The sequence below is a fragment of the Arcticibacter svalbardensis MN12-7 genome (genome assembly GCF_000403135.1).
GTDB lineage: Bacteria > Bacteroidota > Bacteroidia > Sphingobacteriales > Sphingobacteriaceae > Arcticibacter > Arcticibacter svalbardensis.
In genome coordinates this window covers 1-57671 of sequence record NZ_AQPN01000024.1, presented here as the reverse complement: position 1 = coordinate 57671, position 57671 = coordinate 1, and the positions used below count along the sequence as shown (strand labels likewise).

General features: G+C 37.8%; 52 protein-coding genes and 1 riboswitch (1 of these 53 running past the window's edge). Of the genes, 23 read left to right on the top strand and 29 right to left on the bottom strand.

Going from position 1 to position 57671, the window contains the following annotated elements; all coding sequences use genetic code 11:
* The 3 genes in view from ADIARSV_RS03495 to ADIARSV_RS03490 are tightly spaced (each overlapping or abutting the next) and all read left to right on the top strand, a layout consistent with a single transcriptional unit that may run on beyond the window.
* A protein-coding gene (locus ADIARSV_RS03495) for a ribonucleoside triphosphate reductase (RefSeq protein WP_016193993.1) crosses the window boundary here: on the top strand, positions 1 to 1367 show its 3' portion. Its footprint begins 745 nt before the window's first position; only the last 1367 of its 2112 coding nucleotides appear in the window; its start codon lies beyond the left edge, outside the window; the stop codon is at positions 1365 to 1367.
* Entirely contained in the window at positions 1364 to 1534 is a 171-nt protein-coding gene (gene nrdD, locus ADIARSV_RS22780; RefSeq protein ID WP_016193992.1) for an anaerobic ribonucleoside-triphosphate reductase, read from the top strand. The genes ADIARSV_RS03495 and nrdD overlap by 4 nt, the downstream gene beginning before the upstream one ends.
* Positions 1527 to 2201, top strand: coding sequence for an anaerobic ribonucleoside-triphosphate reductase activating protein (locus tag ADIARSV_RS03490; protein ID WP_016193991.1), 675 nt, complete (start codon positions 1527 to 1529; stop codon positions 2199 to 2201). Before nrdD ends, ADIARSV_RS03490 begins: the two co-directional genes overlap by 8 nt.
* 89 nt (positions 2202 to 2290) lie before the next feature.
* Here the strand turns inward: ADIARSV_RS03490 and metE are convergent, their stop codons facing one another.
* The 7 genes from metE to recQ form a co-directional block, all read right to left on the bottom strand.
* Entirely contained in the window at positions 2291 to 4627 is a 2337-nt protein-coding gene (gene metE / locus ADIARSV_RS03485) for a 5-methyltetrahydropteroyltriglutamate--homocysteine S-methyltransferase (protein WP_016193990.1), read from the bottom strand.
* A gap of 157 nt (positions 4628 to 4784) precedes the next feature.
* Positions 4785 to 4936, bottom strand: a riboswitch (cobalamin riboswitch).
* A gap of 48 nt (positions 4937 to 4984) precedes the next feature.
* Positions 4985 to 5191 (bottom strand): cysteine-rich CWC family protein, encoded by a 207-nt coding sequence (locus tag ADIARSV_RS20930; protein WP_083936517.1) that lies wholly within the window; start codon positions 5189 to 5191, stop codon positions 4985 to 4987.
* A 464-nt stretch (positions 5192 to 5655) separates the two neighbouring features.
* Complete coding sequence (locus ADIARSV_RS03475) at positions 5656 to 6342, bottom strand: response regulator transcription factor (RefSeq protein WP_016193989.1); 687 nt, start codon at positions 6340 to 6342, stop codon at positions 5656 to 5658.
* A gap of 103 nt (positions 6343 to 6445) precedes the next feature.
* Positions 6446 to 7543: a TlpA disulfide reductase family protein gene (locus ADIARSV_RS03470; RefSeq protein WP_040298967.1), complete on the bottom strand. Its 1098-nt coding sequence runs from the start codon at positions 7541 to 7543 to the stop codon at positions 6446 to 6448.
* The gene (gatB, locus tag ADIARSV_RS03465) at positions 7540 to 9003 is read right to left on the bottom strand and encodes an Asp-tRNA(Asn)/Glu-tRNA(Gln) amidotransferase subunit GatB (protein ID WP_016193987.1); all 1464 of its coding nucleotides are present in this window, start codon (positions 9001 to 9003) and stop codon (positions 7540 to 7542) included. Before gatB ends, ADIARSV_RS03470 begins: the two co-directional genes overlap by 4 nt.
* A 62-nt stretch (positions 9004 to 9065) precedes the next feature.
* On the bottom strand, positions 9066 to 9878 hold the full coding sequence (kdsA, locus tag ADIARSV_RS03460; protein WP_016193986.1) for a 3-deoxy-8-phosphooctulonate synthase: 813 nt from the start codon (positions 9876 to 9878) through the stop codon (positions 9066 to 9068).
* Complete coding sequence (gene recQ, locus ADIARSV_RS03455) at positions 9878 to 12067, bottom strand: DNA helicase RecQ (RefSeq protein WP_016193985.1); 2190 nt, start codon at positions 12065 to 12067, stop codon at positions 9878 to 9880. Before recQ ends, kdsA begins: the two co-directional genes overlap by 1 nt.
* Before the next feature lie 94 nt (positions 12068 to 12161).
* Between recQ and ADIARSV_RS03450 the strand changes: the two genes are divergently transcribed.
* On the top strand, positions 12162 to 13127 hold the full coding sequence (locus tag ADIARSV_RS03450) for a KpsF/GutQ family sugar-phosphate isomerase (RefSeq protein ID WP_016193984.1): 966 nt from the start codon (positions 12162 to 12164) through the stop codon (positions 13125 to 13127).
* Between the two features lie 14 nt (positions 13128 to 13141).
* Complete coding sequence (locus ADIARSV_RS03445) at positions 13142 to 14224, top strand: mannose-1-phosphate guanylyltransferase (RefSeq protein WP_016193983.1); 1083 nt, start codon at positions 13142 to 13144, stop codon at positions 14222 to 14224.
* A gap of 43 nt (positions 14225 to 14267) precedes the next feature.
* On the opposite strand, the gene ADIARSV_RS03440 is transcribed toward ADIARSV_RS03445, so the two are convergent.
* From ADIARSV_RS03440 to ADIARSV_RS03425, 4 genes are all read right to left on the bottom strand, one after another.
* Positions 14268 to 14867 (bottom strand): hypothetical protein, encoded by a 600-nt coding sequence (locus ADIARSV_RS03440; protein ID WP_152439756.1) that lies wholly within the window; start codon positions 14865 to 14867, stop codon positions 14268 to 14270.
* Between the two features lie 62 nt (positions 14868 to 14929).
* Entirely contained in the window at positions 14930 to 16258 is a 1329-nt protein-coding gene (locus ADIARSV_RS03435) for a dihydrolipoamide acetyltransferase family protein (protein WP_016193981.1), read from the bottom strand.
* Positions 16259 to 16304: 46 nt separating this feature from the next.
* The gene (locus tag ADIARSV_RS03430) at positions 16305 to 17552 is read right to left on the bottom strand and encodes a competence/damage-inducible protein A (protein WP_016193980.1); all 1248 of its coding nucleotides are present in this window, start codon (positions 17550 to 17552) and stop codon (positions 16305 to 16307) included.
* Between the two features lies 1 nt (position 17553).
* The gene (locus ADIARSV_RS03425; protein ID WP_152439755.1) at positions 17554 to 20181 is read right to left on the bottom strand and encodes a putative LPS assembly protein LptD; all 2628 of its coding nucleotides are present in this window, start codon (positions 20179 to 20181) and stop codon (positions 17554 to 17556) included.
* Positions 20182 to 20265: 84 nt separating this feature from the next.
* On the opposite strand from ADIARSV_RS03425, the gene ADIARSV_RS03420 reads away from it, so the two are divergent.
* Together ADIARSV_RS03420 and ADIARSV_RS03415 are read left to right on the top strand one after the other, a co-directional pair.
* On the top strand, positions 20266 to 21063 hold the full coding sequence (locus ADIARSV_RS03420; protein ID WP_235048353.1) for an N-acetylmuramoyl-L-alanine amidase family protein: 798 nt from the start codon (positions 20266 to 20268) through the stop codon (positions 21061 to 21063).
* 33 nt (positions 21064 to 21096) lie between these two features.
* The gene (locus ADIARSV_RS03415) at positions 21097 to 22041 is read left to right on the top strand and encodes an MlaD family protein (RefSeq protein WP_016193976.1); all 945 of its coding nucleotides are present in this window, start codon (positions 21097 to 21099) and stop codon (positions 22039 to 22041) included.
* Positions 22042 to 22047: 6 nt separating this feature from the next.
* On the opposite strand, the gene ADIARSV_RS03410 is transcribed toward ADIARSV_RS03415, so the two are convergent.
* The 4 genes from ADIARSV_RS03410 to ADIARSV_RS03395 all read right to left on the bottom strand — a co-directional run bounded on the left by ADIARSV_RS03410 (position 22048) and on the right by ADIARSV_RS03395 (position 25424).
* A complete protein-coding gene (locus ADIARSV_RS03410; RefSeq protein WP_016193975.1) occupies positions 22048 to 22959 on the bottom strand; it encodes a ribonuclease Z in 912 nt (303 codons plus the stop codon).
* Positions 22960 to 22974: 15 nt separating this feature from the next.
* The gene (locus ADIARSV_RS03405; protein WP_040298964.1) at positions 22975 to 23352 is read right to left on the bottom strand and encodes an STAS domain-containing protein; all 378 of its coding nucleotides are present in this window, start codon (positions 23350 to 23352) and stop codon (positions 22975 to 22977) included.
* Positions 23353 to 23394: 42 nt separating this feature from the next.
* Complete coding sequence (locus ADIARSV_RS03400; RefSeq protein ID WP_016193973.1) at positions 23395 to 24345, bottom strand: phosphoribosylaminoimidazolesuccinocarboxamide synthase; 951 nt, start codon at positions 24343 to 24345, stop codon at positions 23395 to 23397.
* Between the two features lie 110 nt (positions 24346 to 24455).
* Positions 24456 to 25424, bottom strand: a complete 969-nt coding sequence (locus ADIARSV_RS03395; RefSeq protein WP_016193972.1) for a PhoH family protein — start codon at positions 25422 to 25424, stop codon at positions 24456 to 24458.
* 102 nt (positions 25425 to 25526) lie between these two features.
* Between ADIARSV_RS03395 and ADIARSV_RS03390 the strand changes: the two genes are divergently transcribed.
* From ADIARSV_RS03390 to ADIARSV_RS03375, 4 genes are all read left to right on the top strand, one after another.
* Entirely contained in the window at positions 25527 to 26306 is a 780-nt protein-coding gene (locus ADIARSV_RS03390; protein WP_016193971.1) for an SAM hydrolase/SAM-dependent halogenase family protein, read from the top strand.
* Positions 26307 to 26423: 117 nt separating this feature from the next.
* Positions 26424 to 28247, top strand: a complete 1824-nt coding sequence (locus ADIARSV_RS03385) for an ABC transporter ATP-binding protein (RefSeq protein WP_016193970.1) — start codon at positions 26424 to 26426, stop codon at positions 28245 to 28247.
* Between the two features lie 136 nt (positions 28248 to 28383).
* Positions 28384 to 29775, top strand: a complete 1392-nt coding sequence (locus ADIARSV_RS03380) for an MBL fold metallo-hydrolase (RefSeq protein WP_016193969.1) — start codon at positions 28384 to 28386, stop codon at positions 29773 to 29775.
* A gap of 21 nt (positions 29776 to 29796) precedes the next feature.
* The gene (locus ADIARSV_RS03375; RefSeq protein WP_016193968.1) at positions 29797 to 30429 is read left to right on the top strand and encodes an HAD family hydrolase; all 633 of its coding nucleotides are present in this window, start codon (positions 29797 to 29799) and stop codon (positions 30427 to 30429) included.
* 860 nt (positions 30430 to 31289) lie between these two features.
* Here ADIARSV_RS03375 and ADIARSV_RS03370 read toward each other — a convergent pair.
* Together ADIARSV_RS03370 and ADIARSV_RS03365 are read right to left on the bottom strand one after the other, a co-directional pair.
* A complete protein-coding gene (locus ADIARSV_RS03370; RefSeq protein ID WP_016193966.1) occupies positions 31290 to 31769 on the bottom strand; it encodes a Dps family protein in 480 nt (159 codons plus the stop codon).
* Between the two features lie 51 nt (positions 31770 to 31820).
* Positions 31821 to 33164 carry an NfeD family protein gene (locus ADIARSV_RS03365; protein ID WP_016193965.1) on the bottom strand — a complete coding sequence of 448 codons (1344 nt, stop codon included), beginning with the start codon at positions 33162 to 33164 and terminating at the stop codon, positions 31821 to 31823.
* A 17-nt stretch (positions 33165 to 33181) separates the two neighbouring features.
* Between ADIARSV_RS03365 and ADIARSV_RS03360 the strand changes: the two genes are divergently transcribed.
* The 4 genes from ADIARSV_RS03360 to htpG all read left to right on the top strand — a co-directional run bounded on the left by ADIARSV_RS03360 (position 33182) and on the right by htpG (position 37725).
* Positions 33182 to 33952, top strand: a complete 771-nt coding sequence (locus tag ADIARSV_RS03360; protein WP_040298963.1) for a DUF4905 domain-containing protein — start codon at positions 33182 to 33184, stop codon at positions 33950 to 33952.
* Between the two features lie 37 nt (positions 33953 to 33989).
* Entirely contained in the window at positions 33990 to 34919 is a 930-nt protein-coding gene (locus tag ADIARSV_RS03355; RefSeq protein WP_016193963.1) for a septal ring lytic transglycosylase RlpA family protein, read from the top strand.
* Positions 34909 to 35550 carry a uridine kinase family protein gene (locus ADIARSV_RS03350; RefSeq protein WP_016193962.1) on the top strand — a complete coding sequence of 214 codons (642 nt, stop codon included), beginning with the start codon at positions 34909 to 34911 and terminating at the stop codon, positions 35548 to 35550. Before ADIARSV_RS03355 ends, ADIARSV_RS03350 begins: the two co-directional genes overlap by 11 nt.
* Positions 35551 to 35841: 291 nt before the next feature.
* The gene (gene htpG, locus ADIARSV_RS03345; protein ID WP_016193960.1) at positions 35842 to 37725 is read left to right on the top strand and encodes a molecular chaperone HtpG; all 1884 of its coding nucleotides are present in this window, start codon (positions 35842 to 35844) and stop codon (positions 37723 to 37725) included.
* Between the two features lie 75 nt (positions 37726 to 37800).
* Here htpG and ADIARSV_RS03340 read toward each other — a convergent pair whose 3' ends face one another.
* The 7 genes from ADIARSV_RS03340 to ADIARSV_RS03310 all read right to left on the bottom strand — a co-directional run bounded on the left by ADIARSV_RS03340 (position 37801) and on the right by ADIARSV_RS03310 (position 43393).
* Positions 37801 to 38940 carry a porin gene (locus tag ADIARSV_RS03340; RefSeq protein ID WP_016193959.1) on the bottom strand — a complete coding sequence of 380 codons (1140 nt, stop codon included), beginning with the start codon at positions 38938 to 38940 and terminating at the stop codon, positions 37801 to 37803.
* A gap of 99 nt (positions 38941 to 39039) precedes the next feature.
* A complete protein-coding gene (gene queD / locus ADIARSV_RS03335) occupies positions 39040 to 39396 on the bottom strand; it encodes a 6-carboxytetrahydropterin synthase QueD (RefSeq protein WP_040298962.1) in 357 nt (118 codons plus the stop codon).
* Positions 39397 to 39455: 59 nt separating this feature from the next.
* Entirely contained in the window at positions 39456 to 40571 is a 1116-nt protein-coding gene (gene ald, locus ADIARSV_RS03330) for an alanine dehydrogenase (protein ID WP_040298976.1), read from the bottom strand.
* Positions 40572 to 40807: 236 nt separating this feature from the next.
* The gene (locus tag ADIARSV_RS03325; protein WP_016193956.1) at positions 40808 to 41341 is read right to left on the bottom strand and encodes a sensor histidine kinase; all 534 of its coding nucleotides are present in this window, start codon (positions 41339 to 41341) and stop codon (positions 40808 to 40810) included.
* 15 nt (positions 41342 to 41356) lie between these two features.
* Complete coding sequence (locus ADIARSV_RS03320; RefSeq protein ID WP_016193955.1) at positions 41357 to 41698, bottom strand: STAS domain-containing protein; 342 nt, start codon at positions 41696 to 41698, stop codon at positions 41357 to 41359.
* Positions 41699 to 41708: 10 nt separating this feature from the next.
* Positions 41709 to 42854 (bottom strand): fused response regulator/phosphatase, encoded by a 1146-nt coding sequence (locus tag ADIARSV_RS03315; protein WP_016193954.1) that lies wholly within the window; start codon positions 42852 to 42854, stop codon positions 41709 to 41711.
* A complete protein-coding gene (locus tag ADIARSV_RS03310) occupies positions 42851 to 43393 on the bottom strand; it encodes a hypothetical protein (protein WP_016193953.1) in 543 nt (180 codons plus the stop codon). The genes ADIARSV_RS03315 and ADIARSV_RS03310 overlap by 4 nt, the downstream gene beginning before the upstream one ends.
* 85 nt (positions 43394 to 43478) lie before the next feature.
* On the opposite strand from ADIARSV_RS03310, the gene ADIARSV_RS03305 reads away from it, so the two are divergent.
* The 7 genes from ADIARSV_RS03305 to ADIARSV_RS03275 all read left to right on the top strand — a co-directional run bounded on the left by ADIARSV_RS03305 (position 43479) and on the right by ADIARSV_RS03275 (position 52699).
* Complete coding sequence (locus tag ADIARSV_RS03305; RefSeq protein WP_040298961.1) at positions 43479 to 44405, top strand: glycosyltransferase family 2 protein; 927 nt, start codon at positions 43479 to 43481, stop codon at positions 44403 to 44405.
* A gap of 85 nt (positions 44406 to 44490) precedes the next feature.
* Positions 44491 to 45666, top strand: a complete 1176-nt coding sequence (locus tag ADIARSV_RS03300; RefSeq protein WP_016193951.1) for a glycosyltransferase family 2 protein — start codon at positions 44491 to 44493, stop codon at positions 45664 to 45666.
* Positions 45667 to 45781: 115 nt separating this feature from the next.
* Positions 45782 to 47278, top strand: coding sequence for an ATP-binding response regulator (locus tag ADIARSV_RS03295; protein ID WP_016193950.1), 1497 nt, complete (start codon positions 45782 to 45784; stop codon positions 47276 to 47278).
* Between the two features lie 19 nt (positions 47279 to 47297).
* A complete protein-coding gene (locus tag ADIARSV_RS03290; protein ID WP_016193949.1) occupies positions 47298 to 50933 on the top strand; it encodes a response regulator in 3636 nt (1211 codons plus the stop codon).
* A 5-nt stretch (positions 50934 to 50938) separates the two neighbouring features.
* On the top strand, positions 50939 to 51322 hold the full coding sequence (locus ADIARSV_RS03285; protein WP_040298958.1) for a response regulator: 384 nt from the start codon (positions 50939 to 50941) through the stop codon (positions 51320 to 51322).
* Complete coding sequence (locus ADIARSV_RS03280) at positions 51309 to 52133, top strand: CheR family methyltransferase (protein WP_016193947.1); 825 nt, start codon at positions 51309 to 51311, stop codon at positions 52131 to 52133. The genes ADIARSV_RS03285 and ADIARSV_RS03280 overlap by 14 nt, the downstream gene beginning before the upstream one ends.
* On the top strand, positions 52115 to 52699 hold the full coding sequence (locus ADIARSV_RS03275) for a chemotaxis protein CheB (protein WP_016193946.1): 585 nt from the start codon (positions 52115 to 52117) through the stop codon (positions 52697 to 52699). The genes ADIARSV_RS03280 and ADIARSV_RS03275 overlap by 19 nt, the downstream gene beginning before the upstream one ends.
* A gap of 4 nt (positions 52700 to 52703) precedes the next feature.
* On the opposite strand, the gene lysA is transcribed toward ADIARSV_RS03275, so the two are convergent.
* Both lysA and ADIARSV_RS03265 read right to left on the bottom strand, forming a co-directional pair.
* Positions 52704 to 53864: a diaminopimelate decarboxylase gene (gene lysA / locus ADIARSV_RS03270; protein WP_016193945.1), complete on the bottom strand. Its 1161-nt coding sequence runs from the start codon at positions 53862 to 53864 to the stop codon at positions 52704 to 52706.
* A 45-nt stretch (positions 53865 to 53909) separates the two neighbouring features.
* The gene (locus ADIARSV_RS03265) at positions 53910 to 55220 is read right to left on the bottom strand and encodes an aspartate kinase (protein ID WP_016193944.1); all 1311 of its coding nucleotides are present in this window, start codon (positions 55218 to 55220) and stop codon (positions 53910 to 53912) included.
* Positions 55221 to 55813: 593 nt separating this feature from the next.
* Between ADIARSV_RS03265 and ADIARSV_RS03255 the strand changes: the two genes are divergently transcribed.
* Positions 55814 to 56002, top strand: coding sequence for a DUF3606 domain-containing protein (locus tag ADIARSV_RS03255; RefSeq protein WP_016193943.1), 189 nt, complete (start codon positions 55814 to 55816; stop codon positions 56000 to 56002).
* Between the two features lie 215 nt (positions 56003 to 56217).
* Here ADIARSV_RS03255 and pncA read toward each other — a convergent pair whose 3' ends face one another.
* The 3 genes from pncA to ADIARSV_RS03240 all read right to left on the bottom strand — a co-directional run.
* Positions 56218 to 56835 carry a bifunctional nicotinamidase/pyrazinamidase gene (gene pncA, locus ADIARSV_RS03250; RefSeq protein ID WP_016193942.1) on the bottom strand — a complete coding sequence of 206 codons (618 nt, stop codon included), beginning with the start codon at positions 56833 to 56835 and terminating at the stop codon, positions 56218 to 56220.
* A gap of 33 nt (positions 56836 to 56868) precedes the next feature.
* Complete coding sequence (locus tag ADIARSV_RS03245; protein ID WP_016193941.1) at positions 56869 to 57384, bottom strand: hypothetical protein; 516 nt, start codon at positions 57382 to 57384, stop codon at positions 56869 to 56871.
* An 8-nt stretch (positions 57385 to 57392) separates the two neighbouring features.
* Positions 57393 to 57671: dicarboxylate/amino acid:cation symporter (locus tag ADIARSV_RS03240; protein WP_040298953.1), on the bottom strand; the 279-nt coding region annotated here is incomplete at its 5' end.

The window sequence follows — 57671 nt, the reverse complement described above, 5'->3', positions numbered from 1 at the left end:
TGAAGGCCATTCGCAGTTTTGTATATAATTTAAATGTACCCGCACGTTGGGGACAATCGCCGTTTACGAATATAACGATCGACTGGACGATTCCTGAAGATCTGAAAGGACAGATTCCAACACGAAATGACCATCATCTATTTGAAGGCAATAAAGACGAAAAGCTGATCCTGCGTGCTAAAGAACGTGGCGTATCTAACGTGTTGGATTTATGTTACGGTCATTTTCAACCGGAAATGAACCTCATCAATAAAGCATACTATACGGTTATGACGGAGGGGGATTCGAACGGACAACCTTTTACTTTCCCTATTCCTACGGTAAACATCACCGAGGATTTTGATTGGTACTCTGAAAACACGGATCTATTGTTTGAAAACACAGCCAAGATTGGATCATCGTATTTCCAGAACTTTATTGGCAGTCAGTATATGCAGGATGAAGATGGTAACCGGATCGAAAACCCACAGGCTTATAAGCCTAATGCGGTGCGGAGTATGTGCTGCAGACTGCAACTTGACCTGCGCGAACTGTTAAAAAGAGGAAATGGTTTGTTTGGCAGTGCTGAAATGACAGGCAGTGTAGGTGTGGTTACTATCAATATGGCCAGACTGGGATTTCTGTACAAAGGGAATGAAAAGGGTCTGTATGGCCGCCTGGATCTGTTGCTGAGCATTGCAAAATCAACTTTAGAGAAGAAAAGAGTATTTATACAGGAGATGTATGACCGGGGTTTATATCCGTATACGAAAAGATATCTGAGTCATTTCAGGAACCATTTCTCCACCATTGGTGTAAATGGAATGAATGAGATGGTGAGGAACTATAGTGCTGATCAATACGATATTGTATCGGAAAAAGGAAAAACCCTTGCTTTGGATCTTTTGGAATTCATCCGTAAGCGGATGACGGTATTTCAGGAAGAAACAGGCAACCTGTATAATTTGGAAGCTACTCCTGCTGAAGGCACTACGTATCGCTTTGCTAAAGAAGATAAAAAACGATTTGAAGGAATTATTCAAGCTGGAGAAGACGAGAATATCTATTATACGAACAGTTCGCAAATTCCTGTGGATTATACGGACGATCCTTTTGAGGCCTTGCTGCTGCAGGATGAACTGCAGTGTAAATATACTGGCGGAACGGTACAACATCTGTACATGAGAGAAAAACTAAGCTCTCCTGAAGCTTGCCGTAACCTGGTTAAAAAGGTAGTATCCAATTTTAGATTGCCCTATATTACGGTGACTCCGGTATTTAGCATTTGTCCCGTTCATGGTTACCTGAATGGCGAGCATGAGTACTGCCCTACCTGTGATGAAATTTTACTTAAGGAATTGAAAAATCAACAAACATCAAGCATATGAAAAACACTGAGATCCAGGAAGAATTAATAAAGAACGAAGCGAAAAGAAGCAAATGTTTGGTTTATACCCGTGTGATGGGTTATCACCGCCCTGTTGAAAGTTTCAATATTGGTAAAAAGGCAGAGCACAAGCAAAGGATGCATTTCATTGAATCGAAGTGTGCCTGATCCAATTTACAATATAACTCCTTTTACGTTACTTGATTACCCGGATAAAACAGCCTGCATCGTTTGGTTCGCAGGTTGTAATATGAAGTGTCCTTATTGCTATAATCCAGAAATTGTTCTTGGAAAAGGAAAGATGAGCTTTAGCGATTCGCTTACTTTTATTGAGAAAAGAAGAAATCTGTTGGATGGGGTGGTTTTAAGTGGCGGAGAGTGTACCCTGCATCATGGGATTGAACAGTATGCCGCTGAAATTAAAGGCATGCATATGCTAGTTAAAATTGACACAAATGGCAGCCATCCTGAAAAGCTAAGAGCACTGATTCAAGGGAATCTGGTTGACTATGTAGCGCTGGACTTCAAGTCATTATCTGCTGGGTTTGACAAAGTAACTAAAAGCAATCTTTTTGCACATTTTGAGGAAAGTCTGGATTTGTTGCTTGTTTCGGGCATTCCTTTTGAAGTGCGGACGACGGTTCATTCTGATCTTTTAAGTGCAGCTGAGATCCAGGAAATGGCGCATTTTCTTATTGAAAAAAAATACAAAGGGAATTATTACATCCAGAATTTTGTTGGAAATACAAGTACTTTGGGGGGTATGGATTATTCAGTGCCGCTATGTGCGGATGATTTTTTGGAGAGTGACATGAAAATTATTATACGGAATTGATTTTTAAAAGGCGGAGGTTATCTATTTAACCCCCGCTTTTTTAAGGAAAACTATTTTTAAAAGGAAGCTTTCCTGCCCTGCTTAGCAGATCAAATTGATCTTTCCAGAGGTGTTAAAGCTTTTGTCCGCATTTGTTTAGCCGCTTGCACCATATTGAGTAGGGCCTGTTTGGTTTCCGGCCAATTACGAGTCTTCAGACCACAATCGGGATTCACCCATAAGTTCCGGATCGGGATAGAAATTGCTGCTTTTTCTAATAATTGAACCATCTCCTGCACGGATGGAATACGTGGGGAATGAATGTCATATACACCGGGACCAATTTCATTGGGGTAATTAAAATCGATAAAGGCATCCAGCAATTCCATTTGCGAGCGTGATGTTTCAATTGTAATCACATCGGCATCCATTTCTGCTATATTCTCAATGATATCATTAAACTCGCTATAACACATATGGGTATGGATTTGGGTCTCATCTTTAACCCCTGAAGCACTGATACGAAAGGCTTTGATTGCCCAATCGAGATAGGTTGCCCTTTGATTTTTGCGCAAAGGTAAACCTTCCCTGATAGCGGGTTCATCGATCTGGATGATACTGATACCTGCATTTTCGAGTGCAAGAACTTCATCACGAATGGCCAGTGCAAGCTGAAAGGCGGTTTCAGAACGAGGTTGATCATTCCGCACAAAAGACCATTGAAGAATGGTGATCGGTCCGGTTAACATCCCTTTCATCGGTTTATTGGTATGTTCCTGTGCAAACTTACTCCATCGTACGGTTAGATCCTTTTCCCGTTTGATATCACCAAAAATGACAGGGGGTTTAACGCAACGACTACCGTAGCTCTGCACCCAGCCGTTACGGGTAAACACAAAGCCTTGCAGCATCTCGCCGAAGTACTCGACCATGTCATTGCGTTCAAATTCGCCATGCACCAGTACATCGATATCGATTTCCTCCTGCCAGTGGATGCTTTCTAATGTAGCGCTTTCGATGGCAAGGTCGTAATCGGCCAGACTAATACTGCCCTTTTTAAGTTTTGCGCGTAATTGCCTGATGTCGGCAGTCTGAGGGAATGACCCTATAGTGGTGGTTGGAAAAAAAGGCAGGTTGAAGCGCTTTTTTTGAATTTGCTGGCGTTCGGAGAAAACGCTGTTTCTTGTTGCGTCTTTTTCTGAAATAGCGTCCAATCTTTCTTTGACATCTTTGCGATGGATGAGACTGGAGGATTTCCGACTTTCAAGAGCGAGAATATTCTGGGACAGAAGTTCATTCTTTCCATTAGCAATTTCATAAAGATCAGAAATTTCATCCAGTTTCTGCCGGGCAAACGCCATCCAGTTTTTAATGACCGGATTTAAAGTAGTTTCCAAATCAAGATCACAAGGGCTATGTAAAAGGGAGCAGGAGGCTGCAATCATGATTCTTTCGGATCCAAGTACGGCAACGGCCTTTTGAATGTGATAGAGGGCCTTCACATAATCGTTTTTCCAGATATTCCTCCCATCTACCACACCGAGCGATAACGTTAAAGTAGGTGGTGTATATTTTAAGACTTCATTCAGTTGTTCAGCACTGCGTACCAGATCAATATGTACGGCTGCTACAGGCAGATGAAGTGCTAAAGCGGTATTGTCGCCCAGCGATTCAAAATAGGAAGTCAACAGGATTTTTATGCCGTTACATTTTTTACTAATCTCCTCGTAGGCATATTGGAATGCCTGTTTTTCGACTTCGCTGAGGTCAAGGGAAAGGTAAGGTTCATCCATCTGAATCCATTCGGCACCATAACTTTTAAAGGTGTTGATGATTTCGACATAGACGGGAACCAACTTTTTGATGAGATCGATTCGATTGAAGGCGATAGGGGCGTTCTCGTCGTTCGATTTCTCTTTACCAAGTAATAAGTAGGTCACCGGACCGGTTAATACTGGTTTGGGGTTGCTGCCCAGGATTTGTTTGGCACTGGTAAATTCAGCAAAAGCTTTTTCAGAGAAGAGCTTGAATTCCTGATCGACAGTAAACTCAGGAACAATAAAATGATAATTGGTATCAAACCATTTGGTCATTTCCATTGCCGGGATATCCAGTCCATCCTTTTGATACCCTCTGGCCATAGCGAAATACAAATCAATTTCTGCATTTCCTTTTACTGCTGTTAGAATTGAGGAATAGCGCTTAGGGATTGCTCCAAGCATTAAGGACATGTCGAGGACATGATCGTAAAAGCTGAAGTCATTACATGGAATGAGATCAATACCAGCCTCTTGTTGTAATTTGAGACTCGTTTCCCTAAGCTTCCATGCAGTTTGATGAAGCTCATCTCTGGAAATTGTGCCTGCCCAATACTGTTCACAGGCTTTTTTAAGTTGTCGGTTATCGCCTACACGAGGGTAACCAAGATTGTTTTTGAGCATACGCATAAAACTTTATTAAACATTAATGTGAATTAATGCTCCTTACGTTTTTGGTATACTTTCGAAAAGGGTGTAGTAGAGCGCAAGAGTAGATCACATCAAGGGCGTAAACCGTTGTGTGAGGATACTTAAAACTCCAGACTACTGCTTCAATCGCGAAAGCATTGGTCTCAAACAGACGGCAAGTATCCTGGCTTGTAACCTGCTAAAGCAGATGTTACTTACAGTTGCGCGACAGCCCGTGAATTGCACACGGTTCCTTTTTAATTCTATCCATAAAATTGGATAAAATAACCTGACTGTTGGAAGAATGATGTAAAGAACTATGACAAATATACATTCCAGTATTGACAAAAGCTACATTTAGTTGAGTTCAACCAGGAGCTGATGTTCAGATTTAAGCGCAGTTAGGCAAGAAGCACAAAGGCATCCTTCATACTTTTCGGCAATATACTCTACTTCTTTGGCACTGAGCTGGACGGCATTACACTGACATCTGGAGTATGTATTTGCCCTGCATTCAATGCGGGTACCACACCTTTCACAAGAAACCATCTCATGTTTTGTCATACTTTTTGAATTTAAATTGAGATTTCCTGAAATTAAATTTGATTCCACTCAGCTCTTTATTTGGTACAAACTAACTCAAAATATACATATTAAAGAAGATTTAGGAAGAATAAGCTTAACAATCGTTTATTTTATAGCCACATTTTACATTTGACCAACAGAAAGATTTAAAACCTTGTTTCTAATTAGGGTAAGGTTTTAATCGGAAGCAGCTTAGTTTGAGCGTTGGATAAGGAGCGGATAGAAACGTCTATATCGCAGGTACCGGATTCAATAGGAATGAAAAAGTAACCCATTTTTGGTTTGGCACATAACGGGATTATTGTATCGGGATTGTAGAAATGGACAGGAATGTTCGGCCCGATACAAATTTAAATTAAAGCGCTGCATTCCATTGACCTCTTGATTGGGGCTTAAGGAAAATGGAATGCAGCGTTTATATTTTTGGTGGTTAAAATTTAAATTTAAGCGTCGAATTTATATCCAACCCCTTTAACTGTTGCGACATAATCATCACCCAATTTCTCACGAACTTTGCGGATATGAACGTCAATAGTACGATTGGTGACCACTACGGAGTCTTCCCAGATATTTTTCAAGATCACCTCCCTGGTATATACTTTTCCGGGTTTAGAAGCCAGTAAATAAAGTAATTCAAATTCTTTTTTAGCAAGAGTTACCTTTGCTCCGCGTTGGTATACCAGGTAAGTTTCCCTGTCTATAACCAGATCGCCAATTTCAATTTTATTTTCAATTACATCTTCGGACTGTGTATTACGTCTTAAGATCGCGTTGATGCGGCTTACTAAAGCTCTTGCTTTAATAGGTTTTGCGATATAATCATCGGCACCGACATTAAATCCTGCAATTTCAGAATACTCTTCACTGCGGGCAGTAAGGAATACCATAAACGTGGATTTAAAGTCATTCATGGATCGCATAATCCTGCAGGCCTCAATACCATCCATCTTGGGCATCATGACGTCCAGGATGATTAGATCAGGATGAACTTTCTTTGCCTCGGCTATTCCTTCCTGACCGTTGCTGGCTGTGTAGACCTGGTAGCCTTCTTTTTTTAGATTATATTCAATCAGCTCCCTGATATCAGGTTCATCATCAACGACTAAGATCTTTTGTTTATTTGAACTCATGATTTTGTATTACGTTGCTAAAATAAAAGCTTAAATGTACTTAATCATTAAGTTAATATTAAGTAATTGTTAATACTTACTTTATCTTAACAGTATAATCAGTTTATTTCAACGTTTTCTTTAAGAATTCTTCAAGATCGGCACCCCTAAGATTCTTAGCTACAATGATTCCAGAGGGATCAATTAGGAAAGAAGCAGGAATCCCCTCAACCTGATACTGCCTAGCAATTTCGCTATTCCACTGTTTCAGATCAGATACATGGTTCCAATCCAATTGATCATCTTTGATTGCTTTCAGCCAGGCGGCTTTATCATTGTCCAGAGAAACGCCAAGAATAGTAAAGTTTTTGTTCTTATAGGCCTGATATTGTTTTACAATATTCGGATTCTCCTGGCGACAGGGTCCACACCATGAAGCCCAAAAGTCCAGCAACACATATTTACCCTTAAAATCTGATAATTTTACAAGATGTCCGTTAGGCGCCACACTTTGGAAGTCAATAGCAGGCTGACCTTTGGCAATTGGTTTTATCTTATTCATTTTGGCAATGAATTCCTGAACAGGTTTATTTGTAGAAAATTTACCCTTTAAACCTTCCGCATATTTGAGTAACTGATCTTCATAATCAACCGGATCGAGCATGCTCATGGCATAAAAGCCAGCAAGGTTATCACTATTCTTTGCGGCAAAGGAGAGAGACTCTTTTGCAAAAGCTTTCATATTTGCATCGAAAAGAGGGGTAAGCTTTTGCGAGACAGCATCTTTCTGTTCCGGATGAGCCGTTATCATTTGGTCGTATTGTGTTTTCAAATCCCCAAAAACCTTCCCATACTTATTGTTGATTGTGTTGAACTCCTTTAGGTTTTCAGCGTCCTCAGAGCCTTCGATGGAGTACTCTCCGATAGAACTTGTATAATCGGCTTTGAATTTCAATTCATCCCCATCCTGGGCAAGTAAAAGGTAATTCTTTGCATCTGCTACCAGGTAAAAAAAGTCAGGATCAGGAGATGGAATTTGGAAACGAAATTCACCTTTATCGCTCAACACTGCAGAATCGACCAGCAAATCCCCTTTATAGATCATTACTTTTTTAAGATTTTGAGCATTTTCGAGCTTGCCATCGATAGTAAATGCAGTTTTATTTTTACAAGATAAAAAGAGAGCAATGATGCTCAGGAGAAGTAGCAGGATTCGTTTCACTTTAATGATTTTAATTTTTCCAGAAGAAGTTTGTTTGCTGATTTGGGATCAATTTTCCCTTTGGAAATTTTCATAATGTCACCCATAAACAAGCCTAAAACGCCTTTTTTCCCTTTATGGTATTCCATTACTTTTTCGGGGTAGCGACTTACTACTTCGTCAATAAAACCGGTAAGCTCATCATCATCGGTATCGATAAAAAGATTTAAATCATGAACGAGCTGTGGTATAGATTGATTTTCTTTAGCCATTAAGGCTGGAAAAAGTTGCTGGACAGCAGCTGTATAGTTTATTTTAAGCTCTTCAACCAATTTTATTATGTCCGAAATGGGTTTTAAGCTGCTCCGCAAAATGGAAAGATCTTTCCCCTTCTCATTCGCATAAGATTGAAGAGGACCAGTAACCCAGTTAGCTGCTGATTTGTAGTATGGAGTATATAGGACGAGCTCTTCAAAAAAGTCGGCTACTCCCCTATCTGCTGTTAATAAGGATGCGTTATAATGAGACAGTTCGAAGTCTTTCAAGTAACGTTTAACTCGTTGTTCAGGTAATTCAGGAAGTTCTGCTTTAAGCTTTTGAATCCATTCCTCTGCTAAATCTAAAGGAGGGAGATCGGGTTCGGGGAAATAGCGGTAATCATTGGCCATTTCTTTGGACCTCAACACTGTGGTTACTCCTGTAGAGGCATTAAAATTGAGCGTATTTTGTTCTATACGTTCGCCTTTTTCAACCAGCTTTACCTGACGTTTAAACTCATAGTTCACTGCTCTTTGTAAATTCCTTATGGAGTTTAAGTTCTTCACTTCACAACGGGCACCATATTCATCAGTTCCTTTAAGCTTCACCGAGATATTGGCATCGCAGCGCAAACTTCCCTCTTCCATATTGCCATCGCAGATATCCAGATAGCGAACCAACTTCCTAACTTCAGTAACATAGGCAGCGGCTTCTTCTGCAGAGCGGAGATCAGGTTCGGATACAATCTCTATAAGAGGAACACCTGCCCGGTTTAAATCGATCAGAGAATATTTGTCGTCACGGTCATGCATACTTTTGCCGGCATCCTCTTCCATGTGAATGCGGTTGATCCGGATGTTCTTCTCGGAATTGTCTTTAACCTGGATGGTGATGAAGCCCTTTTGACAAATAGGAAGTTCATCCTGTGTGATCTGGTATCCCTTAGGCAGGTCAGCATAGAAATAGTTCTTACGGTCGAAGCGATTATGTTTATTAATGGTGCAGTTGGTAGCCCAACCCATTTTAACAGCATAAGCTACTACTTTTTCATTGACCTTAGGTAAGGTACCTGGCAGACCAACAGATATAATGCTGGTATGATCATTAGGATCGCCACCAAATGATGCAGAATCAGATGAAAATATTTTAGTTTTTGTTAAGAGTTGGGCATGAATTTCAAGACCAATAACGAGATCATATTTCGCCAGAACTTTCTCTGTCATTATATATGTACTTATTTTAAAAATTAAAGCTAACTCAAATATACTGTTTAAAGGCAAAAAAGCTACATAATAGCCTGCCTGATTCGTATTAACTTCTCTAATAAATGTTCCAAAGAATCAAGATGTAGCATATTTGCCCCATCAGATTTAGCATTTAAAGGGTCGGGATGGGTTTCAATGAACAAACCATCTGCACCTACAGCAATGGCTGCTTTAGCTATGGTAGCAATAAGACCCGGTTTCCCTCCTGTTATTCCATTTGGCTGATTGGGCTGCTGAAGTGAATGGGTACAATCCATCACTACGGGAACGCCAAAAGACCTCATTTCAGGAATCCCCCGAAAGTCTACAATAAGATCCTGATAACCGAACGTATTTCCCCTGTCCGTTAAAATAATATTAGAGTTTCCGGAGTCCCTGACTTTTTCTACTGCAAATTCCATTGAAGACGCAGAAAGAAACTGTCCTTTTTTAATGTTGACGGTTTTACCGGTTTCTGCAGCAGCAATAAGCAGATCGGTTTGACGGCATAAAAAAGCGGGGATCTGTAAAACATCCACATAACAGGCTGCCATGGCAGCTTCATGGCTTTCATGGATGTCGGTAACGGTAGGAATTCCAAATTCACTGCCGACCTTAGCCAGGATTTTAAGTGCTTTTTCATCACCAATACCTGTAAATGCATCAGATCTGGAGCGGTTTGCTTTTCGGTAGGATCCCTTGAATATAAAAGGAATTTTCAGCTTTTCGGTAATCATTACGATCCGTTCAGCTATTCTAAGAGCCATGTCCTCCCCTTCTATAGCGCAGGGGCCAGCCATAAGAAAAAAATTATTGGTATCGGTATTACGGATACGAGGAATTTGATTGATCATTAGTTTCCTAATTCTGATAAAAATTTAATTCGCATAAGCTGAAGTTCTTCGCGTGTGTAGTCATCTGATCCCAGCTCTTTTAAGGCGTTATCAATAGAATCTACTTCTGCAGTCTTAAAGTAATCATATACTTCATCCTGGCGATCCTCATCGATCATCTCGTCTATATAATAGTTCAGATTCAGCTTCGTACCTGAGTTCACTATAGATTCCACCTCACGAAGAATATCTTCATACGAGATTCCCTTGGAAGAGGCAATATCATCCAGTGCGATATGGCGGTCGATATTTTGTATGATAGAAACTTTAAGGGCAGATTTATTGGCAGCACTTTTAATGATAAGATCAATAGGTCTGTCAATTTCATTTTCCTCCACATACTTACTAATCAAGGCGACAAATGGAGCACCAAATTTCATTGCTTTCCCTTGTCCAACGCCTTGAATTTGTTTCAGTTCTTCTAATGAAATTGGATAATGCGTGCACATTTCATCCAGGGAAGGATCCTGAAAAATAACGAATGGTGGCAGGACCTTTTGCTTTGCCATCTTTTTACGAAGATCCTTCAACATTTTTAAGAGTTCCACGTCTATTGTTCCTCCTCCTTGTTGAGCGGCATCATCCGAATCATCTTCAGCTAATTCCATTTGTTTATTTAATACGAACTTAAGTGAATGCGGATTGTCGATAAAACCATTTCCTGATTTTGTTAAGCGCAGCAAACCGTAGTTATCAATATCCTTAGAAAGGTAATTATTGAGTAATGCCTGACGCATTAAAGATTTCCAAACTAAAAGGCCATCTTCTTTACCACTTCCAAAATAAGGAAGTTTATTATGATTGTAAGCGGTAATCTGTGAAGTATCCACTCCCATCAAAATATTGATAATATGCTGGTCGTCAAACTTCTCACCCAACTCACGGATCATAATCAGGGTATTCCTTAATTTCTCGCTAGCATCAAAGAAAGTACGCTGGGAACGGCAATTGTCGCACATGCAATTGCAACCGGCATCATCGAAGTTTTCACCAAAATAATGCAGGATCTGCTTGCGCCGGCATACTGCTGATTCCGCATAGTCAATTACTTCCTTTAAAATCTGTGTGCCTATTTCCCTTTCGGCAACAGGTTTATCCTTCATAAATTTAGCCAGTTTATCGACATCCTTTTCAGAGTAAAAAGCGACACAAACACCTTCGCCACCATCTCTACCTGCGCGGCCGGTTTCCTGATAGTACCCTTCCATACTTTTAGGAATGTCGTGATGAATAACAAAACGTACATCAGGTTTGTCTATTCCCATACCGAAAGCGATGGTTGCCACAATGACATCTACATCCTCCATAAGAAATTTATCCTGTGTATCAGCTCTTGTTTTAGGGTCCAGGCCGGCATGATAAGGAAGTGATTTTATACCATTCAGATTTAAAGCTTCTGAAATTTCCTCTACCTTCTTACGGCTTAAGCAATATATAATTCCTGATTTACCGGCATGGGTGTTGATAAACCGTACAATTTCCTTTACGACATTCCTTTTAATACGTACTTCGTAATACAGGTTTGGCCTGTTGAAAGATGATTTGAATAAGGTAGAATCATTCATTTGAAGATTCTTAACAATATCCTGCTGTACTTTGGGAGTTGCGGTGGCTGTAAGTGCTATAATTGGAATATTGTCGCCAATATTACTAATCACCTGACGGATCCGTCTATATTCGGGACGGAAATCATGTCCCCATTCAGAAATACAATGTGCTTCATCTACGGCTACGAAAGAAATCGTGATCAGACGCAAGAAATCGATGTTCTCAGGTTTCGATAGTGACTCCGGAGCCACATATAATAATTTAGTCTCCCCACTTAAAACGTCTTGCTTAACCTTTATGATCTCAGCCTTATTAAGAGATGAGTTCAAAAAATGGGCAATACTTTCTGTCCCACCAAATGCTCTTAACTGATCTACCTGATTTTTCATCAGTGCTATTAGTGGTGAAATGACAATAGCAGTACCTTCACTCATTAATGCCGGTAACTGATAACATATTGATTTGCCGCCACCTGTGGGCATAATTACGAAGGTGTCCCTTCTTTGTATGATATTAGTGATTATCGCTTCTTGCTCGCCTTTAAAATTATCAAAGCCGAAAAAATTCTGTAAATTATCAAATAATGATTTTTTAATCTCCATTGTCCTCTTAGGAAAAATTTAGAAAACCTAAACTTAACCCCAAAATAACATATTTTTGCCGTTAAATAGTATCTATTTCTAAAATAATTTCCAATTGAAAGCTACTGAGAACATATTACAGATTGCAAAAAGAACACTTCAGACCGAACTTGAGGGAGTTTCCGGACTTTTAGCCAAATTGAATAATGACTTTTGTGTTATTATCCAAACTATATTAATAAGCAAGGGGCGCGTGATAATTACAGGTGTAGGCAAAAGTGCATTAATTGCACAAAAGATTGTTGCTACACTTAATTCTACGGGGACACCAGCTATTTTTATGCATGCAGGAGATGCCATACATGGTGACCTTGGAATCATTCAGGATGATGACATTGTAATCTGTATTTCAAAAAGCGGCAATACGCCAGAGATTAAGGTATTGATTCCGTTACTAAAACTAGCAGGTAACAAACTGATTGGCATGGTTGGTGACCTAAATTCTTTTTTGGCACACCAGGCTGATCTTGTATTAGACACTACGGTTGAAAAAGAAGCCTGTCCGCTTAACCTTACCCCTACCTCAAGCACTACGGCTCAGATTGTTATGGGTGACATCCTTGCCATTTGCCTACTGGAAACAAGAGGGTTTAGCCGTGCGGACTTTGCCCGGTACCATCCTGGAGGATCACTAGGGAAACAATTATATTTAAAGGTAAGTGACCTCTATATTCATAACGAAAAGCCATGCATAAGTCCGGAAGCCTCGGCGAAAGAAGTGATAATAGAAATTACTAAAAATCGTTTAGGAGCTGTCACTGTTATTGAGGATCAAATCATTAAGGGTATTATCACAGATGGTGATATCCGGAGAATGATGGAGAAATATGAATCAGTAAATGGAATAAAGGCAAAAGACATTATGTATGATTCGCCCCGGACAATTGAAAGTGATGAATTAGCTGTTAATGCCCTCGCACTTATGCGAACAAATAATATCACACAGTTAATCGTCGTGGAGGCAAATATCTATAAAGGTATTATACATTTGCATGATTTATTAAGAGAAGGTATTATTTAACCTATATAGCTAAGATGAAGAACTATTATGCCATTATAATGGCAGGTGGAATTGGAAGCAGATTTTGGCCAATCAGCCAATCTGCACATCCAAAACAATTTATGGATATTCTGGGAACAGGCAAAACGCTTATTCAACAAACTTATGAGCGCTTTCTAAAGATTATTCCGGCGGAAAATATCTACATAGCCACTAATGATATTTATATTCCATTAGTCAAGCAGCAATTACCTGGCGTATCTCCAGATCAAATCCTTGGAGAACCTATTATGAAGAGTACAGCGCCTTGCATTGCCTACGCAAGTCATAAAATCAGCCTATTAAATCCTGATGCGGCAATAGTAGTATCGCCATCAGATCACTTGATTCTGGACATCGAAGAGTTTACAAAAAATATTCTTCTTTCGTTGGAGGTTGCATCCAGAAATAACTGTTTGATCACTTTGGGTATTAAGCCGTACCGTCCGGATACTGGCTATGGTTATATTCAATATACATCGCAGACTATGGAGAGTGATTATCATAAGGTTAAAACGTTTACTGAAAAGCCTAATATGGAACTGGCAAAAACGTTTGTTCAGAGTGGCGATTTCCTATGGAATGCAGGTATTTTTGTATGGTCGGTAAATTCAATTCTGTTAGCATTTGATGAGTTCTTGCCAGAATTGAATGATATTTTTAAGGAGGGGGCGGATAAATTGAACACTTCAATGGAAAATGCTTTTATCCATCATGCTTATTATCAATGTACCAATATTTCCATTGATTATGGAATAATGGAGAAGGCGCCTAATGTGTACGTGCTTCCCACTGACTTTGGCTGGTCAAATTTGGGTACCTGGTCATCGGTTTATGAATTAGCAGAAAAAGATTATTTAGGAAATGCAGTCATTCCATCAGACAAGGTGATGATGTACGATTCATCCAATTGTATGGTTAAAGTACCGAAGAATAAACTGGTAATATTACAGGGACTGGATGATTACATTGTTGTGGAATCGAATAATACCCTGTTAATTTGTCAAAAGACGCATGAACAAAGTATCAAGCAGATCTTATCAGATGTAAGATCAAAATTTGGAACGGCGTATAATTAAAGAATTAAACCATGTCCTGATAAGCAAGACATGGTTTAATTTACTAAATATGTTTGTGACGGCGATGCCCGTCTATGAACTTACTTACTCCAAATCCAAGGATCCAGGTGTCGTAAGATTTCCATTTAACATCATAAGAAAGCTCTGCTCCTACTTCCCATCCTCGTTTTAAGTGCCAGCCATAGTCTAGACCTGCAGTAGAAAGGAAAAGATTTTCCTCTTTAGCAAATTCCTCACCAGCGCCCAACATAAAACCTAGGTGTTTACCAGGTTTATAAGTACCTACAACTTTCGTTGCAATTGGAGTAGATCGTTCAAGCACCATATTATCTTCATTATTCAGGTGCTCTTCAACAGCAAAGTCTTCCAGAATCAAGTCATTATGCAACCCTACTGCCCAGTGCGAGTTGAGTACATAGTCCACATTCATTGCCCAGGAAGCCATTACCAACCACTTTTTATCACCTTCTGCAATCCCTTCATGAACATGGGCGTGGCCCATTGCTACGGTAATCTTATATCCTTGTTCTTTCTCTGTTTCTTCTTTTTCAACAGTTTGAGCAAAGATGTGCCCCGTAATTCCAGGAAAAGCTAAAAGGATTAAAGCAATCAACGTACATTTTAAATAAAAAATTCTCATCATTTCTTGTATTTTATGCAAAAGAACAGTTTTGCTCCTTGTATAAAATGATGAGGATCATTATTCTAGATCGTATAATTCATATCCCAGTTTTCAAGATACTCTGCTACCCTTTTAATAAACATTCCACCTAATGCCCCATCTACTACACGATGGTCATAGGACATGGATAAAAACATTTTATGACGGATGGCTATTACATCGCCAAATTCTGTTTCCATAACAGCTGGCTTCTTCTGAATAACACCTACAGCCAATATAGCAACCTGTGGTTGATTAATAATAGGCACACCCATTACATTGCCGAATGATCCGATATTAGTCAGGGTAAACGTTCCGTCCTGAACATCATCAGGTACTAGTTTATTTGCACGTGCCCTACCAGCAAGGTCATTTACAGCGCGTGTTAATCCAATCAGACTAAGTTGGTCTGCATTTTTAATCACCGGAACAATTAAGTTTCCTGATGGTAAAGCAGCCGCCATTCCAATATTGATATTTTTCTTTTTTATAATTTGAGTTCCATTAACTGATACGTTGATCATAGGCATTTCACTGATCGCCTTTGCAACAGCCTGGATAAAGATAGGCGTATAGGTTATTTTTTGTCCTTCACGCTTTTCAAAAGAAGATTTAATTCTTTCTCTCCATTTAACTATGTTAGTTACATCAACCTCAATAAATGAGGTCACATGAGGGGCAGTTTGTTTACTCATGACCATATGCTCGGCAATTATTCGCCGCATACGATCCATTTCAATTATTTCATCGCCACCTGAGATATGAATTACCGGAGATGGGGCATCAGAGATAGAAGAAGCTTTAACTTCTGTTTGTGGATGAGCCTCTATTTGCTGTTCATGGACTACAGGCTTTTTATGACCCTTGATATAATCTAAAATATCTTGCTTGGTTACCCGGTTCTCTAAACCAGTTCCTGTAATTTCATCCAGCTGTTCCAGAGAAATACCCTCTTCGGCAGCAATACTTTTAACTAGAGGAGAGTAGAAGCGGGAGGCATTTTCAAAATTGAGGTGTACTGTTTTTTCTGGAGATACCTGATCAATTCCGGGTGCTTTAATTTCTGCTTCATCCGGTAAGGGAGTAGTATTTTGAAGAGGTTTCGCTATATCCGATACAGGCGAAGTAATTTCTTCCGTTTCAATCAAAGCTAAAACTGCTCCAACATTAACAATATCATCTATTTTAAATGATTGAGATATTAACTTGCCTGAAACGGGAGAGGGAACTTCAGAATCGACCTTATCTGTAGCAATCTCTACTACAGGTTCATCTTCAAGGATAGTATCGCCAGGATTTTTAAGCCATTTTATTATAGTGGCTTCGGCAACACTTTCACCCATTTTCGGAAGAACTAATTCAAATTGAGCCATACGAGTTGTAATTGGGAATAGCTGCAAAATTACACCTTTTTAGCACTTAAGCGTATTCTTCCCGAACTAATTTAAGAAGTAAGATAATTGAATTTATAGCAGCGCGCTCAATATTTTGGACCCGCCTTCCTGGAAATTTATACTTTTGAGTGATTGTTTTTGATTTACCTGATACTGCAACCCACACTGTACCAACCGGCTTGTCATCTGTTCCACCGTGCGGACCCGCAATTCCGCTTATGGCAATAGCATAATCTGAAGCAAAATTATGGACTGCACCCTGAGCCATTTCTATAACCGTTTCTTCACTTACAGCACCAAATTTAGCCAGTGTTTCAGTCTTAACACCTAGCATCTTTTCTTTTAACTCATTCGAATAGGTTACAGCTCCACCTAAAAACACGGCACTCGAGCCACTATGTTGGGTAAATAAATGGGACAAATAACCTCCGGTACAGCTTTCAGCAACTGAAAGTTTCAGATTCTTTTCGCTCAGAATATCCAGTACAGCCTTTTCGAGAGGTTTATCTTCACTGATAACCACATATTCAGGAATAAGCGCAACGATTTCATCGACAAATTGTTGAACTTCTGCCTTTAACAGATCTTTATTCCCCCCATAAGCACTTAAGCGCAATCTGACCTGGCCCAGTTTAGGAAGATACGCCAGTTTGATATGAGCAGGAAGTTTATTTTCTATAGGGGCAATGGCCTCTGCAAGGAAAGATTCGCCAAGCCCTGCAGTCAGAATAGTATGATGCACGATCGCAGAAAGCTGGAAGAAGGCGTTCACTCTAGGTATAACCTCCTCCTCAATTAAGTACATCATTTCAAATGGTACTCCGGGTAGGGAGACATAAATTTTAGATTGATCCTCAAACCACATCCCTGGTGCTGTGCCATTTTTATTTCTTAAAACGATACAGTTCTCCGGAACATCGGCCTGTTGTTCATTAATAGCAATTAGAGGGCGGTTATTGGCAGCAAAGATTCTTTTAACATCTTCTAGTGCTCCTTCATCTCTTTTGAATCCTACATTAAAATACCCAGCTAATGTCTTCTTTGTAATGTCGTCATTTGTAGGTCCCAGTCCCCCTGTAATAATAATAAGGTCTGCTCTTTTTGCCGCAGCATGCAAGGCCTCTAGTATGTGTTCTTTTTCATCTGAAACAGATGTAATTTGCTTAATACGCACGCCATTTTCATTTAGCTTCGTAGCGATCCATGCGGAATTGGTATCCACAATCTGACCGATTAATATTTCATCACCTATTGTAATAATTTCTGCAAGCATGTTAATAATTTAGTGGTAGTGCACTTCTTTTTTTCAATTTCAGATCCTGAAGAATGGAGGCTCTGACTCTTATATCAAAACTGTAACTCTTATACGTTCCAAAGGGAGTCCAGCCAAAGGACATATCCCAGCAATGCAAGTCACGGTTAATTGTAAATCGTGTTAAACTTATTTCATTTGCTTGAAAATCATAACCAGAGTTAAACTGAACTTTCCACTTCGGTGTGACACTTAAGTCGCCGCTAAAATTCAAGGTATTAGTAATCGATGACTTAAATTCAGGTTTAGAATAATTAAAGCTATAGGATGCGCTAAAATTCCAGGGGATCGTAAAGTCAACATAGTAATTTGGATTATTTAGAATATTACGTATGTCCTGCTGCTGTGAAGGTGTTATATTGGGGTCATCTTCTTTCTCTCTGAGCTCGTCATTCCTTTTTTTCAAAGCGGCAGAATTGAAACTAAAATCGGTAGACATGCTAAAACTTGTCAACCTTGCTAATTTCCCATTCTTAAGCATAAACTTATTGACGCGGTAAGCTAATCCCTGGTTATCTGTCTCTAGCTGATATGGATCAAAATTTCCCTGAAAGCTTAAACCTATTTTTTGTTTAAAAAATGCAGTACGGCCTCCAAAGCTGATATTGGACAAATTAAATTCCTCCGCTGCAAAATTATAACTCCCATTAAAAGTTAATCCCTGTACAATAGGGATTTTCTCATAAGCAGTACTCGTATCGCTTTTGGACTTAACTTTGGCTTCAATATTATTATCTAATGAAAATCCAATTGCAGCACTTCTACCCATACCCGGGCCACCGTAAACAGTACTTTCGAACCGGGAATATCTCAATGATCTTTTTACTGAATCTTTAAGCTCTTCGCTAGAGTTATTCTCAATATCTTGAAAAAATCCATATTTAGAGGCACTGAAATCAGGCGTATAGTTAAAATTAACAGAGGGGGTCATAACATGTCTCAATGCAACAAGATTCCCTTTTTTGAAAGTTTTCATCCCATAAACCTTCGTTGAAAACCCACCATTTAAGCTGTAATTGTAGTTACGTGCAAAACCTGGTATCGTGTCCGTAACGATATCTCCTTCAGTATTCAATGCCTTATGTACAGTTTGGAAAGACCACCTTTCTGTATAAGCCACACTGGTATTAAATTGTAAAACTTTTAAAGCATTGAATGATAAACTAACAGGGATATTATGCTGAAACCCGTTTTTAAACTTCTTTAGGTTTTCTTTATTAAATAATCCAGTTTCCTGAGCATCTAGTGTATTTGATCCTTCGGAGTTATATCCTACAGTAATCTTCTGATACCACTTTTGCTCTCCAACACGATCTTTTGAATCGAAAGGATTTAAAGTAGTCATACTTAAACTATACTGAGGCAAAGTAAGATTGACTGTTTTAGCACTTATATCCTGCCTGCTTGACAATGCAGATGTAAAATTAAATAAACCATCAAAAAACGTTCTGCCGTAAGCCACACTGGATGACATACTATTCTTAATCAAAGAATTATAATCGTATGTTCCGGCTGCACCAGTCTGTTGAAAGTAAGAACTAGTTCCAAAATTGACATTCGCACTTAAAGTCGTACCAGGATTGGCAGATTGATCCTGTGAGTGAGTCCATTGTACATTAAATTGCTTTGAAGCGCTATTACTAGGTGTTCCTTCCACCCCATCAGGGTCTTTTATAGAGGAATAACTCAGGTTCACACTTCCGCTATATTTATAATTCACTTTATATCTAGCGGCAGTAGTTAAATCATAAGAGCCTTTACTATAAATTGTTCCCAGAATATCTGCATCCCAATAATCATTCAGACCTAAATACCAACCTATCCCCTGCATATAAAAGCCTCGGTTTGCATCTTCACCGAAACTGGGGAACCTAAAACCGGAAGCACGTTTATTCATCTTTGGAAAAAATCCAAATGGAAGGCCTATTGGTAAAGGTATATGCTCTATTTCCAGATATGCCGGTCCGCTAATCACTTGTTTATCAGTAATCAGACCTTTTGTAATATGTATCCCAAAATGAGTATAAGGTTCAGGAAGGCTACAGGTACTGTAAATTCCATTTTTTATAGATACTTCATTATATTGATTCTTTTTTGATTGCCGAGCCTGTATAAATCCTCCATCCATGGAAGTCGCCGTACCATAGAGTTTTGCCTTTTTGGTATCAGAATTAAGAAACAAAGAATCTGTAGTAACCGGTTCCTCCGAACCCTGCTTAAATATAGGACGGCCACGGTAAACTCCATACTTATCTGTTACACCACGTGCAAACAATAATTTATTTTTCTGATCAATTCTGATATAATCAGCGTCAAGTTCCAAATCTTCGTATGAAACACGACCCTTACCGAATAAATAGATCGTATTTCCATCAATACTAAAACGAATGGAGTCTTCCGCTGTATACTTGATTTCAGAATTTAAATCAGATTTAGAATTTTTTCCTAAACTGTCCGTTTTAGTGGTGTCAGTTCTGCTGGAATCGATATTAACCGTATCGGAACCAACAGTTCGGTTAGGTTTGATAGTAGGTTGAGCGATTAGTTTGACACTAACCATCAATGAAAAGAGAATGAATATATATCTCACAAAATAGCTTCTGACGAATTTCAAATCTAACAATGAATTGTACTTTTACAATTGTATCTTACAGCTCCAAAAATAATGAAAATAATGCCATTGAAGAGATCGATTTACGCTTTACTATTATTGTTCCTGGTTTACCCGCTTGTTTCATTTCAATATAACTCTGAACATGCCTCTTATCGTATAAAGACCATCGTAATTGATGCAGGTCATGGCGGAAAAGATGGGGCAACAAGAGGGTTAACTGCTAAAGAAAAAGACGTCGCACTGCAAGTTGCACTACGATTAGGTAAAGCTTTAACCGATAGTATTAGTGATATTAAGGTAGTTTACACACGGGATGAGGATGTTTTTATTCCCTTATATGAACGAATAGGGATGGCAAACCGCTTAAAAGCAGATATATTTATATCTATTCATTGTAATTCCATGCCCTCTAATATGAGAAACAGGGCTGCATCAAAAGGAGTAGAGACTTTTGTATCCGGATTCAATAGATTAGGAGAACAAAATACAGCGGTACGCGAAAATGCCTCAATTTTACTTGAAAATAATTATCAGGAAAACTATGGAGGCTACGATCCCAAGGATCCGGAAAGTTTCATTATTTTATCGTTGTTAAAAAATTCTTACCGCGATCAAAGTATTCGACTTGCGTCTTTAGTACAGCAGGAGTATGCCGCAACAGGAAGAGTTGACCGTGGTGTGAAGGAACAAAGTCTGGCTGTTTTAGCGAAAGCAGGTATGCCGGCCATCCTTACAGAAATAGGATTTATAAGCAATCCGGAGGAAGAAGAATACATAACTTCCGAAAATGGTCAAAACGAAATTGTCTCTTGTTTGTTAAAAGCAATTCAGGCTTATAAAAAGCATGTAGAACTTTGATTAAATTACATATAAAAACATACCTTATTACTTATGAAGATTACTAACGAGACCAAAGTTGGAATCCTTGCCACTGTTGCAATTGCTGTTTTAGTAATTGGATATAGCTTCTTAAAAGGAAATGATGTCTTTTCAAGTGAGAGGCTATTTTATACTAGTTATGACAATGTGGAAGGACTTGTAGTATCTAACCCTGTTTTGGTAAATGGGTTCCAAATTGGGCGTGTTTCTAAGTTATCATTAATTAAATCCGGAAAGATCATGGCACAGCTAAAAATCAATCCCGATTATGATATTCCGATTAATACGATCGCCAGGCTTGAAAGCACGAGCCTTCTTGGTGGAAAAGCTATTGTATTCGCCATAGGAAATAGCAACACGTACGCAGAGAATGGCGATACGCTACAAGGAAACATTGAACAAAATTTGATGCAACAGGTTAAACCGGTGCAACAGAAAGCAGAACAAATGGTAACCAGGCTAGACTCTATTTTAACCTCATTAAATAATACGATCAACCCTGAATTCCAAAGCAATTTTAACAAAAGCTTTGCAAGCATTGCAAATATTTTACATACACTAGAAAACACTACTCAAAGGGTAGATGGAATGGTTGGAAATCAAAACAATCGTCTTACAGCAATTTTCGCTAATGTAGAATCCATTTCAGGAAACTTTAAAAGCAACAATCAAAGAGTAAGCAATATTATGGCTAATCTGGAAAAAGTTACCGATCAAGTTGCACGATCTAATTTTGAGCAAACCGTACATAATGCAGATAAAGCTATTTTGGATTTACAAACTGCAATAAATAAGGTCAACTCCGGACAAGGTTCAATTGGAAAACTTGTGAATGATGATAGTTTGTATAACAATTTAAACAACGCATCTAAAAATCTGGACAACCTGATGATTGACTTAAAAGCACATCCGAAAAGATATGTAAGTTTCTCCGTATTCGGAGGCAAAAAAGACTAGTTCAATTTAGATCACAAAAATTTGTCCTTCTAAGGCTAATCTGGAATTAGGAAAAACTGTACGTGCCTCCTCTTGTAAAGGCTCCAGCTCTCTGTAACGTGCAGAAAAATGCCCCAGCAGCAATTGTTTGACGCCGGCAAGCTTAGCTACTTCTGCTGCTTGTATAGTTGTAGTATGGAATGTTTCGGCAGCCCGGTCCGCCATATCATTCATAAAGGTAGCTTCATGATACAAAGTATCGACGCCCCTTATCTGATCTATATATTTCCAGTTACAAATTGTATCTGAACAGTAGGCATATGATTTTGGTGCATCCGCTGCAAAAGTTAAATCGCTTGCGTTATAAACTATACCCCGCTCATCTGTATAGTCAGCTCCCTTTTTAATTAGCGGAATAACGTCGATAGGTATATTCAGTTCTTCCACTTTTTCCCTGATAATTTTGGGTAGGCGATTCTTCTCACTGAATCTAAAACCTGTACAGGGAATTCGATGTTCCAATGGAAAACTTTCTACTCTGATGTCAGGATTTTCATAGATCAAAGCGGGCCTGTCTGTTTGGGTTGCGTGAAATTCAATAGGATAACGCAAGTTAGTTTGCGAATATTTAAACTGAATATCCAATATTTCCTTTAATTCCGGAGGGCCAAAAATCTCCATTGCACGAATTCTTCCATATAAATGCAGGGAAGACAGCAACCCTACCAAGCCAAGATAATGGTCGCCATGAAGATGGCTTATAAAAATATGATTTATTCGTTGTGCTTTAATACCATTTTTGAGAAGCTGTTGCTGAGTTCCTTCTCCACAGTCAATCAGAAAAAGACGCTCATTAATATTTAATACCTGCGCACTCGGATTTCTATTGAAAATGGGAGTTGCTGAACTACTTCCTAGGATCGTTACGTCAAACCTCATGCATATATACAGTACTTATTCTGCCTCTCTGTTTAAATCTCTTTCCATTTCTTCCATATATAATAAATCTATTCCTTCCTCAACAGATGGCGTTAAACTTAAAACAGTTTGAAGTTGCGAAATATTAATCAAGCGTTCCACATGTTCGCTTATTCCGGTTATAATAAAACTTCCCTCCGAATTTTTACACAACCGGTTTCCAACTAACAAGCTGCTTAACCCGGAAGAATCTGAATATAAAACTACAGACAGATCCAATATAATATTTCGAATACCCTGTTTATTGATGAGTATAAGTTCAGACTTTAGTTTCGGTGAAATAAGGCTATTTAACCTCGGTTCATCCAATTTGAACAATATATACTTTTCTTGCTTGTCAATTGTAAATTTCATCACTATTATGGTTAGAGGTACTATTGCTCTACTTAGATACGATTAACTTAAACGTTTTAAGCTTTCCATTACATTCGCTTCAATACGTTCAGTGATTTGGTGTGTACTACCTTTCCTGAATTTATCCCCTGTAATCTTTTCATAAAGTTCTATATACCGATCGGAAATGGACTGGATTACTTCTGCTGACATAAAAGGAACTTCCTGTCCTTCTTTACCCTGAAAGCCATTTTCGATCAGCCATTGCCTTAAAAACTCCTTAGATAACTGACGTTGAGGTTTAGTTTCATCCTGAAGCTGCTGATATGTGTCTTTATAAAAATACCTGGATGAATCTGGAGTATGAATTTCATCAATCAGATAAATCTTACCATCAATGGCCTTTCCAAACTCATATTTAGTATCAACCAGAATTAAACCACGTTCTGCAGCGATATCTGTTCCCCTTTGAAACAGCCTACGCGTAAATTGTTCAATCTGCAAATAGTCATCTTCTGCTACAATTCCTCTGGTAATAATATCTTCTCTTGAGATATCTTCATCATGTCCTATTGAAGCTTTTGTAGTAGGCGTAATAATAGGCGCTGCTAATCTGTCATTTTCTTTCAAGCCTTCAGGCAAAGAAACACCGCAAATAAACCGTTTACCGTCCTGGTATTCTCTCCATGCATGTCCGGCAAGATATCCACGAATCACCATTTCTACTTTAAATGGGTCACATATTTTCCCAATGGTAACATTGGGATCCGGAATATCGATCAACCAATTAGGTAAAATATCCTCTGTAGCTTTTAAAGATTTCGCAGCAATTTGATTTAACACCTGACCTTTATAAGGTATAGCATCTGGCAGAATTACATCGAATGCAGAAATCCGATCACTAACGATCATGACTATATAATGGTCACCTATAGTATATACATCACGAACTTTACCTTTGTAAAATTTCGTTTGTCCTGGAAAGTTAAAGTGAGTTTCATTTATTACAGTCATCTGAATAGAAATCAAGTTTAAATAAAGTTCTGGAGTTTTGTAAACTCAAAATTATTAAATATTGTCAGATAATCTAACCGAAGAGCAATATAGTTTCTAATAAAAGGTCTTTATTGTTTCTGAATATCCCCATATGCCTCAAGAATCCGCCTCACAAGTTTATGACGAACTACATCATCTCCGTTTAAATAAATGATCTCAATCCCCTTGATATCAGTGAGAATACGCAAAGCACTAGTCAATCCTGACTGCATTTTTTTAGGCAAATCCACTTGAGTAATATCACCCGTCACTATAAATTTAGCAGTAGGGCCCATTCGGGTTAAAAACATCTTAAGCTGCATATCCGTTGTATTCTGAGCCTCATCCAGAATAACAAAACAATTATCAAGCGTTCTGCCTCTCATAAATGCCAGTGGGGCAACTTCAATCGTACGATTTTCAATGTACAGCTTCAGTTTATCCGCAGGGATCATATCATCCAAAGCGTCATATAAAGGGCGCAGATAAGGATCAATTTTCTCCTTCATATCCCCTGGAAGAAAACCAAGGTTTTCACCTGCTTCAACTGCTGGCCTTGTTAATATAATCCGCTTAATTTCCTTATTCTTCAAAGCTCTTACTGCCAGAGCTACTGCTGTATACGTTTTACCCGTTCCAGCAGGGCCGATAGCAAATAAGATATCATTCTTATTTATACTCTCCACCATACGTCTCTGATTAGCCGTACGGGCTTTAACCACTATCCCATTTGGTCCGAAAACGATAGGCTCAGATCCTGCTATAGGTGCTTCTAGTATCGATGACCCACTTGAATCAGTAAAAAGACTCGCACCAAGTAAGGTCTCTAAATCATTAGCGGATAGCGCATCAAACTTTTCTACATGATTATAGACCTTTTCAAAACGGTTTTTAAACAGCATCAGCTCCGTTTCATCACCTAACACTTTCAATTCTGATCCTCGTGCAACCATCTTAACTTTAGGAAATTGCCTTTTTATAAGCTCTAAATAGTCGTTATTCGGTCCCCAAAGCACTACAGGGTTTATGTTTTCAAGATCAATCCTTAATTCGTTCAAGTTCTCCTTTTTTTAAAGTTTCCTGGTTTGATTATGCAATTAAAATTCAATATTTGCAGATAATATCGTATCACAAGAATAATAATAAATATTCACATTTTAATGGCTGTAATTACTTTAACAACCGATCTCGGTGACAAAGATTTTTATCAGGCTGCTCTCAAAGGAAGCATCCTCTGTTTACTGCCAAATGTAAATATTGTTGATATTACACATGGTATTGCAGCCTTTAACATTCCGCAGGCAGCTTTCGTTTTAAAAAATGCATTCCATTATTTCCCAAAAGGAACCGTACACCTTATTGGCATCGATTGCGTATATAATGAAAACATGCGTTATCTTGCTCTTCAGTATCATGGACATTACTTTGTTGGCTCTGACAATGGCATATTTGCCCTTATGTTTGAAGAAGCACCTACTGAAATCGTGGAAATAAATATCATTCAGGACTTAAAACATCTGCACTTCCCGCTGACTGATATTTTTGCTAAAGCATGTTGCAGCATTGCAGCCGGATATCCACTAAAAAGTATCGGGATTCCGGTCGAACATCTTCAGGAGAAGGTTAACTTACATCCGGTTATTGAAAAGAACATCATCCGAGCCAGCGTCATCTATATTGACTCCTTTCAAAACGTGATCACCAACATTTCAAAAGATCTTTTCTCTAAAGTTCAGGGCAACAGGAAGTTTAAATTAAGTTTTAAAAGAAGTGAATCCATAACAAAATTAAGCTGGCACTATAATGAAGTTCCTGAAGGCGAAAAGCTTTGCCTTTTTGGGATTAGTAACAATCTAGAAATTGCTATCAATAAAGGAAATGCGAGTCGCTTGCTTGGATTATATCTCAATGACATCGTTATTGTGGAGTTCTACTCCTAGCGAAAAGGAAGTAACTTGACGTTTAAATATGACGTGCAGGTGATTCTTTACTGATTCCCTTTTTTTGATATTATTGTATTTTTGCACACCTATTTTAGGTTATCATATACAAATTCAATGGCTCGAAATAGATTTAATAGTGGAACTACTCCTGAACAGGAACTTAACAAAGCCAAAATAAATAAACAATCCATTCAAACAGCTTCCGGTCTCCTGTCTTATATCAGGCCTTATCGTTGGAAATTTATTTTCGGATTGGTTTTTCTCCTACTTTCCAGCTTAACAGGATTAGCTTTTCCAGCTTTGTTGGGAGCAATGATCGATGCAGCAAAAGGAGAACCAACAAAGTGGTTTATGCCCAATAGCATTAACGCAATAGGACAGATCTCTTTTATCATTCTTTTCTTTCAGTCTATCGTATCGTTTTTTCGTATCCGATTTTTCGTTGAGGTAGCAGAAAAGACCATTGCTGATATAAGAAGGAATACCTTTTTTAAACTGATCACCCTGCCTATGGATTTTTTCGCCAGTAGAAGAGTAGGCGAATTAAACAGCCGCTTGTCGGCCGATTTATCACAAATTCAAGATACCATCACCACTACTCTTGCCGAAATGATTCGTCAGATCATCCTGCTCGTAGGTGGAATCACTCTTCTTATTCTGGTTTCACCAAAACTTACCTTATTTAACCTCGCCATTTTACCTCTACTGGTTATCTCTGCAGTATTGTTCGGAAAGCAAATACGCAAGATATCCAGACAAGCTCAGGACAAATTGGCCGATTCAAATACCATAGTAGAAGAAACACTGCATGGAATAGGTTCTGTAAAGGCATTCGCAAATGAAGCCTATGAGGCCGACCGATATGATAAAAGTCTAAGAGAAGTAGTAAAAATTGCACTTAGAGGTGCTACACTACGAGGTGGATTTGCTTCCTTCATTATATTTTGTTTATTCGGAGCTATTGTTGCCGTTATCTGGTATGGATCGCTGTTAGTTTCAGGAGGAAGCATGACTCCAGGAGGTCTCACTACCTACATTTTATATTCGATGTTTGTAGGTGCAGCCATGGGAACATTTCCTGAGTTGTATGCAAATGTTCAAAAAGCACTTGGCGCAACTGAAAGAGTAATCGAAATCTTACAGGAAAAAAATGAACCGGTGTCTATCATTGCTTCCGAAAATGCCACAAAAACAAAATTAAAGGGAAATCTAACATTCAAAAATGTACGTTTTTCTTATACCACCCGTAAAGAGATTACCGTTCTGGAAGATGTATCCTTTCAAGCCAGAGCTGGAGAGCGTGTTGCTATTGTAGGCCCAAGCGGTGCAGGTAAATCAACTATCGCTTCTTTGATCTTACGATTTTACGAGCCTCAGGGTGGAGAGATTTTATTTGACGGAAAGCAATCCCAACTTTACCCACTTACCGATATTCGGAACCAAGTGGCTATTGTACCCCAGGATGTCATCTTGTTTGGTGGATCTATTCGCGAAAATATTGCTTATGGAAAATTAACTGCTTCGGATGCTGAAATCATTGAATCAGCCAAACAGGCAAACGCACATAACTTTATTTCTGGTTTACCCGAAGGGTACAACACCTTGGTAGGAGAACGGGGAATTAAACTATCGGGTGGACAGCGTCAACGTATCGCTATTGCCAGGGCATTGCTCAAGGATCCCGCTATATTAATTTTAGATGAAGCAACTTCTTCCCTTGATTCCGAATCCGAACGTTTGGTACAGGAAGCTTTAGAAGTTCTGATGAAGAACCGTACATCGATAATTATTGCGCATCGCTTATCTACCATCCGTGAAGCCGACACAATTCTGGTACTTGAAAAAGGAAAGGTCGTAGAAAATGGATCCCATGTAGAGTTGATGACAAAAGAAAATGGCCTTTATAAGTATCTGAGTAACCTTCAATACGAAGCTTAATCTTTTTTTCATCAGCAATATTCTTGCCTTAATAACGCATATTTTACAAAACAACGGTCATCAAAGCCGCTATGAATAAAAATGCTTTAATATATTTACCCGAATTGACTCTACAATTCTATTTATAATCCTGGACATGAAATTAACAATATGGGGTGCTGCAAAACAGGTTACTGGAAGCATGCATTTATTAGAAGTTGATAAATATAAAATTCTAATCGACTGCGGTTTAGACTACGAGCGCGGTACACGAGTAGAAGATAATGAAGCATTCCCTTTCAATCCTGCTAAAATTGATGTTGTCATCTTAACCCATGCTCACATCGACCATTCAGGCAATCTCCCTACACTAATACGCATGGGCTTTGAAGGTCAAATTCTATGTACTGCTCCCACTGCAGACCTGGCAGAGCTGTTATTACTTGATTCCGTAAATATCTTCCTTGGTAAGCAACGTAAAAGATCAAACAGGCACTCCCGTGGAGGATCAAGTGGTCCCCGACCTTTGTATCTACAGAAACATGTTATGGAGACAGCCGAGCAGTTTGTCACCATTGCCTTCAATAAACCATTTCGATTAAACGGCGACGTGGAAGTAGAGCTCATCCCTTCAGGACACTTACTTGGAGCAGCCTCCGTTATTTTTACCGTTTCGGAGTTTGGACATAAGCGAAAGATAGCATTCTCGGGAGATCTCGGCCGTAAAAGCTACCCGGTTATTATTGACCCGCAACCACTTCCAGCCGTAGATTTCCTTGTTTGCGAATCGACCTACGGTGGCCGTTATCATTCCAGGGATGAAACAATTGAAGAAGTTCTGATCAGAACAATTGAAGAAACCTGCATTAAAAATCCGGGAAGATTAATTATTCCTGCCTTTAGTATTGGTCGTACTCAAGCATTGGTTTATAGCCTGAATAAGATTTTCTCGACAGGGAAATTACCCCCTGTTAAGATCTTTGTAGACAGTCCAATGGCCAATTATGCCACCGACATCTTTCGCAAGCACCATGATATGCTTAATGAAGAGGCCACCTCCTTTTATAAGCACAATGGAGATGAGTTTGAATTCGACAATCTCTATTATGTGCAAAGCATGAAAGAAAGCAAGACCATATCGAATTATCTGGAGCCTTGTATCATCGTCTCTTCTGCAGGAATGCTTGAAGGAGGCCGAATTCAGGATCACCTCTATCACAATATTCAGAATTACTACTGTACCATTTTATTTGTCGGCTATAGCGCAAAAGGAACGCTGGGGCATCGTCTATTGCGGGGAGACCCATTTGTACATCTGCGGGATAAGGAGTTAGCGGTATATGCAACGATAAAGCGCACGGACAATTTAAGTGGACATGCAGACCATGCCGATTTAATCAATATTATAGAAGCCCAGGATAAAAAACAATTAAAAAACATTTTCCTTGTCCATGGAGAGCCTGAAAGTATGGAGATTATGAAGGATCAGCTGGAGCAGAATGGCTATTCAGTAAGTATTCCTGAAAAAGGACAAACCTTTATCATTTAAAAAACCTGAACTTTGCACCTGATGAAAAAGCCTGATAGTATCATTTTCGATATGGATGGAACCCTTTGGGATCCAACAGATTTATATTTGCAAGCCTGGAACAGTGGCCTTAAAAAATCGGACATAGACCGAACACTAACTGCCGAAGAGTTAAAACCCCTTATGGGTGTAAACGGCAAAAGTGCCATGGAGCTGTTATTCCCCAGTGATACTGATAAAGTGCGTCAGCAGATTGCAGATACCGTAAATCAACAGCGCTGGGAATTGATTAAACAAGGCGGAGGAACCCTATATCCAGGAGTACTGGAAGGATTAAAGGAACTTTCCAAAAATCATAAATTATTTATAGTGAGTAATTGTTCCAAAGGAACGATCGCCCTGTTTATGGAAAGAGCCGGAATAAATGCCTTTATAACGGACGAGATGGCTTATGGAGTCAATTTAATGCCTAAACACCATAACATGCATCTGCTCATTGACAAGTATCAGCTACAAACTCCTATCTATGTTGGCGATACCGACATCGACCGGGTTGAAAGCGAAAAAGCAGGGATTCCTTTTGTGTATGTAAGTTATGGTTTTGCCATTGCAAAACGATTTGATTTGAGCTTTTCTAACTTCCATAGCCTAACTCAGCATTTCACGAATCTATAGTAAAATTCTTTTACTACAGAATGGCTGAATAAATAGACTCTATTCATTCAGCCATTCATCACCAAAACTTAAAATAAGTTTCAGCAAGGTCCCCTATCCTGATTCTTTCTATCAGATCTGCTGAAGGTTAGCCGTATTGAATGGCCTTATGCAACAAAAACGTTATTATATTGTTGTAGTAATATGATTAATGATAATATTTATAGAACTTATGTGTTTACAGATCGAAATACCAACCATTGGATTCATCAATTAACAGTAAAAAGAACACCAGGAAGACATGAACTGGTTAAATTAACAATTCAGGAGCTAATAGAAAAACACTCCTTGTCCGAACAAGATATCATCGTTGAATAACGTGATCAGATTTTGCGACCGGCTCTAACTCTATTTTTGAAATTTAAAAATAAGAGTTCAATTCAAGCGAATAGGTTCTCTATTCCCTTTTACAAATCCCGATTTATTTTTAAAATACGATTAACTCCTCTACGAACTGAAACACCTTCTTTTCTTAGGGGATGATTTGTGTCTTTCATTGCCAAAATTTAAACCAGTAAATGACCTGGCCTTTCATTCCTGTACAACTATTTTCTTTCCTTATTCCAACGATACAGCACACGTTATTAAACAACCAATTACCCAATTACCCCTTATCTGCATTTAATTCATGCCGAATTTATACTAGTAAGAATCTAGCATAAGTCCGACTTAAACTAGCTTAAGTGGGACTTATGTCGGAATCTTATCGGAATCTTATTGGAATTAATATATTGTCTTATACATGAAAAAAGCCACCCTGATAAGGATAGCTTTTTGATATTAAAGATGTAGGGCCAAGACGGTCCTGAGTAAATACTTAATTAACTTTTACCACAAAATGCTCTTAACATCCAGGTGTTCTTTTCTTTAAACTGCATAAAACGATTGATCATATCATTCGTGCCATCATCCCCATGTGCTGCAGTAGATTCCATCAGTTTTCGTTCCATTTCAATTAACGCAGTAAAGTCTTCCAGGATAGCTTCAACTAATTGAACATCCTCCACTCCTATTGTGTTAATCTCTTTAATAGTAGCAGTTTCTATATAATCCTGATACCTGCTTAAAGGAGCCTTACCAAGTGTTAAAACACGTTCTGCTAATTCATCAATAGTAGCAACGGCGTTGGTATATAATTCTTCGAACTTTACATGAAGGGTAAAAAAGCTTTTGCCTTTAACATTCCAATGTGCACCACGTAATTTTTGATAATGAATATGATAGTTTGCTAAATAATCGTTAAGCTCGTCAACAATCGGCCTTACTTCTGTATCGACCAATCCAATTTGTTCTGCTTCCATAATAATATTACTGTTTTATAATGTAACCAAAGTTAATCAGTACAGTTTTATTTAATCGATCTTTTTTCTCACAAATAGGTTATAATTTTCCTGTTTCTCTACATATATGGATGTCCCTTTGTCCAGGTATCCATCCATTGCAATAGCATCATACCACTTCCCTTCTATTTCAATTTTACCGGAGGGACGCATGTCGGTAGTTGTGATGCCCACTTTGTCTACTAAGAGTTCCACTTTTCTGCCGGTTACATAACCTAAATCTGAGCGTTGCTCGTCTTCTAGTACCAATCGCTTAAAAACAGGCGTATTTAAAATGGATTTCCCGAGGATCACAGAGATCACGATAGATCCGATCATGGAGCCAAGAACGATAATCAGAGCGGTGGTGAGTTGTTCAGATCCGGTTACCGTAAAGTCAAAAAAGTCATTCAATACCATACTTAATGCCAGACCTAAGATGATGAATACAATACCAAGTATTCCGGCAATGCCGAAACCGGGGATGACAAAGACCTCCAGTATGAGTAGAATAATCCCTACAATGAACAACCCGATTTCCCAATGTGCAGCTAGTCCTTCTAAATATAAAGGTGCAAAAAACAAAGCGGCAGCAACAATAGAAACCAGTAAGGCAAAGCCTATTCCGGGGGCTTGCATTTCGAAATAGATTCCTCCAATAATGAGTAGAATTAAAATTCCGCTTACGAAAGGGGTAATTAGAAAGGCGATAATCCGATCGGTTAAAGTAACGACATGGTCAACCCGATTATTCATATCCAGTCCTTCGGATTTAAAGACTTGATCAATGCTGGTTACTTCCGCTTTACAGTAACCTACCTTTAAGGCTTCTTTACTGGTTAAAGTGAGCACCTTTCCTTTAGCATTCAAATTAGGAATTTCGACATCGGGATCTACAAAAGCTTCAGCTATCTTTGGATCGCGACCCTTTGCTTCAGCAGTAGAGCGCATCAGTCCACGCATATAAGACTGGTATTTTTCGGGCATAATAGCACCCTTTGTATCTACCACACTGGCGGCCCCGATACTTGCTCCCTTTTGCATATATATAACATCAGCGGCAATCGAAATCAAGGCTCCCGCAGAAGCTGCGTTATTATCTATAAAAACAATTGTTTTCATAGGTGAGTTAAGAATTTTTGTGCGGATAGAATCAGCGTACTCCACCATGCCGCCAAATGTGTTCATCCGGATGATAATGGTAGATGCATTTATTTCAGTAGCCTTTTCGAAGGCTTTTCTGGTTTGTCGCCAGGTTGCAGGCCCTATTTCATCATTCAAGTTAAAGACATAGACCTTAGAACTTTGACTAAATAAAAAAACAGGAAATAATAATAGGACAGTCAATAATGTTAAAAAAACAGGAGAACGGTACATAATTACTAATTTTGGAAATGTCTTTGACCACTAAATATACATTAAAACCTTCCCTTCAGGAAAAATTTAAGGGAATAATTTGGAAAATAGAGACGAATAATATAAACGGAGTGATCGCTATTGAAACCCGGAGTTCGGATAATAAGGAAGCTTTTTATTCGGCCTTTAACTTTAAAACAGGTGAAAAGCTGTTTAAAGAAATCACGGTGGAGGATAGTTGGCACTGGAGTCTGGATAAGGCCTATAACGATTTCGTGTATTTACATGGGTATATAAGCGAAAAGAGTCCCGAACATAAAGGCATCGTTGCCCTTAATCATCATGGTACAATTGCCTGGACCGCTTATAATAAGACTCTGGAAACGGTTGCAGAAGAAGGACTGATTATATACAACCCTACTTTTCAACAGAAAGAACTGGAATTGGCAGATGCGGCTACCGGAAAAATAGTACAGAACAAACTCTCCCATTACACCCCATTGAACAGAGAAATGTATTTTCCGGAGACACTGGAAGATGTATTACTTTTTCCTGCTGAGATTGAGGGTACCCTGGTTGGCCCGGTTTCTTATATATCCTATAATGAGAAGGATTGTTATTCGTTTCACTGTACAAAGGACGCTGTGACGTCGCAGGTTCTGCTTATTAAAAAGGATCACAATACGCTTCATAAAGAAATTTTAGAGGACAATATATCTAAACTGAATCCTGAACCGTTCTTCATTGAGGAAAATCATTTATTCTGCATACGTAATAACAAACGTGAAATTGTTACGTATTTTGTATAATTGCAACCTCAAATAATTTAACATATAGAAAAAACAGATGCGCTTTATACTAGCAATTAGTTGCACACTTATTTCAACAGGAATATTCGCCAATAACCGCTTAGATTCTGTTGGAAGTGAGAATAACAATGGCAAATTGGTCATCATTCATTCCGTAAGTTCAAAAGAATCGTATTATTCCATAGGCAGATTATATAATGTTCCAGCAAAAGACATATCTGCATTAAATAACATCAAAATACTTCAGCCGGGAACTTTGTTAAAGGTTCCAACAGACAGGCCTTTTCTGAATAGCGCACCTGCTGCTCCGAAGAAAGAGCAGGACACTCCGGTGATTACCAAAAAGGGTAAGAAAAGCCCTGTAGCTTCTAAAAATGAGAATGACTCACCTGTTATATTCCGGAAAGATGCGCTTGATGCCGTTCAGGAAGGATTGGTTAACTATAAGGTTGGACCCAAAGAAACGCTTTTTGCTATTGCTAAGCGCTTTAACACCCATGTGGAATCAATAATTGAAATTAATAACCTGAAAGGGAATGGTTTAAGAGTCGGGCAGATTATTAAGGTTAAACCCGGTGCGGGAGCACCTTTGCCACCAATATCACCTGTAATTTTAGCACCTGTGCCAGATACTGATACAAATGCTGTAATACACAATCTGCCCTCAAATAAATATGGGCTGATGGAAAAGACAGAGAAAGGGATTGCGGTATGGATTTCGGATGAGAATCTGGATGGTACAAAAATGCTGGCTCTGCATAAAACAGCACCGATCGGTACGGTAATCCGAATAACTAATCCGATGACAGGCAAGACTACTTTTGCGAAGGTAGTAGGTAAATATACCGAGAATGAATCGACAAAGGATGTGATCATCGTGATCTCTCAGGCGACTGCAAACATGCTGGGCATGCTTGATAAAAGATCTTTGTTAACTATTGATTACGGAGTGCCTTATGAACAATAAGCCCTTTGTGATTGGCATTGCTGGTGGCAGTGGCTCTGGTAAGACTTTTTTTCTTAACTGTTTCCTGCACCACTTTACACCCGATCAAATCAGCCTGGTGTCTCAGGATGATTATTACAAACCTATGAGTGAACAGCCTAAAGATGCAAATGGCTGGATCAACTTTGATCTTCCCGAATGTATCGATGACCAAAGGCTGTTGACTGACCTATCTGTGCTCCTATCAGGTGAAACTGTGTTTAAGAAAGAATATACCTTTAACACGGCAGAAGAAAGCGCTAAAATGCTGACCATTAACTCTGCTCCAATTATTATAGTTGAGGGCCTGTTTATATTTCATTTTCAAGAGATCTCTTCACTTTTTGATATGAAGATCTTTATGGATGCAAACGAGGAGATTACTTTAAACCGAAGGTTAAAGCGTGATATTGCTGAACGCGGTTATGATCATAGCATGATTATGTACCAATGGGTAAATCATGTTCTTCCGGCTTACAATGCTTATTTATTACCTTACAAAAATAGTGCGGACAAGATAATTTTGAACAACACGCATGTTGCGGATGATATAATTGAAGTCACAAAATGCCTGGCAGAAGAATTAAAAGCGAACGTTCTGCTTGATTACTAGTACCTTTGCTCTATACAATTAGGATTTGTGATGGAAGATATATTCGGCGAAGAAAAATCAATACCTACTGACCCAGCTTTATTTAAAGGAATTGGTGCATGTTTACTATGTTGCATACATAAAAAGTGCTGCAAGAAATATAAGAAGGGAAAACGCTGCAGCGATTGTCCGGGTAAAAAAAAATAAGGTTACTTATTCGAATTTGGCCTGTCAAATTGTCAATAAATGAATTTTGGAACACACCTTGATCTGTACTATTGAAAAATACTAAACATAAAGTTTCAATATATTATGCAAGAAAAAGGAAACATTTCGATTCATACCGAAAACATCTTCCCCATTATTAAGAAGTTCTTATATTCTGATAATGAAATATTTTTAAGAGAGCTGGTTTCTAATGCCGTTGATGCCACTCAAAAAATAAAACGTTTATCATCATTAGGCCAGTTTAATGGAGAACTGGGTGATCTTAAGGTAGAGATTTCATTTGATGAAGAGAAAAAGACTTTAACGATCTCTGATCCTGGTTTAGGGATGACTGCAGAGGAAATCAAAAAATACATCAATCAGATTGCTTTCTCGGGTGCTACTGAATTTGTAGAGAAGTTTAAAGATGCTAAAGATGCAAATGAACTGATCGGTAAATTTGGTATGGGATTTTATTCCGCCTTTATGGTTGCTGACCAGGTTGAAATTCACACCCTTTCTTATCAGGATGGTGCAGAGTCTGCCAGATGGATCTGCGATGGCAGCACCGAGTTCGAAATCACTGATGGAACTCGTACTGAAAGAGGTACTGATGTTATTTTACACATCAATCCGGATGCTGAAGAATTTTTAAATAAAGGTAAATTACAGGAAATATTAGACAAATATTGTCGCTTCTTGCCTGTACCGATTAAGTTCGGAATGACTACTGAGTCTGAACCAGATGGCGAAGATGAAGAAGGAAAGCCTAAATACACTTCAGTAGAAGTTGATAACATTATCAACAACACTTCTCCGATCTGGACTAAATTGCCTGCTGATTTAACAGATGCAGATTATCTTGCATTCTATAAAGAGCTATATCCATACACTGAAGATCCTTTATTCTGGATTCACCTGAACGTGGATTATCCATTTAACCTAACTGGAGTTTTATATTTCCCTAAGGTGAAGAATGATTTTGAGATCCAACGCAACAAGATCAAGTTGTTCTCCCGTCAGGTATTCATTACAGATGAGGTAAAAGACATCGTACCTGAATTCTTGATGTTATTGCATGGAGTGATTGATTCACCAGATATTCCTTTGAATGTTTCCCGTAGTTTCCTACAGGCAGATAGCAATGTGAAGAAAATCAATAGTTATATCACTCGTAAGGTAGCTGATAAACTAGGCGAATTGTACAAGAAAGATCGTAAAGGTTACGAAGAAAAATGGCAGGACATAGGTCTTTTCATTAAGTATGGTATGGTGAGCGAAGAAAAGTTTTATGATAAAGCTAAAGATTTCGCATTGTTAGTAAACACCAAGAAAGAGTATTTTACTTTTGATGAATACAAAGAGAAAGTAAAAGATTTGCAAACTGATAAAGACGGAAACCTGGTTTATATCTATACCAATGATGCTTCTAAACAAGATGCATACATCCAATCTGCTAATAGGAAAGGGTATGATGTATTGGTAATGGACTCTCCTATTGATAACCATTTCATTAATCAGTTGGAGCAGAAGCTAGAGAAAACATCTTTGAAACGTGTGGATGCTGACGTGGCAGATAAACTGATCACGAAGGAAGATAATCCTGCATCAGTGCTTACTGAAGATCAGATTGCAAAGGTTAAAGCTATATTTGAGAAGGCTATCCTGAAACCTAATATGAAGGTTGAGGTGGACAGCATGAATCCGGAAGAACTTCCTGTTCATGTTTCTATGGATGAATTTATGCGGAGGATGAAGGATATGGCACAAATGGGAGGTGGAATGAATTTCTACGGATCATTACCTGAAAGCTATAAGGTTGCCATTAATGGAAATCACCCTTTAATCGGTCGTATTGCTGGATTAGAAAATGAAGAAGAGCAGTTAAATCTGGCTAAACAGGCTGTAGATTTAGCAATGTTATCTCAAGGTTTATTAGCTGGGGCTGACTTAACAGAATTTGTTAGAAGAAGTGTTCAATTAATATAATCACCTGGTTTTAGGAATAAACGAAAAAAGGCTGGATCTTTATGGATCCAGTCTTTTTTCGTTTATTCCTTTAAATTAAAATCGTACTTGCAGTTGTGCAACTGCCATAGTGTGTGAATACTGTGTAGATAATGGAACATCATGATCGTACATATCGATAGTACATCCTAATTGAAATCTTGCGAAATAATCATCTGTAAATTCCAGACTTACCATAGGAGTTAAAGTTCGTCTTAAGTTCTTTTCCAACTTATAATTTTCATCCAGATATTCGTAACGGCAAGAAAACTCAATAGATCTTAAGCGGGGATGTTTATAGTCATAACGAATGTTCGGGAAGACATAAAAGCCACGGTTTTGATACTGGCTTAAACTGGTACCAGTACTAAGTCCATTGATTTCATATTCGGCAAAGTTAGCCCCTTGTTTGTACTCCGTTAACAGCTCCAGCTGAAGCTTACTACAGAGAGGAACCATCATGTTAAAGTCGGCTCCAAGAGCAGAGCCTTCCGCTTTACCAGAAGTACCATAGGCAGCATTTACACCAAGACGAATATTTTTAGACAAATCAGTTTCTAACCTGCCGTACATATCCTTTCCGTTATCACTATCGACAGCCTTGTTTCTTCCGTTTCCATTGTAGATACCGGCATAATACCTTAAGGGCATAGCTCCTTTAGAAAGGATATCACCATAAGCAGCTAATCCTGTCTGAAAACTTTGCCATCCGCTATTACCAAATAGATAATACTGATTTGAATAATCAAGAGACTTAATAATATCTGCAGAGAAAAGATCTTCGGGACCAAAGAAAGGTCTAAACTGTCCCATTTGAAGGTTTAAATGTTTATTAAAATGGTAACGGATAAAGGCGTTTTCAAGTACCTTATTTTGGGGGTTTCCAGAGAAATCAGCTAGATTAAGCAGAATATTAGCATCGAAGTGATCGTTAATATTAGCTCTGGCCATAAGCCGCACTCTTTTTAGCGCAAAGCTATTGGTTACTCCATCTCCGGAGTAATTCGCATTGTTAACATTTACACTATCGGTTAGTGAAGCGGTGTATCGTAACTGGAGGAGACCAGTAAGCTGGAAACTACGTTTAAAGGTTGAATAATTTTGGACAGTAGAGTCGCCGGGATCAAGGGAGGAATCAGCTTTAGAATTTTCAACTGCTGCAAAGAGCAGAATAAAAACAAGCAGTATGTAGCGCATAGCAAAAATATTAAATTTTACCTGCAAGTATACATCCTAGTGCTATTAATAAATATGTTCAGGATCACAGCAATAAGTAATTAAGCTGCGGATAGGATTTTACTTTCCTATATAAATAACTCCAGAGGAAGGAGTTTCATTGATCTCAATTTTTGAGAGCAGAGGCATTACCGGCTTTATCTTATCCCAGAACCATTCGGCAAGACGTTCACTGGTAGGATTGTCCAATCCGGGAATTTCATTGAGAAGCCGATGATCGAGTGCTTTAACTAAAGGGTCTACAGCCTCTTTAAGATCTGTAAAATCAATTAGCCATCCGGTATAGGAGTCTACTTCACCTTCTAAAGAAACGGTTAATGTGTAGGTATGACCGTGCATACTTCCACATTTATGATTTTCGCTAACATGGGGAAGATAATGAGCGGAATCGAAAGAAAACTGTTTGTAAATGATCATAGTTGAAGGAGAATAGGGTCAAAGATAAGACAAAAGCTCCCGATGACCCTATAAAATGTTTATTGTAAAAGTCTGATTGCATCTTCAAACGCCAAAGCATGAGAATCAGCAACAGCCTTGTAGGTTACAAAACCGTCTAAAGTATTAATGCCTTTTAGTAAAGCTTCATTTTCGAGACATGCTCTTTTAAATCCTTTATTTGCAATTTGAATTGCATAAGGCACAGTAACATTTGTTAAAGCCAGTGTAGAAGTATGAGGAACAGCACCAGGCATGTTTGCAACAGAGTAATGAATAACACCATGCTTAATGAAAACAGGCTTGTCGTGCGTAGTGCTATGGTCAGATGTTTCAAATATACCACCTTGATCAATTGCAATATCTACGAGTACAGATCCGGCTTCCATAGACTTAACCATTTCTTCAGTGACCAAAATAGGCGCTTTAGCACCAGGAATAAGAACTGCACCAATGACAAGGTCTGATTCTTTAACAGCTTCAGCAATGTTATGAGGACTTGACATCAGGGTATTGATCTGATTTCCAAAAATATCATCAAGCTGACGCAAACGATCAGGATTTAAATCAATAATGGTTACGTCAGCGCCTAGACCAATAGCTATTTTAGCAGCATTAGTTCCAGCTACACCACCACCAATGATAGTTACCTTACCACGTTTAACCCCTGGGACACCAGCAAGAAGAACGCCTTTACCACCTTCTATTTTTTCAAGAAAGCGAGCACCAATTTGAGCAGCCATTCTACCTGCAACCTCGCTCATGGGTACTAATAAAGGCAATGATCCATTTTCTAATTGTACGGTTTCATATGCAATGCCAATAACCTTATGGTCAGTTAAAGCCTTTGTGAGATGAGGTTCTGCAGCAAGGTGAAGGTAAGTAAACAAGATTAGACCCTCTCTGAAGTAGTGATACTCGGAAGCAACGGGCTCTTTAACCTTCATCACCATATCCATAGACCAGATTTCGCGAGTTGATTCGAGAATTACTGCCCCGGCATCCTGATACTGTTTATCGGTAAAACCGGAACCTAGACCAGCACCTTTTTCTATAAAAACCTCATGGCCAAAACCAACTAAATAAATAACTCCAGCCGGGGTCATAGCAACCCTGTTCTCGTTATTCTTTATTTCTGCAGGAACTGCAATACGCATAATTAAAGTTTTATAATTTAAATAATAGACCATTTCTTTTGCAAAAAGCATCAGAAAAACGATGTAAAGATAAGGATATCATAATTTAGTATACTAGAAATACATATTTATTTATCAAAACACGATAAAGAAATGAGATATTGCGAAAATATTTGTTTTCATATGGTTTTGATCTGTATTTTCAGAAGAATATTTGTTTATAGACCACATATCCATTAATCAAGAGGAGAGTTTTTTCAAATAATTATAGTAACTATAAAATGATTCAATCCAGTTTCCGGATCTATCCGATAAGAGACATGGTTGGAAGATTTAATTAGAATAAGTAAACCGTAATGTTCATACAAACTTGTAACTTCCTCTTTAAAATATAAAGGGTACTCTACCACTTTAAAAACGAGGGAATGAGCGGAATGAATTATCCCGTATAAGCAATAGAGTGCATCTTTGCGAATTTCTACTTGCTGCCCTTCAAAAGAGACATGTAATGGAAAACTTCCACATTTATTCAAGTAGAAAGAATTTCCGTTATCGGTTTTTATTATAGTGACTTCCTTCTCGGTAATTTCGATCGAAAACAGACTACTATCAGCACCAGCATGTTTAACCGCATTTGTTAACAGTTCGACCAAAACATGCTGATATGGAATTAATCTTTCAATGTTGGATAAAGCAGGGACATAATCCTTAATGTATGAAACAATTTCATTCATCAAGGGGAAAATTTCCGCTGACTTATTATTAAAATGAAAAGTTTTTTTTATTGACATCACGACATATAAACTTTAGGCAATCCAGCCAGCTTGATAAGAGCCAGGTAAATCCTTAAAAACTTTAAAGACTTTATTCATTCTAATTAATTCAAAAAGTTGGGAAATATTTTCATTCAAACCATATACGGCAATATCTCCACCCATAGCCATAGCATGTTTCAAGGATGTTACCAATGCCCCTAAAAAAGAACTATCTATATAATTTACGTTTTCAAATGAAATAAGGATATGGGTATGACCAGAATCAAGCTCGTTGATTATTTCTTGTTTGAAAAGATCAGACTGTTCCATATTAGCTTCTGCAAACTTAATTTTTGCAATATAATAATTTTGATGTGTTGTAATTTCAATCATAATTTTTAGGTTAACAATGTTCTTCTACTTTCTGGATAAAAATAAGACTTCGATCGTCTACAACAGCTCTTTTTTTATTGTCCGAAAACATTTTCTTTTTAATCTGCATATAGGTATCTTCTCTGCCAAGAACAGGTTTTAGTTTATTCAGAAAAAGGATATAATCGGTTTTTTTACCTTCATATTCTTCAAAATCTATCATTCCATCTGAAACAACAATCAATTGATCTCCGTTAGCTAATTTTAAAACATCTTCTTCATATAATCCATCTTCCATAATTCCAAGAAGTAATCCGTTTGATTGTATTGTACTGGTTTTGCGCTCTGATTTTTGATAAAATATGATAGGTAAGTCGCCAGCACCAGCATAGTAAACGCTGGATGTAGTTTTATCTATCCGGATAAGTGATAAAGTAGATAACACATCGCCTAAAACGGGATCCAAACAAACTATACGATTTATTTTATTCAATATACTGGCTGGTGACAGGTTACCATCAAATACACAAAGGCGGATTGCTGATCGTATATAACTTAAAAAGTTAAAGGAGAAAAACCATGCTCCCCATTTTTTACCCATTACATCTCCAAGAATAACAAATGTATTATTTTCATCTATAGTGATAAAGTCAATAAAGTCACCACCCGGATAATGCTCATACGTTTGATAAAGGAAATTTAATTTGAAGCCATTTATTGCAGGACTATCTAAGGGAACAGATCTTAAGTTTAATGCTTCAGCGGCAGCTCCAATCTCGAAAAGAGATTTCTCATGTTGTTTACGGATCGTATCGAGTATATTATTCAGTTTCGAAACAACAAGAGCAATAGGTGTATTTTTATCTATATAATCGATGGCCTGCATATCCAAACCTTTTTGCATTAATTCTTCATCAGCAAATGAGGTAAAAAAGACGAAGGGAATATTTTTAAATTTATTGTCCGTTAAGATCACTTTTCTAAATTCAAACCCATTCATTTCTGGCATGGAATAATCAGATAGAATGATATCAGGAACATGTTCATAAAGTATTTCTAAAGCCTCTTTTACAGAGTTGGCAGTGAAACATATAAACCCTTTAAGTACTAGTGCCCTGCATATTAACTGAAGTATAAACCGATCATCATCAACCAATAATATCTTCTTGACTATCATTTCGATCTTTTTAAGTTTGCCATGGATTGAATAAATAAATATACTCCTGTAAATACAATTAATAAGGCTATTAAATCCATAAGGGTAACTCCATCATTTTGGCTAAAATAAAATATGGTAAACATTTCAAAATATGGTGGGGCTGGCATAATTATCATAGCAAAACCAAGCACAATTAAGACCAAAGCTATAGCAATGAGGCTAATATTAGCACCTTTATCGTTTATTATAACTTTTTTTGAATCATTACTGTCTAATTTATACTTGGATAAAAGCTTTTCCAGATCGTCTGCTAATTCAAACCTGGACATAGAAGAATCGTCCAATTTTCTAAATTCTTCAATCTCCTGAATAAAAATAGATTTCCGTTCAACAGCTTTATTAAACTTATTATGTATATTTTTAATACTTTCACTATCCAGTTCACTATTTTCAAGCAAATTGATCAATTCTTCAAGTTTCTGATCTACAGATACTTGAACATTATCAAGTTCTTGAAACTTCTTAATCTGATCATTTATATGCTTTGATTTTCCCAATGTTCAAATATTAGTATAATTTTAACCATGCTGATTATATGATCAGGAATAAAAATCTTCACAATAGCATCAAATAAATGGCCCGATGAAAAAAGTTTCTGTCATAACCGTAAATTATAATCAGCCTCAAGTTACGGAAACTATGTTAAAGTCCATTTTTCGATTCAATAAATATGCTAACCTGGAAATTATAGTGGTTGATAATGGCAGCAGCACTGATCCAACTCCCCAATGGAAGCTTAATTATCCCTCTTCTATAACTTTTATACGGTCAGCTATTAATATAGGTTTCGCTGGAGGGAATAACTTAGCTGCTTCTGTAGCTACAGGTGACTATTTATTTTTTGTGAATAATGATACAGAATTCACGGAGGGACTTATTGAATCATTAGTGCATATATTAGACATTAACCCCCGGGTTGGGATAATATCGCCAAAAATTAAGTACTTTGATGCCCCGGATATCATTCAGTATGCGGGATTTACTGAAATGAATTATTTTACCTGTAGAAACAAATGCATTGGTGCGTTCGAAAAAGATAATGGTCAATATGATCACTTAACCGGAAAAACAGGTTATATTCATGGGGCTGCCATGATGATAAGACGATCAGCTATTGATGCGGCCGGTCTGATGTCTGAAATTTTCTTTTTATATTATGAAGAAATGGATTGGTGCGAGCGGATAAAATCGTCTAATTATGAAATATGGATTGAACCAAAGGGATTAATTTATCATAAGGAATCGATGTCTGTAGGAAAGAAAAGCGCATTAAAAGAATACTTCATGAACAGGAACCGGATTCTTTTTATTCGAAGAAACACCACGAATTTCAACAAATGGATCTTTTATATTTATTTTTCGTTGATAGTTTTCCCTAGAAACATATTGAAATACTATAAGGAGAAACGTCCGGATTTGACTTCTCAATTCATGAAAGCCATCAAATGGAACATCAGAAATGATAAAAACAGCACCATATTGGGCTACCCTATTTACGATATTAAATAATTGGATTCTTTTAATGTGGATAATTGAAACCAATCTGCAGTTTATAGAGTAAAAATACATTGTCATTGATCAAATCATACATCCCATGAAAGTTACCTTTTGGCTATCCATATTCATTGTTTTTTATACTTTCTTAGGGTATGGAATATTATTATTCCTGATGGTGAGGATTAAAAGATTGTTCAGTAAAAAACCCACTGAACCGATCATTGATATCGACCAATTACCCACCTGCACATTAATTGTAGCCGCCTTTAACGAGCAGGATTACATGCACGATAAAATAAAAAACACGCTTCAGCTCAACTACCCAACAAACAAGCTGCAAATACTCTTTGTAACGGATGGATCAACTGACCATACTCCAGAGATAGTTGCTGAATATAAAGAGATAAAGCTTTTGCACTCACCTTTAAGAAAAGGGAAAATTAATGCTGTACACCGCGCCGTACAGGAAGTAGATACGGAAGTCATCGTCTTTACTGACGCCAATACCTTTTTAAATACCGATGCGTTGCAAATTATATGCGCCCATTACAAGAATAATAATGTAGGAGCTGTTGCCGGAGAGAAACGTGTATTTTCAGATGAGCTCGCCGATGCAAGTGCTGCAGGTGAAGGATTTTACTGGAAATATGAATCTGCTTTAAAAAAATGGGATTCAGAAATCTATTCAGTAGTTGGAGCTGCAGGTGAACTATTCAGCATTCGGACGTCTTTATATGAGCCGGTAGGCCCTGACATTATTCTGGATGATTTTATGATCTCTATGCTTATCGCCATGAAGAATTACCGGATTGTTTATGAACCTAACGCATATGCAACAGAAAATGCTTCAGCTAATGTAAAAGAAGAGCTCAAAAGAAAAATAAGAATCGCAGCAGGAGGTATTCAATCTATTATCAAGCTAATGCCTTTATTTAACGTATTTAAATATGGTATACTCAGTTTTCAATATATCAGTCACCGGGTATTACGTTGGACCGTTGCCCCCTTCCTGCTGATCCTTATATTTTTCACAAACGCGGCCTTAGCAATCTCAAGCGAGGGATGGCTATACTCCTTCATCCTGTTTCTGCAAATAATCTTTTACAGCGCGGCATGCCTGGGATACCTGCTTGAAAAAAAACAGTTAAGGATTAAGGCTCTTTTTATTCCTTATTATTTCTGTGTGATGAACTATGCTGTATTTGCTGGGATCTACCGTTACTACACGAAACAGCAAAGTGCAACCTGGGAAAAATCTTTAAGAAAATTATAATTTCGAAACACATTTCTTCTTTATTACGTTATAGAGAGTTGTATTTCTAACGTGTTTATAATTATATAACCGTTTGAAAACATATATTTGACCTCAAACGGAACTTATACTCATAATGATTTTAATAGTTGATGATAAACCAGAAAATATATTTTCATTAAAAAGGATTTTAGAGATTAATAACTTTGAAGTTGATACAGCCCTTTCTGGTGAAGAAGCACTGAAAAAAATTCTTAAACGGTCCTATTCATTAATCATTCTTGATGTACAGATGCCGGGAATGGATGGATTTGAAGTTGCTGAGAATATATCGGGCTACAGTAAATCTAAAGATATTCCTATTATATTTCTATCTGCTGTTAACACCGATAAGCGTTTTATAACCAAGGGTTACGCTTCGGGAGGCGTAGATTATATTACAAAACCCGTTGAACCTGAAATTCTACTACTCAAGGTAAAAACGCTTCATCGTATTTATGAGCAAACCAGAGATCTTAATGAGGCACAACTTGCATTGCGTGCTGAAATTGAATTCAGAAAAGAAGCACAAACCGAATTAAAGGAACGCGTTCAGGAATTAAGATCCATTTTAGAAAGCATACCCCAAATCGCTTTCACAGCAAAAAGCAATGGCGTAATTGAATTTGTTAATCAACATTGGTTAAATTATAGTACCGCTCAGGAGAAATTCCCTGTTGCTCATCCCGATGATCCAAATATTGAAGAAAAATGGAAGGATGCTATTTCAAGGAATGTTCCACTGGAAATGGAGGTACGGATTAAAAATTTATATGAAGACGAATACCACTGTCATTTATTGAGAACTACCCCAATTAAAGAAGCTGGGGTTATTGTAAAATGGGTTGGGACGTTTACTGATATTGAAGATCAGAAAAAAGCTGAAATGCGGAAGGATGAGTTCTTAAGCATCGCAAGTCACGAATTAAAAACCCCTCTAACTAGTATTAAAGCTTATATGCAGTTATTAGAACGGGCATTCTCATCCGAACTTAAAACTTCTAAAGTAAGTGCAAACTACCTCCAAAGAGCACAATTTCAGGTTGATAAATTACATAGCTTGATTGCAGATTTGCTGGATATATCGAAAATTGAAAGTGGCAAATTAAAGTTCAATGAAAAAGTATTTAACTTCGAGAACTTGCTTGCTAATTCTATTGATATCATCAGACAAACAAATCATGAAGTAACCATTATCAGAAAAGGGACTGTGGATAAATTTGTTTACGGTGACGAGATCAGAATAGAGCAGGTAATTTTAAATTATCTGACCAATGCTATAAAGTATTCACCGGATAACAAAGAAGTAATTGTTGAAAACAGCCTTACACCTGAAGGAGACATTATTGTAAGGGTGATCGATTCAGGAATTGGAATTTCATCCGATAAACATGCACAGATCTTTAATAAATATTACAGGGTTGACGAAACCTCCAATCGCTTTCAAGGGCTGGGGATAGGTTTATACATTTGCTCAGAAATAATTAAAAGACACCATGGGAGCTTCGGCGTTGATAGCTCTCCAGGAAAAGGATCTTCATTTTATTTCAGTATCCCTGTGCACAACACTGAAACTACACTCATAACATCCTAAGTTAAATAAGAATTTACTCATGTACAATAAGGTTAATAATAACTTAAGAATCGGTTATGGTCTATCCATATTACTCCTACTAATCAGCTCCTTAGCCTCTTATTTAAGCATTAATAGCTTAGTTAAAAGCACCAATATGGTTAACCATACGAATACGGTTATATTGGAACTTGAAAATACGCTTTCTCTTTTAAAAGATGCAGAAACCGGACAAAGAGGCTATTTACTAACAGGACTGAATCAATTTCTGGATCCTTATAAAAATGCTAATAGTAGAATATCGGGTCACCTGCAACGTCTCAAAAGCCTGATTAGTGATAATCCAGCACAGGTTATAAAGTGTATTCAGCTTCAGGAAACAGTAAACAAAAGATTAAAACACTTAGCACAGGTTATCGAGTCAAAAAATCAACAAAAGCATATCGATCCCAAAGAAATGTTGATTGGAAGATCATTAATGCTTGAAGCTCGAGCTGTTGTTTTGTCCATGGAAAACACGGAAAGGATTCTTTTAGCTCAGCGTACTAAAAGAATGGATATATTTCAAGTGTATACACCAGCTCTCATTATCATTGCTGCTTTACTATCACTGATCATCACCATCATCTCTTATATGAGGGCACAAAAAGACCTTCTTAAAAGAGCAAAACTTTATAATGAGCTGAAAGAAACCGATGATCACACGGCAAAAAGGCTTGCTATTATTGAAGATATTGCTAAAAAAATAGCACTTGGCGACTTTTCAACACGCGTAGAGGATGAAAATGACGCCGATAGTCTGGGAAGTTTAAGTCTCTCCCTGAATAAAATGGCGGAGTCTTTAGATCTCTCATTCAAATCGCTATCTGACAAGGAATGGTTACAAGCTGGCATTGCCTCCTTAAATGAAAGAATGATAGGGGAAATAGATACCAAACCTTTAACACAAGCAATTCTTGAGCATATTATAAAATACACTAACAGTTCTGTTGGGGCACTTTACATCTTGCAGGACGAAGAAAACCTGGAATTAACGGCAAGTTATGCTCTTGCTTCTGATTATAAGAAACAAATCATCAAGATTGGGGATGGAATAGTAGGTCAATGTGCAACAAATAAAGAAAAAATACACCTTTCTGATATCCAGGAAACAGACATGGTCATAAGTTTTGCAAGCAGCACGATCAGGCCGAACAACATTATCGCATTTCCTATTCTATTTGAAAACCATATTAAAGGAGTCATTGAGCTGGGTTCAGTTAATACCTTCTCCAATTTAGATTTTGAGTACTTCGACTCTGTATCTCATAGTTCGGGCATTGTCATACATACGGCTCAAAACCGGTCAAAGCTGCAGGAACTACTCGAAGAAACACAGGCACAGACAGAGGAGTTACAAGCACAGCATAGTGAGCTAGAGAATCTAAATACGGAACTGGAAGCTCAGGCACAAAAACTTCAAGCCTCTGAAGAAGAACTTAGGGTTCAGCAAGAAGAACTATTACAAGCCAACCAGGAGCTGGAAGAGCGTAGCAAGGTGCTTGAAGAAAAGAACCAGCTCATTGTGGAGCGCAATCTTGATATCCAAAAGAAATCGGAAGAGCTTGAGCAAAGCACTAAATATAAATCTGAATTTTTAGCTAACATGTCGCATGAGCTAAGAACTCCTCTAAACTCAATTTTACTCTTATCCAGACTATTATCGGAAAATACAGAGCAAAATTTAAATGAAGACCAAATAGAATACGGGCGGGTAATTCATAGTTCAGGCAACGGACTCTTAAGCCTTATTGATGAAATACTGGATCTCTCAAAAATAGAGGCAGGAAAAATGGAGCTTGAATATCAAAATACAGCTGTAAAAGATATCATGCTCGATTTAAAGTCTCTTTTTGGCCCAATAGCAAAAGAGAAATCTCTGGAACTGAACATGCATGTTGATTCTGACATTCCGGAAATTATTCGAATTGATAAGATGAGGTTTGAACAGGTGATTAAAAATCTACTCTCTAATGCTTTAAAATTTACGGCTAGAGGTTCAGTTTTAATGAATGTAACCTCTTCGAATAAGAGAGGATTTATAAACTTTTCTGTTAAGGATACCGGTATCGGCATTGCTAAAGATAAGCAAAATCATGTGTTTGAAGCCTTTCAGCAAGCTGATGGTTCTACAAGACGTAAATATGGAGGTACAGGATTAGGTCTGTCTATTAGCCGTGAACTTGTAAAGTTACAAGGAGGTGAATTACTCATAGCAAGCGAACCGGGTAAAGGAAGTGAATTTACAGTGGTTATCCCAATCCATCCGGAGCTTATTATTAAGGAAGACAATGCTATTAATGAGATTTACGAGGATAAAATTGCAGCTACTATTCCTGAGGAAATAGCTCAACCTAAATCTGAAATAAATGAAAGAGAACGTAAAAAATACTTATCAGAGATAATTCCACATGATCTAGAAGATGACAGGAACACCATAACAAATCAAGATAAGGTCATCTTAATTGTGGAGGATGATACAAACTTCGCAAAAGCACTCTTAGAATATACCCGCAAAAATAAATACAAAGGTATTGTTGCCGTTCGGGGAGATCAGGGAATAACATTAGCTCAGCAATACAAGCCAGTAGCCATCCTGCTAGACATTCAGCTGCCAATAAAAGATGGGTGGGAAGTCATGGAAGAGCTTAAAGCCAATCCCAAGACCAAGCATATTCCGGTGCACATTATGTCATCCATGCAGGTAAAAAGAGAAAGTTTACTCAAAGGAGCGATAGACTTTATTAATAAACCAGTTGCTTTGGAACAAATGCAACACATGTTTGCAAGCATAGAAAACGCCCTTACCAAAGATTTAAAAAAGGTATTGATCATTGAAGAAAACTCGCAACATGCACGTGCATTAGCCTATTTTCTGGATACCTACCAAATAAATTCTGAAATTAAAGAATCTATAGCAGATGGTGTCAATGCACTTCAGAAAAAAGAAGTGGACTGTGTAATTCTAGACATGGGCATTCCCGATATGAACGCTTATGTAACATTAGAAACAGTTAAAAAGACTCCTGGTCTTGAAAACCTTCCTATAATTATTTTTACAGGGAAAAATCTTTCGAAAGCAGAAGAGAGTAAAATAAAGCTTTACGCTGACAGCATAGTAATGAAAACTGCACATTCTTATCAAAGAATACTAGATGAGGTTGCACTATTTTTACATCTTGTTGAAGAAAAGCATCCTTTAGGAAATGCGACTGCATCGGTTATAAAAAATGCTGTTGCCTTAAATGAAATACTAAAAAATAAGACTGTTCTTATTGCAGATGATGATGTTCGAAATATCTTCTCTTTAACTAAGGCTTTAGAACAACTTAAGATGAAAGTAGTATCTGCAACAGATGGTAAGGAAGCCTTAATCGTACTAAAGGAAAACCCGCAAACTGATGTTGTGCTCATGGACATGATGATGCCTGAGATGGATGGTTATGAATCTATCATACAGATCCGTCGGGATCCAAAATTTAAAAGTCTGCCTATTTTGGCAGTAACTGCTAAAGCCATGGTTGGTGATAGAGAAAAATGTATCAACGCAGGGGCTTCCGATTACATATCCAAGCCCGTTGATATTGATCAGCTCATATCACTGTTAAGAGTTTGGCTTTATGATAAATACTTATAGAAGTTATGAAAGACAAAATTTTGGTCATCGATGATGATCCACGAAATATATTTGCCCTTGTGGCTGTTTTAAAAGCCAATAAGTATCATTGTGTAACGTCTGCATCGGCTATCGCAGGTATCAATCTTCTTCTGAACCAAGATGATATTGGAATAATTCTAATGGATATGATGATGCCTGAAATGGATGGTTATGAAGCTATAGCGGAAATTAAAAGCAACAAACAAATTTCATCAGTTCCTATAATAGCAGTAACTGCACAGGCTATGGTGGGCGATCGTGAAAAATGTTTAGAAGCTGGGGCCGAGGCTTACTTGTCAAAACCCATAGATATAGATGCCCTATTGAAGGTATTGGAGCATTATATGAAACATGATGATAGAGTATAACTTTATTCAGGATGAAGATGTAGATATTATTTTGAATGATATACTCGAAAGCTATGGTTATGATTTTACAGAATACTCTAAAGCTTCTATAAAAAGACGAATAAACCGCTTGTTTACCCTGGATCGGTTTATGAGCTTTGCCGAATTCAGATATCGTTTAAAAAGCGACCCTGATTATATGCATCGCTTTATAGAACAAGTTACGGTAACTGTGACCGAAATGTTTAGGGATCCTCAATTCTACAAAGTATTACGCGAACAAGTTCTACCTACACTAGGCACTTATCCCTTTATTCGAATATGGCATGCAGGCTGCTCTACAGGTGAAGAAGTTTATTCGATGGCTATCTTACTCAAAGAAGCGAATTTGTATCATAAAGCACTGTTGTATGCCACTGATCTGAATCCGGAAGTACTTGAAAAAGCAAGAATGGGAATCTTCCCTCTAAGCCAAATGAAACAGTACTCCGAAAACTATATCCAATCAGGCGGCACAAAAGACTTCTCACAATACTATACCGCAAATTATGACAAAGCTAAATTTGACGAAGAGTTAAGCAGAAAAATGATTTTCTCTACCCATAACCTGGTATCAGACCGCTCATTCAACGAATTTCAGTTAATTTTATGCCGCAACGTACTCATATACTTTGATAAAGATCTGCAGGTGAAAGTTTTCAATTTATTTGAGCAAAGTCTGGATAACCTCGGATACCTGGCCCTTGGATCAAAAGAAACAATACGATTTTCATCACTAACCTCCAGATTTAAACAATTGGACAATGAAAAGATATGGAGAAAGATAGCCTGAAAGGGAAAATAGACCTTCTTCTTATTGCAGGTTCAGCAGGAAGTCTTGATGTTTTACTCAAGGTTCTTCCAGCTATCAAGTACAATTTAAGTTTTCCGATAATCATAGTGCTTCATAGAAAAGCTTCTTATGATTCTTCCCTTATTAATTTGTTCAACAGTAAAGCAACACTTCCTGTTGTGGAAGCAGAAGAAAAAGACAGCTTGCAAAATGGAAAGATTTATGTAGCCCCCTCTGATTACCATCTATTGGTAGAGACAGATCACTCCGTATCACTTGATTACTCCGAAAAAATCCAATATTCCCGGCCATGTATTGATGTTACTTTCGAAACCGCAGCTGAAGTATATAAGACACGAATAGCTGCTATTTTATTATCAGGTGCTAATTCAGATGGCGCAGCAGGATTAAAATCGATTAAAAACCATGGAGGCATTACAGCAGTTCAAAATCCTCAGTATGCTGAGGTATCCTATATGCCTCAAAAAGCCATTCAGATAGCCCCTATTGATTATATATTAAACATTGAAGAGATAGCAAATTTTATCAATAAGCTATCTCTATAAGCTCTTATTCCGTGTAATATGGTTCAAGCTGTTCCCTCAGGTTATATCTGGAGGACATCACATCTCCATAGGCCCCTGCTGTCCTAATCGCGATGAGATCTCCTCTAAATGAAGTGCCAATCTCTACCTCTTTACCAAAGCAGTCTGTTGATTCGCAAATAGGACCCACGATATCATATTTCATAATCGACTGCTCTAACTCCACATTCCTTGAAAGGTTTTCCATTTTATGATAAGCCTGATACAATGCTGGACGCATTAGTTCTGTCATTCCTGCATCCAGAACTAAAAAATGCTTTTTTATACCATTTTTAACATAGAGCACCCGGCTGATGAGCGTTCCGCAATGCGCAACTAATGCTCTTCCTAGTTCGAAATGAACCTCCTGTCCCGGTTTACGATCCAGAAACTGATTAAATATCTCAAAGTAAGCTTTAAAGTCAGCAATCTTATTTTCATCAGGATGATAATAATCAACACCTAAGCCTCCTCCAACATTCAGAATTTTCAAATTAAAGCCCCGTTCTTCAAACCACAATTTGATTTCATTTACCCGCACACACAAGCTCTTAAATACAGTTAGATTTGTAATCTGAGAGCCTATATGAAAATGAATGCCTTCCAACCAGATGTTCTGGGCACGATTCAAATATTCCGCACAAGCAGGTAATTCCCATTGATTAATTCCAAACTTATTCTCTTCCAGTCCGGTTGTAATATTGTGATGCGTATAGGCATCCACATTAGGGTTAATGCGTAGCGCAACACGAGCTCTTTTTCCAACACCAGCAGCCAGATCATTGATGATTTCAAGTTCCTGAACCGACTCCACATTGAAACAATAAATATTGAGTTCAAGAGCCGTTATAATCTCATCATCAGACTTGCCAACCCCGGCAAATACCACCTGATTCGATGGAAACCCTACCTCTACAGCCTTTTTAACTTCATTCCCACTCACACAGTCGGCACCAAATCCAAACCCCTGAATACATTTCAACACCCTTTCGTTAAAATTAGCCTTCATTGCATAATGTACCTGAAAGCCATATTCATTGGCAGCATCTTTACAAGCTGACAATGTTTCCTTTAACAATTTAAGGTCATAATAATAAAAAGGTGTTTTGCGTGTGTTAAACCCCGCCAAAGTTTCTTTAGAAAACATGCTTATTAATATAAATGCCAATTCAATAGAAAAGGCGAATAGAATTTAAAATAATCTACTATGAAGACTTCTTAAAGCTTCAATTTTATCAGTTGTGTCTACCACTAAGGAAATATTGCAATCACTAGCTCCATAGGATATCATTCCGATAGATAAATGCTTTAATGACTCGAAAACACGTGAAGCAAATCCATGAGAGTGATAGGAAAAATCGCCCACCACACATATAATAGATTGATCAGAAACAGAATTAACCGTACCAAATGCTTTCAGTTCCTGCACTATTTCAGCTAAGTACCTGGTTTCATCAATGGTTACTGAAACAGCCACTTCTGAAGTTGTAATCATATCAATTGGCGTCTTATAACGCTCAAAAACTTCAAATACCTTTCTTAAAAAGCCATATGCAAGTAACATTCTGCTCGATTGGATCCTGATTGAGGTAATATTATCCTTTGCAGCAATTGATTTAATTTTACCTCTTTCACTGTCATCTGTAATCAATGTACCGGGAGCAGATGGTTCCATTGTGTTCAACAACCTGACCGGTATTTTGTACTTCTGTGCCGGAAAAACACTCTGAGGATGCAATATTTTTGCACCAAAATAAGCAAGCTCAGCAGCCTCATCAAAAGATAATTGCGCTATCGGTTTAGTTCCTTGAACAATCCGTGGATCATTATTATGCATGCCATCTATATCGGTCCAAATCTGAACCTCTTCCGCCATAATAGCCGCACCTATAAGTGAAGCCGTATAGTCACTTCCTCCCCTTCGCAGGTTGTCCGTTTCTCCAAATGAATTTCGACAAATATATCCCTGTGTAATAAACAAATGATGATCGGGCTTGCTATCAATTAAAGGATGGATATGCGACCTCAAATAATCAACCATGGGCTCATTGTCCTCATCAATCCGCATAAAATCAAGTGCTGGCAGCAATATAGATTTGATGCCTAACTCTGTTAAATAAAAATGGTAAAGGGTAGTGGATAGGAGTTCCCCTTGAGCAAGTATAACTTTTTCTTCTACTGGTGTAAACAAATCGGTTGAAAATGAACCAATAAGGGAGAAATGATAATTAATTAATTCTGTTCCATTTTTCTTACCCTCTTCAGTAGAAAAAAGCTCTGATACAAATTGCTGGTATTTCTCATATAATGCATCCGACAGTTGTTTTGCCTTTCGCTTATCTCCGCTCATGTATGATTGGGAGATTTCAACTAAACTGTTTGTTGTGCCGGCTACTGCAGATAATACTACAATTTGCCTTTCTTCAGATTGAATGATGGAGAGAAGGTTTTTCATCCGTTCGGGACTTCCTACAGATGTACCTCCAAATTTTTTAATTTTCATTATGTACTAAAATTCTATTAAGAGTTTGCTTTTATCAATTGTTAAAAATAATTAAAACGATTCTATAATCTATGGTTATTTATTGTTTTATAGCATTTGACACCTCTTTTAATGAATTAAACTCATTTTTGCATCTAAATTCATAATACAACTAACAAATGGATCCTCTGATGTACAGTAACATCCTAAACATAAAAAAACTAAGTAAACTCAACATTCCCTGGTCCATCTCAATGATCATCCAGTTCGATCCTGCCCAAGCTATCCACCTGATATTCTACCCTTTAACTTATCTTTTTTTTACGAGAAACAAACACAATAAATATGAAATTTTTATGTTTACAAATATAAACATGGTATATTTATGAGAGATCTTAGATATAAATCTTCTTACTTCTTCTCAAATAGAGTAAATATTTATTTCATGCATTACTATTAACTAATCGCAGTCGTATATTATAGTGTATGCATCAATTCGCTATTATTTCAAGCTTGGTTACACTAATGTTAATTAAATATAAACATTCAATGAAATCCAAAACATATTAAAACAATTTCGCAATTATCACATTTTATTATACAAACTAATTATCATGAAAACTGCCAATAAATCTTACAAAGAAAAAACGCTCATCAGCATGTATATTGATGAAGAGGTTGACTATTGGGCCAAAAAGTGGGGTGTTTCTAAAGAGAGTATAAAGTCCGCTGTGAAGGCATTAAGATCCAACTCAATAACTGACGTGCACGATTACCTTTTCGGTAAAGAGGTCACGAAATAAATAGGAAACAATCTGGTTGTGTATATAATTTATTAGCAGGGACAGCTCGATCCTGATAACAATAGCTATGATCAGACAGCACAATCAAAAAGAAATAGCAATTCTCACTATTGCCTAAACTACAAATAACAAGTTGAATCTATTATCCCCATTTTGGGATGATAAACGATCCCATCTTGGTTACGTAAATTAAAGTATCTCCTTCTTCAATTAAATCAGGCCACAGTAAGCAATTCATTACTCTGTATCACATACCCACCCTCTTTTACAATCTCGGCCACTACTGCTGCAAATTTATCAGGAAACACTGACCGTACCGCATCCTCAATAATAAAAGTCCCAAACCCTTCTTTTATTGCATCCATGGCAGAGTAGTAAACACAAAAATCACCTGCTAAACCAACAATATAAATACGGGTCACTCCCTTACCCCTTAAATAATCAGCCAATCCGGTCGACTTCAAATGGCCATTATCAAAGAATGCACTATAACTGTCGATATCTGGATTTGTCCCTTTTCTAAATACCGCTTCAATTCGATGCTGATTTAGTTTATCAGATAAAGCAGCTCCCGGAGAAGCCTGAACACAATGATCCGGCCATAACACCTGGGTTAAGCCCTTAATGTTTGTGGTATCGTAAACCTCCTTACCAGGATGATTAGAGGCAAAACTTTTATGAGATATAGGATGCCAGTCCTGCGTAGCTACAACCAATTTAAAGTGTTCCTGCAATTTATTAATCACAGGAATAACTTCATCCCCATGTTTAATTTCAAGACTTCCACCTGGAAGAAAGTCATTTTGAACATCAATAATCAATAATGCTTCCATAAAAATTATAATTAAAAGCTACATAATTAACATTTAAGCCGGTTTTTTTGTTTCTGTACGCGCCTGCGCATCATCTAAACTTTTATTGATCGTTTCAATCAAAACCCGCACCGCATCTTTCAATTTCGGATTACCATCGTAATTCAAATCAAAATACACTTCTTTAGATTTACGTTTATATGTAAATTTAATATAATAATGCGGCGAATTAGCACCAGCCTGATCTTTACGACCTCTTATCTGTGTTGGAAAATCCCAAAAGCCATAATCAGTCGCTTTCCTGTGTAAGTAAAGAAGATCATCCTTAGTTAATTTCAATTTCGTTTTAACCAGCGAATCATCACTATCGAGATATTGATAGTTCTGGGTTTTCGAATCATATTGATTCAACAAAGTATCACCCGTACCATACCTATAGGTAATTGACTCAAATTCAGAAAACTTATATGGTGCATTTTTCACCATCATACCATAATAATACCCGCAGTAGAGCATAAAAGGCACAATAACACTTGCTGCAAGAAATATCTTTTTCCCTCTATCTTTCATTTTTATAATTAGTCCTTTACCGGATAGAACTCATTCTCCCACTTCGCCACTACGATTGTTGCCAAACAATTCCCAATAACATTAACCGACGTCCTGGCCATATCCATTAGTTCGTCAATACCTAAAATTATAAATATGGGCCATGTAGGCATTCCAAAGGAAGCTGCAGTACCCAACAAAATAACTAAGGAGGCTCTCGGCACTCCGGCAACACCCTTACTGGTCAGCATCAGTGTAAATCCTATAATTACCTGATGTCCAAAGGTTAAATTCATTCCAGCGGCCTG

Excerpts from the sequence above, each read along its gene's own strand:
- ald (WP_040298976.1), bottom strand. The coding sequence starts at position 40,571 with ATGCGTATTGCAGTTCCTGCAGAAATAAAGAATAACGAGAACAGGGTT.
- ADIARSV_RS03400 (WP_016193973.1), bottom strand. The coding sequence starts at position 24,345 with ATGACTGTAATAAATGAAACTCACTTTAACTTTCCAGGACAAACGAAA.
- nrdD (WP_016193992.1), top strand. The coding sequence starts at position 1,364 with ATGAAAAACACTGAGATCCAGGAAGAATTAATAAAGAACGAAGCGAAA.
- ADIARSV_RS03265 (WP_016193944.1), bottom strand. The coding sequence starts at position 55,220 with ATGAAAATTAAAAAATTTGGAGGTACATCTGTAGGAAGTCCCGAACGG.
- ADIARSV_RS03380 (WP_016193969.1), top strand. The coding sequence starts at position 28,384 with ATGAAATTAACAATATGGGGTGCTGCAAAACAGGTTACTGGAAGCATG.
- ADIARSV_RS03475 (WP_016193989.1), bottom strand. The coding sequence starts at position 6,342 with ATGAGTTCAAATAAACAAAAGATCTTAGTCGTTGATGATGAACCTGAT.
- ADIARSV_RS03440 (WP_152439756.1), bottom strand. The coding sequence starts at position 14,867 with ATGATGAGAATTTTTTATTTAAAATGTACGTTGATTGCTTTAATCCTT.
- lysA (WP_016193945.1), bottom strand. The coding sequence starts at position 53,864 with ATGTTTTCTAAAGAAACTTTGGCGGGGTTTAACACACGCAAAACACCT.
- ADIARSV_RS03315 (WP_016193954.1), bottom strand. The coding sequence starts at position 42,854 with ATGATAGTCAAGAAGATATTATTGGTTGATGATGATCGGTTTATACTT.
- ADIARSV_RS03420 (WP_235048353.1), top strand. The coding sequence starts at position 20,266 with ATGCCATTGAAGAGATCGATTTACGCTTTACTATTATTGTTCCTGGTT.
- ADIARSV_RS03255 (WP_016193943.1), top strand. The coding sequence starts at position 55,814 with ATGAAAACTGCCAATAAATCTTACAAAGAAAAAACGCTCATCAGCATG.
- ADIARSV_RS03325 (WP_016193956.1), bottom strand. The coding sequence starts at position 41,341 with ATGTCAATAAAAAAAACTTTTCATTTTAATAATAAGTCAGCGGAAATT.
- ADIARSV_RS03285 (WP_040298958.1), top strand. The coding sequence starts at position 50,939 with ATGAAAGACAAAATTTTGGTCATCGATGATGATCCACGAAATATATTT.
- ADIARSV_RS03370 (WP_016193966.1), bottom strand. The coding sequence starts at position 31,769 with ATGGAAGCAGAACAAATTGGATTGGTCGATACAGAAGTAAGGCCGATT.
- pncA (WP_016193942.1), bottom strand. The coding sequence starts at position 56,835 with ATGGAAGCATTATTGATTATTGATGTTCAAAATGACTTTCTTCCAGGT.
- kdsA (WP_016193986.1), bottom strand. The coding sequence starts at position 9,878 with ATGATCAATCAAATTCCTCGTATCCGTAATACCGATACCAATAATTTT.
- ADIARSV_RS03430 (WP_016193980.1), bottom strand. The coding sequence starts at position 17,552 with ATGCTTGCAGAAATTATTACAATAGGTGATGAAATATTAATCGGTCAG.
- metE (WP_016193990.1), bottom strand. The coding sequence starts at position 4,627 with ATGCGTATGCTCAAAAACAATCTTGGTTACCCTCGTGTAGGCGATAAC.
- ADIARSV_RS03245 (WP_016193941.1), bottom strand. The coding sequence starts at position 57,384 with ATGAAAGATAGAGGGAAAAAGATATTTCTTGCAGCAAGTGTTATTGTG.
- ADIARSV_RS03290 (WP_016193949.1), top strand. The coding sequence starts at position 47,298 with ATGTACAATAAGGTTAATAATAACTTAAGAATCGGTTATGGTCTATCC.
- htpG (WP_016193960.1), top strand. The coding sequence starts at position 35,842 with ATGCAAGAAAAAGGAAACATTTCGATTCATACCGAAAACATCTTCCCC.
- queD (WP_040298962.1), bottom strand. The coding sequence starts at position 39,396 with ATGATCATTTACAAACAGTTTTCTTTCGATTCCGCTCATTATCTTCCC.
- gatB (WP_016193987.1), bottom strand. The coding sequence starts at position 9,003 with ATGACAGAGAAAGTTCTGGCGAAATATGATCTCGTTATTGGTCTTGAA.
- ADIARSV_RS03435 (WP_016193981.1), bottom strand. The coding sequence starts at position 16,258 with ATGGCTCAATTTGAATTAGTTCTTCCGAAAATGGGTGAAAGTGTTGCC.
- ADIARSV_RS03280 (WP_016193947.1), top strand. The coding sequence starts at position 51,309 with ATGATAGAGTATAACTTTATTCAGGATGAAGATGTAGATATTATTTTG.
- ADIARSV_RS03410 (WP_016193975.1), bottom strand. The coding sequence starts at position 22,959 with ATGAGGTTTGACGTAACGATCCTAGGAAGTAGTTCAGCAACTCCCATT.
- ADIARSV_RS03405 (WP_040298964.1), bottom strand. The coding sequence starts at position 23,352 with ATGAAATTTACAATTGACAAGCAAGAAAAGTATATATTGTTCAAATTG.
- ADIARSV_RS03305 (WP_040298961.1), top strand. The coding sequence starts at position 43,479 with ATGAAAAAAGTTTCTGTCATAACCGTAAATTATAATCAGCCTCAAGTT.
- ADIARSV_RS03320 (WP_016193955.1), bottom strand. The coding sequence starts at position 41,698 with ATGATTGAAATTACAACACATCAAAATTATTATATTGCAAAAATTAAG.
- ADIARSV_RS03365 (WP_016193965.1), bottom strand. The coding sequence starts at position 33,164 with ATGTACCGTTCTCCTGTTTTTTTAACATTATTGACTGTCCTATTATTA.
- ADIARSV_RS03375 (WP_016193968.1), top strand. The coding sequence starts at position 29,797 with ATGAAAAAGCCTGATAGTATCATTTTCGATATGGATGGAACCCTTTGG.
- recQ (WP_016193985.1), bottom strand. The coding sequence starts at position 12,067 with ATGGAGATTAAAAAATCATTATTTGATAATTTACAGAATTTTTTCGGC.
- ADIARSV_RS03445 (WP_016193983.1), top strand. The coding sequence starts at position 13,142 with ATGAAGAACTATTATGCCATTATAATGGCAGGTGGAATTGGAAGCAGA.
- ADIARSV_RS03350 (WP_016193962.1), top strand. The coding sequence starts at position 34,909 with ATGAACAATAAGCCCTTTGTGATTGGCATTGCTGGTGGCAGTGGCTCT.
- ADIARSV_RS03360 (WP_040298963.1), top strand. The coding sequence starts at position 33,182 with ATGTCTTTGACCACTAAATATACATTAAAACCTTCCCTTCAGGAAAAA.
- ADIARSV_RS03385 (WP_016193970.1), top strand. The coding sequence starts at position 26,424 with ATGGCTCGAAATAGATTTAATAGTGGAACTACTCCTGAACAGGAACTT.
- ADIARSV_RS03295 (WP_016193950.1), top strand. The coding sequence starts at position 45,782 with ATGATTTTAATAGTTGATGATAAACCAGAAAATATATTTTCATTAAAA.
- ADIARSV_RS03390 (WP_016193971.1), top strand. The coding sequence starts at position 25,527 with ATGGCTGTAATTACTTTAACAACCGATCTCGGTGACAAAGATTTTTAT.
- ADIARSV_RS03355 (WP_016193963.1), top strand. The coding sequence starts at position 33,990 with ATGCGCTTTATACTAGCAATTAGTTGCACACTTATTTCAACAGGAATA.
- ADIARSV_RS03340 (WP_016193959.1), bottom strand. The coding sequence starts at position 38,940 with ATGCGCTACATACTGCTTGTTTTTATTCTGCTCTTTGCAGCAGTTGAA.
- ADIARSV_RS20930 (WP_083936517.1), bottom strand. The coding sequence starts at position 5,191 with ATGACAAAACATGAGATGGTTTCTTGTGAAAGGTGTGGTACCCGCATT.
- ADIARSV_RS03415 (WP_016193976.1), top strand. The coding sequence starts at position 21,097 with ATGAAGATTACTAACGAGACCAAAGTTGGAATCCTTGCCACTGTTGCA.
- ADIARSV_RS03300 (WP_016193951.1), top strand. The coding sequence starts at position 44,491 with ATGAAAGTTACCTTTTGGCTATCCATATTCATTGTTTTTTATACTTTC.
- ADIARSV_RS03275 (WP_016193946.1), top strand. The coding sequence starts at position 52,115 with ATGGAGAAAGATAGCCTGAAAGGGAAAATAGACCTTCTTCTTATTGCA.